57 protein-coding genes, 16 tRNA genes, 1 rRNA gene and 1 other annotated feature (1 of these 75 running past the window's edge) are annotated in these 57,005 nt (G+C 49.2%); of the genes, 22 read left to right on the top strand and 52 right to left on the bottom strand.

The window, feature by feature from the left end; genetic code table 11:
- The 3 genes from M3650_RS09870 to M3650_RS09860 form a co-directional block, all read right to left on the bottom strand.
- Positions 1-379: the 5' end (the start) of a peptidoglycan D,D-transpeptidase FtsI family protein gene (locus M3650_RS09870; RefSeq protein WP_251574297.1), read on the bottom strand. 1,736 nt of this gene lie to the left of the window's left edge; only the first 379 of its 2,115 coding nucleotides appear in the window; it begins with the start codon at positions 377-379; its stop codon lies off the left edge, out of view.
- Positions 380-453: 74 nt separating this feature from the next.
- The gene (locus M3650_RS09865; protein ID WP_251574295.1) at positions 454-1,650 is read right to left on the bottom strand and encodes a transglutaminase domain-containing protein; all 1,197 of its coding nucleotides are present in this window, start codon (positions 1,648-1,650) and stop codon (positions 454-456) included.
- Complete coding sequence (locus tag M3650_RS09860) at positions 1,647-2,087, bottom strand: hypothetical protein (RefSeq protein ID WP_026011293.1); 441 nt, start codon at positions 2,085-2,087, stop codon at positions 1,647-1,649. The genes M3650_RS09865 and M3650_RS09860 overlap by 4 nt, the downstream gene beginning before the upstream one ends.
- A gap of 171 nt (positions 2,088-2,258) precedes the next feature.
- Between M3650_RS09860 and M3650_RS09855 the strand changes: the two genes are divergently transcribed.
- Entirely contained in the window at positions 2,259-3,449 is a 1,191-nt protein-coding gene (locus M3650_RS09855; RefSeq protein ID WP_251574293.1) for an MFS transporter, read from the top strand.
- 500 nt (positions 3,450-3,949) lie between these two features.
- Positions 3,950-4,300 carry a toprim domain-containing protein gene (locus tag M3650_RS09845; protein ID WP_251574668.1) on the top strand — a complete coding sequence of 117 codons (351 nt, stop codon included), beginning with the start codon at positions 3,950-3,952 and terminating at the stop codon, positions 4,298-4,300.
- Positions 4,301-4,312: 12 nt separating this feature from the next.
- Here the strand turns inward: M3650_RS09845 and M3650_RS09840 are convergent, their stop codons facing one another.
- From M3650_RS09840 to M3650_RS09830, 3 genes are all read right to left on the bottom strand, one after another.
- A complete protein-coding gene (locus M3650_RS09840; RefSeq protein WP_251574290.1) occupies positions 4,313-4,927 on the bottom strand; it encodes an SCO family protein in 615 nt (204 codons plus the stop codon).
- A 50-nt stretch (positions 4,928-4,977) separates the two neighbouring features.
- Positions 4,978-5,910: a heme o synthase gene (gene cyoE, locus M3650_RS09835; protein ID WP_251574287.1), complete on the bottom strand. Its 933-nt coding sequence runs from the start codon at positions 5,908-5,910 to the stop codon at positions 4,978-4,980.
- 128 nt (positions 5,911-6,038) lie between these two features.
- Complete coding sequence (locus tag M3650_RS09830; RefSeq protein ID WP_251574285.1) at positions 6,039-6,344, bottom strand: hypothetical protein; 306 nt, start codon at positions 6,342-6,344, stop codon at positions 6,039-6,041.
- A gap of 77 nt (positions 6,345-6,421) precedes the next feature.
- On the opposite strand from M3650_RS09830, the gene M3650_RS09825 reads away from it, so the two are divergent.
- Positions 6,422-7,399 carry a metal-dependent hydrolase gene (locus M3650_RS09825; RefSeq protein WP_251574283.1) on the top strand — a complete coding sequence of 326 codons (978 nt, stop codon included), beginning with the start codon at positions 6,422-6,424 and terminating at the stop codon, positions 7,397-7,399.
- Positions 7,400-7,810: 411 nt separating this feature from the next.
- On the opposite strand, the gene M3650_RS09820 is transcribed toward M3650_RS09825, so the two are convergent.
- Positions 7,811-8,029 carry an alpha/beta-type small acid-soluble spore protein gene (locus M3650_RS09820; protein ID WP_019423801.1) on the bottom strand — a complete coding sequence of 73 codons (219 nt, stop codon included), beginning with the start codon at positions 8,027-8,029 and terminating at the stop codon, positions 7,811-7,813.
- A 121-nt stretch (positions 8,030-8,150) separates the two neighbouring features.
- Between M3650_RS09820 and M3650_RS09815 the strand changes: the two genes are divergently transcribed.
- Complete coding sequence (locus M3650_RS09815) at positions 8,151-8,339, top strand: DUF5325 family protein (protein ID WP_251574281.1); 189 nt, start codon at positions 8,151-8,153, stop codon at positions 8,337-8,339.
- Positions 8,340-8,443: 104 nt separating this feature from the next.
- On the opposite strand, the gene trpS is transcribed toward M3650_RS09815, so the two are convergent.
- Positions 8,444-9,430: a tryptophan--tRNA ligase gene (gene trpS, locus M3650_RS09810; RefSeq protein WP_019423803.1), complete on the bottom strand. Its 987-nt coding sequence runs from the start codon at positions 9,428-9,430 to the stop codon at positions 8,444-8,446.
- A gap of 62 nt (positions 9,431-9,492) precedes the next feature.
- Positions 9,493-9,741, bottom strand: a binding site (T-box leader).
- A 181-nt stretch (positions 9,742-9,922) separates the two neighbouring features.
- Between trpS and M3650_RS09805 the strand changes: the two genes are divergently transcribed.
- Positions 9,923-10,888, top strand: coding sequence for an aldose 1-epimerase (locus M3650_RS09805; protein ID WP_251574279.1), 966 nt, complete (start codon positions 9,923-9,925; stop codon positions 10,886-10,888).
- Positions 10,889-11,014: 126 nt separating this feature from the next.
- Positions 11,015-11,245: an alpha/beta-type small acid-soluble spore protein gene (locus M3650_RS09800; RefSeq protein ID WP_251574277.1), complete on the top strand. Its 231-nt coding sequence runs from the start codon at positions 11,015-11,017 to the stop codon at positions 11,243-11,245.
- A gap of 183 nt (positions 11,246-11,428) precedes the next feature.
- Here M3650_RS09800 and M3650_RS09795 read toward each other — a convergent pair whose 3' ends face one another.
- Entirely contained in the window at positions 11,429-11,821 is a 393-nt protein-coding gene (locus tag M3650_RS09795; RefSeq protein ID WP_019423806.1) for a hypothetical protein, read from the bottom strand.
- Positions 11,822-12,075: 254 nt separating this feature from the next.
- On the opposite strand from M3650_RS09795, the gene M3650_RS09790 reads away from it, so the two are divergent.
- Entirely contained in the window at positions 12,076-13,332 is a 1,257-nt protein-coding gene (locus M3650_RS09790) for a methyl-accepting chemotaxis protein (protein ID WP_251574274.1), read from the top strand.
- 134 nt (positions 13,333-13,466) lie between these two features.
- On the opposite strand, the gene M3650_RS09785 is transcribed toward M3650_RS09790, so the two are convergent.
- Positions 13,467-14,651 (bottom strand): MFS transporter, encoded by a 1,185-nt coding sequence (locus tag M3650_RS09785; protein ID WP_251574273.1) that lies wholly within the window; start codon positions 14,649-14,651, stop codon positions 13,467-13,469.
- Between the two features lie 74 nt (positions 14,652-14,725).
- Positions 14,726-16,516, bottom strand: a complete 1,791-nt coding sequence (locus M3650_RS09780) for a M3 family oligoendopeptidase (RefSeq protein WP_019423809.1) — start codon at positions 16,514-16,516, stop codon at positions 14,726-14,728.
- Positions 16,517-16,675: 159 nt separating this feature from the next.
- Between M3650_RS09780 and M3650_RS09775 the strand changes: the two genes are divergently transcribed.
- The 3 genes from M3650_RS09775 to M3650_RS09765 all read left to right on the top strand — a co-directional run bounded on the left by M3650_RS09775 (position 16,676) and on the right by M3650_RS09765 (position 17,590).
- The gene (locus tag M3650_RS09775; protein WP_251574265.1) at positions 16,676-16,861 is read left to right on the top strand and encodes a YycC family protein; all 186 of its coding nucleotides are present in this window, start codon (positions 16,676-16,678) and stop codon (positions 16,859-16,861) included.
- Positions 16,858-17,088 carry a hypothetical protein gene (locus tag M3650_RS09770; RefSeq protein WP_019423811.1) on the top strand — a complete coding sequence of 77 codons (231 nt, stop codon included), beginning with the start codon at positions 16,858-16,860 and terminating at the stop codon, positions 17,086-17,088. Before M3650_RS09775 ends, M3650_RS09770 begins: the two co-directional genes overlap by 4 nt.
- Before the next feature lie 133 nt (positions 17,089-17,221).
- On the top strand, positions 17,222-17,590 hold the full coding sequence (locus M3650_RS09765) for a hypothetical protein (protein WP_251574262.1): 369 nt from the start codon (positions 17,222-17,224) through the stop codon (positions 17,588-17,590).
- Positions 17,591-17,873: 283 nt separating this feature from the next.
- Here the strand turns inward: M3650_RS09765 and M3650_RS09760 are convergent, their stop codons facing one another.
- Both M3650_RS09760 and M3650_RS09755 read right to left on the bottom strand, forming a co-directional pair.
- The gene (locus M3650_RS09760) at positions 17,874-18,593 is read right to left on the bottom strand and encodes a DUF2225 domain-containing protein (protein ID WP_251574260.1); all 720 of its coding nucleotides are present in this window, start codon (positions 18,591-18,593) and stop codon (positions 17,874-17,876) included.
- Positions 18,594-18,673: 80 nt separating this feature from the next.
- Positions 18,674-19,054 carry a globin domain-containing protein gene (locus M3650_RS09755; protein WP_019423815.1) on the bottom strand — a complete coding sequence of 127 codons (381 nt, stop codon included), beginning with the start codon at positions 19,052-19,054 and terminating at the stop codon, positions 18,674-18,676.
- 519 nt (positions 19,055-19,573) lie between these two features.
- Here M3650_RS09755 and ylbJ point away from each other — a divergent pair.
- Together ylbJ and M3650_RS09745 are read left to right on the top strand one after the other, a co-directional pair.
- On the top strand, positions 19,574-20,836 hold the full coding sequence (gene ylbJ, locus M3650_RS09750; RefSeq protein WP_251574259.1) for a sporulation integral membrane protein YlbJ: 1,263 nt from the start codon (positions 19,574-19,576) through the stop codon (positions 20,834-20,836).
- Between the two features lie 129 nt (positions 20,837-20,965).
- Positions 20,966-21,799, top strand: coding sequence for an NAD kinase (locus M3650_RS09745; protein WP_251574256.1), 834 nt, complete (start codon positions 20,966-20,968; stop codon positions 21,797-21,799).
- A gap of 149 nt (positions 21,800-21,948) precedes the next feature.
- Here the strand turns inward: M3650_RS09745 and M3650_RS09740 are convergent, their stop codons facing one another.
- On the bottom strand, positions 21,949-22,536 hold the full coding sequence (locus M3650_RS09740) for a YutD family protein (protein ID WP_026011295.1): 588 nt from the start codon (positions 22,534-22,536) through the stop codon (positions 21,949-21,951).
- A 101-nt stretch (positions 22,537-22,637) separates the two neighbouring features.
- The gene (gene lipA / locus M3650_RS09735) at positions 22,638-23,525 is read right to left on the bottom strand and encodes a lipoyl synthase (RefSeq protein ID WP_019423819.1); all 888 of its coding nucleotides are present in this window, start codon (positions 23,523-23,525) and stop codon (positions 22,638-22,640) included.
- A 172-nt stretch (positions 23,526-23,697) separates the two neighbouring features.
- Here lipA and M3650_RS09730 point away from each other — a divergent pair, with 172 nt between their 5' ends.
- Entirely contained in the window at positions 23,698-24,816 is a 1,119-nt protein-coding gene (locus tag M3650_RS09730; RefSeq protein ID WP_019423820.1) for a M23 family metallopeptidase, read from the top strand.
- Positions 24,817-24,892: 76 nt separating this feature from the next.
- On the opposite strand, the gene yunB is transcribed toward M3650_RS09730, so the two are convergent.
- Positions 24,893-25,894: a sporulation protein YunB gene (gene yunB, locus M3650_RS09725; protein WP_019423821.1), complete on the bottom strand. Its 1,002-nt coding sequence runs from the start codon at positions 25,892-25,894 to the stop codon at positions 24,893-24,895.
- Positions 25,895-26,352: 458 nt separating this feature from the next.
- Between yunB and M3650_RS09720 the strand changes: the two genes are divergently transcribed.
- Entirely contained in the window at positions 26,353-27,558 is a 1,206-nt protein-coding gene (locus M3650_RS09720) for an MFS transporter (RefSeq protein ID WP_251574254.1), read from the top strand.
- Between the two features lie 369 nt (positions 27,559-27,927).
- Complete coding sequence (locus M3650_RS09715; RefSeq protein ID WP_251574253.1) at positions 27,928-29,466, top strand: ABC-F family ATP-binding cassette domain-containing protein; 1,539 nt, start codon at positions 27,928-27,930, stop codon at positions 29,464-29,466.
- Between the two features lie 326 nt (positions 29,467-29,792).
- Here M3650_RS09715 and M3650_RS09710 read toward each other — a convergent pair whose 3' ends face one another.
- Entirely contained in the window at positions 29,793-30,647 is an 855-nt protein-coding gene (locus M3650_RS09710; RefSeq protein WP_251574251.1) for a TrmH family RNA methyltransferase, read from the bottom strand.
- A complete protein-coding gene (locus M3650_RS09705; RefSeq protein ID WP_019423826.1) occupies positions 30,644-31,312 on the bottom strand; it encodes a potassium channel family protein in 669 nt (222 codons plus the stop codon). Before M3650_RS09705 ends, M3650_RS09710 begins: the two co-directional genes overlap by 4 nt.
- Before the next feature lie 291 nt (positions 31,313-31,603).
- On the opposite strand from M3650_RS09705, the gene sspI reads away from it, so the two are divergent.
- The 3 genes from sspI to M3650_RS09690 all read left to right on the top strand — a co-directional run bounded on the left by sspI (position 31,604) and on the right by M3650_RS09690 (position 33,866).
- Positions 31,604-31,831 (top strand): small acid-soluble spore protein SspI, encoded by a 228-nt coding sequence (sspI, locus tag M3650_RS09700; RefSeq protein ID WP_019423827.1) that lies wholly within the window; start codon positions 31,604-31,606, stop codon positions 31,829-31,831.
- 199 nt (positions 31,832-32,030) lie between these two features.
- Positions 32,031-33,092, top strand: coding sequence for a MerR family transcriptional regulator (locus M3650_RS09695; RefSeq protein ID WP_251574249.1), 1,062 nt, complete (start codon positions 32,031-32,033; stop codon positions 33,090-33,092).
- 3 nt (positions 33,093-33,095) lie between these two features.
- Positions 33,096-33,866, top strand: a complete 771-nt coding sequence (locus tag M3650_RS09690) for a class I SAM-dependent methyltransferase (RefSeq protein WP_251574247.1) — start codon at positions 33,096-33,098, stop codon at positions 33,864-33,866.
- Between the two features lie 61 nt (positions 33,867-33,927).
- Here the strand turns inward: M3650_RS09690 and M3650_RS09685 are convergent, their stop codons facing one another.
- A complete protein-coding gene (locus tag M3650_RS09685) occupies positions 33,928-35,514 on the bottom strand; it encodes a peptide chain release factor 3 (protein ID WP_251574245.1) in 1,587 nt (528 codons plus the stop codon).
- A gap of 232 nt (positions 35,515-35,746) precedes the next feature.
- Between M3650_RS09685 and M3650_RS09680 the strand changes: the two genes are divergently transcribed.
- A complete protein-coding gene (locus tag M3650_RS09680) occupies positions 35,747-36,868 on the top strand; it encodes a flavin-containing monooxygenase (RefSeq protein WP_251574242.1) in 1,122 nt (373 codons plus the stop codon).
- A 246-nt stretch (positions 36,869-37,114) separates the two neighbouring features.
- Here M3650_RS09680 and M3650_RS31900 read toward each other — a convergent pair whose 3' ends face one another.
- The 9 genes from M3650_RS31900 to M3650_RS09640 form a co-directional block, all read right to left on the bottom strand.
- Positions 37,115-37,243 carry a hypothetical protein gene (locus M3650_RS31900; protein ID WP_285848393.1) on the bottom strand — a complete coding sequence of 43 codons (129 nt, stop codon included), beginning with the start codon at positions 37,241-37,243 and terminating at the stop codon, positions 37,115-37,117.
- A gap of 468 nt (positions 37,244-37,711) precedes the next feature.
- On the bottom strand, positions 37,712-38,173 hold the full coding sequence (locus tag M3650_RS09675; RefSeq protein WP_251574234.1) for a hypothetical protein: 462 nt from the start codon (positions 38,171-38,173) through the stop codon (positions 37,712-37,714).
- Between the two features lie 150 nt (positions 38,174-38,323).
- Positions 38,324-39,316 (bottom strand): ABC transporter ATP-binding protein, encoded by a 993-nt coding sequence (locus tag M3650_RS09670; protein ID WP_251574231.1) that lies wholly within the window; start codon positions 39,314-39,316, stop codon positions 38,324-38,326.
- A complete protein-coding gene (locus M3650_RS09665) occupies positions 39,313-40,323 on the bottom strand; it encodes an ABC transporter ATP-binding protein (protein WP_019423837.1) in 1,011 nt (336 codons plus the stop codon). Before M3650_RS09665 ends, M3650_RS09670 begins: the two co-directional genes overlap by 4 nt.
- 105 nt (positions 40,324-40,428) lie before the next feature.
- Positions 40,429-41,274: an ABC transporter permease gene (locus M3650_RS09660; RefSeq protein ID WP_019423838.1), complete on the bottom strand. Its 846-nt coding sequence runs from the start codon at positions 41,272-41,274 to the stop codon at positions 40,429-40,431.
- Positions 41,275-41,280: 6 nt separating this feature from the next.
- Positions 41,281-42,231: an ABC transporter permease gene (locus M3650_RS09655; RefSeq protein ID WP_251574229.1), complete on the bottom strand. Its 951-nt coding sequence runs from the start codon at positions 42,229-42,231 to the stop codon at positions 41,281-41,283.
- A gap of 81 nt (positions 42,232-42,312) precedes the next feature.
- The gene (locus tag M3650_RS09650) at positions 42,313-43,920 is read right to left on the bottom strand and encodes an ABC transporter substrate-binding protein (RefSeq protein ID WP_019423840.1); all 1,608 of its coding nucleotides are present in this window, start codon (positions 43,918-43,920) and stop codon (positions 42,313-42,315) included.
- Between the two features lie 233 nt (positions 43,921-44,153).
- Entirely contained in the window at positions 44,154-45,698 is a 1,545-nt protein-coding gene (zwf, locus tag M3650_RS09645) for a glucose-6-phosphate dehydrogenase (RefSeq protein ID WP_251574227.1), read from the bottom strand.
- A gap of 138 nt (positions 45,699-45,836) precedes the next feature.
- Positions 45,837-46,613: a YwmB family TATA-box binding protein gene (locus M3650_RS09640; RefSeq protein WP_251574224.1), complete on the bottom strand. Its 777-nt coding sequence runs from the start codon at positions 46,611-46,613 to the stop codon at positions 45,837-45,839.
- Between the two features lie 286 nt (positions 46,614-46,899).
- On the opposite strand from M3650_RS09640, the gene M3650_RS09635 reads away from it, so the two are divergent.
- Positions 46,900-47,271, top strand: coding sequence for a hypothetical protein (locus tag M3650_RS09635; protein WP_251574222.1), 372 nt, complete (start codon positions 46,900-46,902; stop codon positions 47,269-47,271).
- 177 nt (positions 47,272-47,448) lie between these two features.
- On the opposite strand, the gene M3650_RS09630 is transcribed toward M3650_RS09635, so the two are convergent.
- From M3650_RS09630 to M3650_RS09600, 7 genes are all read right to left on the bottom strand, one after another.
- Positions 47,449-48,093 carry a response regulator gene (locus tag M3650_RS09630; RefSeq protein ID WP_036705333.1) on the bottom strand — a complete coding sequence of 215 codons (645 nt, stop codon included), beginning with the start codon at positions 48,091-48,093 and terminating at the stop codon, positions 47,449-47,451.
- Positions 48,077-49,180, bottom strand: coding sequence for a HAMP domain-containing sensor histidine kinase (locus M3650_RS09625; protein ID WP_019423845.1), 1,104 nt, complete (start codon positions 49,178-49,180; stop codon positions 48,077-48,079). The genes M3650_RS09630 and M3650_RS09625 overlap by 17 nt, the downstream gene beginning before the upstream one ends.
- 121 nt (positions 49,181-49,301) lie before the next feature.
- Positions 49,302-49,952 carry a cell wall-active antibiotics response protein LiaF gene (gene liaF, locus M3650_RS09620; protein ID WP_019423846.1) on the bottom strand — a complete coding sequence of 217 codons (651 nt, stop codon included), beginning with the start codon at positions 49,950-49,952 and terminating at the stop codon, positions 49,302-49,304.
- Between the two features lie 109 nt (positions 49,953-50,061).
- Positions 50,062-50,745, bottom strand: coding sequence for a PspA/IM30 family protein (locus tag M3650_RS09615; RefSeq protein WP_251574220.1), 684 nt, complete (start codon positions 50,743-50,745; stop codon positions 50,062-50,064).
- A 1-nt stretch (position 50,746) separates the two neighbouring features.
- Positions 50,747-51,223, bottom strand: a complete 477-nt coding sequence (locus M3650_RS09610) for a PspC domain-containing protein (RefSeq protein ID WP_233698007.1) — start codon at positions 51,221-51,223, stop codon at positions 50,747-50,749.
- 8 nt (positions 51,224-51,231) lie between these two features.
- Positions 51,232-51,903, bottom strand: a complete 672-nt coding sequence (locus M3650_RS09605; RefSeq protein WP_251574212.1) for a PspA/IM30 family protein — start codon at positions 51,901-51,903, stop codon at positions 51,232-51,234.
- A 48-nt stretch (positions 51,904-51,951) separates the two neighbouring features.
- Entirely contained in the window at positions 51,952-52,251 is a 300-nt protein-coding gene (locus M3650_RS09600) for a LiaF transmembrane domain-containing protein (protein WP_483311737.1), read from the bottom strand.
- 261 nt (positions 52,252-52,512) lie between these two features.
- Here M3650_RS09600 and M3650_RS09595 point away from each other — a divergent pair, with 261 nt between their 5' ends.
- Both M3650_RS09595 and M3650_RS09590 read left to right on the top strand, forming a co-directional pair.
- Entirely contained in the window at positions 52,513-53,052 is a 540-nt protein-coding gene (locus M3650_RS09595) for an NfeD family membrane protein (RefSeq protein ID WP_251574208.1), read from the top strand.
- A 45-nt stretch (positions 53,053-53,097) separates the two neighbouring features.
- A complete protein-coding gene (locus M3650_RS09590; RefSeq protein ID WP_251574205.1) occupies positions 53,098-54,648 on the top strand; it encodes a flotillin lipid rafts scaffold protein FloT in 1,551 nt (516 codons plus the stop codon).
- A 366-nt stretch (positions 54,649-55,014) separates the two neighbouring features.
- Here the strand turns inward: M3650_RS09590 and M3650_RS09585 are convergent.
- The 17 genes from M3650_RS09585 to M3650_RS09505 all read right to left on the bottom strand — a co-directional run.
- Positions 55,015-55,096, bottom strand: a tRNA-Leu gene (locus M3650_RS09585).
- A 211-nt stretch (positions 55,097-55,307) separates the two neighbouring features.
- Positions 55,308-55,384, bottom strand: a tRNA-Arg gene (locus M3650_RS09580).
- Positions 55,385-55,395: 11 nt separating this feature from the next.
- Positions 55,396-55,470, bottom strand: a tRNA-Cys gene (locus tag M3650_RS09575).
- A gap of 3 nt (positions 55,471-55,473) precedes the next feature.
- A tRNA-Gly gene (locus tag M3650_RS09570) sits at positions 55,474-55,548 on the bottom strand.
- A gap of 3 nt (positions 55,549-55,551) precedes the next feature.
- Positions 55,552-55,626 (bottom strand) — tRNA-Gln (locus M3650_RS09565).
- A gap of 11 nt (positions 55,627-55,637) precedes the next feature.
- Positions 55,638-55,713: transfer RNA gene (locus M3650_RS09560), tRNA-His, on the bottom strand.
- Between the two features lie 19 nt (positions 55,714-55,732).
- A tRNA-Trp gene (locus M3650_RS09555) sits at positions 55,733-55,806 on the bottom strand.
- A 7-nt stretch (positions 55,807-55,813) separates the two neighbouring features.
- Positions 55,814-55,899, bottom strand: a tRNA-Tyr gene (locus M3650_RS09550).
- A gap of 10 nt (positions 55,900-55,909) precedes the next feature.
- Positions 55,910-55,982 (bottom strand) — tRNA-Thr (locus M3650_RS09545).
- Between the two features lie 13 nt (positions 55,983-55,995).
- Positions 55,996-56,071 (bottom strand) — tRNA-Phe (locus M3650_RS09540).
- A gap of 4 nt (positions 56,072-56,075) precedes the next feature.
- Positions 56,076-56,152: transfer RNA gene (locus M3650_RS09535), tRNA-Asp, on the bottom strand.
- Positions 56,153-56,157: 5 nt separating this feature from the next.
- Positions 56,158-56,234 (bottom strand) — tRNA-Met (locus M3650_RS09530).
- A gap of 4 nt (positions 56,235-56,238) precedes the next feature.
- A tRNA-Val gene (locus M3650_RS09525) sits at positions 56,239-56,314 on the bottom strand.
- A gap of 80 nt (positions 56,315-56,394) precedes the next feature.
- Positions 56,395-56,469 (bottom strand) — tRNA-Glu (locus M3650_RS09520).
- A gap of 5 nt (positions 56,470-56,474) precedes the next feature.
- Positions 56,475-56,567 (bottom strand) — tRNA-Ser (locus M3650_RS09515).
- Position 56,568: 1 nt separating this feature from the next.
- Positions 56,569-56,644 (bottom strand) — tRNA-Asn (locus tag M3650_RS09510).
- Positions 56,645-56,780: 136 nt separating this feature from the next.
- Positions 56,781-57,005 (bottom strand): 23S ribosomal RNA (locus tag M3650_RS09505); the annotation flags it as partial.

Raw genomic sequence — 57,005 nt, 5'->3', positions numbered from 1 at the left:
CGAGCTGTTTTGCCAAGAGCTGCGCCTCTTCCCGGTTCTTCTGCTGAACCTCCGTCAGCTTCGCCTTCTTAGGATCCCCATAGTTCTTCTCCACGTTGAAATAGAGCGACTGGGTCGCCGTAGAATACGCCACCCTTGTCTTACCGGAAGCGTCCCATATCGTGCCCCGCAGCGGCGGAATCGCCGTCTCCCGGAACCCAAGCTGCGATTCCTTCTCCTTCAGGCTTGGACCTTCTACGAATTGCAATATCGCCAACCGCACGATAAGCACGGTAAATACGACAAAGGTTATAAAAAAGAATAAGTTCAACCGGAACGAGAAATTCCGGCGGTTATGGAGTTCACGCTTCTGCGGATCATCCGCATGTGGATGACTCAAGCCTCATCATCCTTTCTTGCTTTACTTTACAATCCTGTCTATTTTACCATATCCCCTCTTCAATATTCAAAGTATCAATGAGAGGGAATATTACTGGCGGAAAGCAGCTTGTCCGGGATATGCGTCGCATCGAATTTCGGCGGATTGAACCAATCACCGGAGCTTGCCCACGTTGCATCCAGCGGTATCCAGCGTTTCTCCTCGCGCAGCCATACTTCGTTCCACGCGTGCGGGCCATAGCCGCCATTGCCGTTATAGCCGAGCCCCGTCACTACTTTTACGTCTAGTTCGGCCACGCGCGCCATGACAGCGTACAGACGTGCGTAGTCAATACATACGCCCTGTTTGGATGCAAACGTATCTTCCGGCCCCTGCTCCTTCCAGATTCGCTTCGTCTCATACTGACGGGCTTTATCCCAATCATACTGCACTCGACTGCCGATCCAGTCGTATAACCGGCGCGCTTTATCTTCATCCGTCGTCGCGCCACGCACAATTTCAAGCGCAGCCTGCTCGATATCGGCCGGAATTTGATTGTCGATTACCTCGTACTTCCGCTGCATTAACGCGCCTAATTCCTTCTCCACTTGAGAAGTAAACACAGGAAGCTGCTCTGCAATGAAGTCTCCGGCCAATGGCTCAATGACCCGACTGGCTACGTTGCGATAAGCGGACGAAGCTTGTATCATATCACTTGCTTTTGTATCGGGCTGCAGAGTGACATAGGCGAATAGCACCAAGATGACGAAGAATGCGCGCGCTATCCCTACAGCACTGCCCAGCACGGCTCCGACAATCCAATTGACAGCCTTCTGGAGCACGTATATGATTCCTGATTTCTGTGCTTCCCCACGGCTTCCCGCTGCCGATTCAGCGCCTCCGCGTAATACGGTATGCGTTCCGATCCACGCCAATATCATCCGCACGACTAAATAGAGGAGCATGAACAGAATCGCAAAGCGCAGCAGGGCAAAATCGCGCATTCCGGTAATAAATGTATAGTACATTTGCTCCCACCAAGCCAATGAATGCGACGGAATCGTAATGTTCCACTCCGCGAATTGACGCTGAACATACGGAGAGATCCATAGCACCATATGAAAGGTGATGAACAGGGACATGAACGTAAACAAAGAATCCATAACAAAGAAGAAGAGGTGACGCATGGACCCTGTAGCGCCTCTCGTCACCCCTTGCAGGACGGAGAGAATGACAATGACGAGGAGCAAGATCGTCACGGCATTCCATTCCCACACTATCCCCGAATTCATTTATTCTGTTTCGCCGCTTGAATGAATTGGCGTATCGAATCGTTCATGTCCCATTCACCTAGCGATACGCCACGGAAGGAGACGTTCACCTTGCCGCTGTTCGGCGTCCCTTTCATTTCTAGATTCGACGTTTTAATCGTATATGTCCCGTCTTCATTGGTGGTGAAGTCAGCCTGCTTCGCTTCGTCCATCATCGCCTGCACCGCTTGGTCCTTCAGCTTATCCACCGCTTCATCCGTCACCGTAGTCACGACATTGTTCACATCGTCCCATGTGATGCCGCTATATACGGCTACCGCCGCTACAATAACGACGACAAGAGCCCATTTGACCATCGTCTTCACGAAGCTTACGATGACGAACAACACGATGAGTGCGATAAGAAAGACAAGCCAATTTTGCTTTATAAATTCAAACCACATTTCCATTTGATTCACTAGGTAACCATCCTTTCCTTTGCGTCTTTGCGTATTATACATCATTCCTAATTGTAGCAACAGTAAGACCAGCAGTATGTCCGGCCAAAACATTTGAACTGCCTTTGAAAAAGTAATAAGTTCGTCCATTTCGACGTACAAGTATACCATAGCGATCTGGAGGTGACTGATTTGCGCTCTGTGCTTTGGCTTTACTTGTTCTTATTTGTTGCATTTTTTGATCTGCATGCGCAGTATCCGATATTGACCCCGTTTGCCATTTCGTTAGGCGCGGCCCCGTCCTTTATCGGATTGATGATGGGCATGTACTCCTTTACCCATTTGCCAGGCAATGTAATGGCCGGTTACGGAGTTGACCGATTCGGCAGCCGGATTTTTATTGTACTGAGCCTTATTGGTGCCGGTATCATCATGATTCTGCAAGCCCATGTCGTCAATCCGTGGCAGCTGCTCGTACTGCGCTCAATTAGCGGGTTCGTGCTTGCCTTTCTGTCTCCGGCTTGCTTGACGTTGCTCGCCCGTATGGCGCGGGATCATGTGCAGCAAGGTAAGCTTATGGCTGGCAACGGCCTTGTACATACGCTAGCTTCCGTCGTCTCTCCGGCAGCCGGGGCCTATCTCGTCGCCAAGGTAGGCTTCTCAATGGCGTTTCAAGCGCTTGGCATCGCGCTTGTCTTCGTCGGTGCGCTGGCATGGTTTTTTATCCAAGATATTAAAGAAAGCGACATACATAAGACGCCCGCTCAGAGCGAAAACACGTCAACTCCTGTGACCGCCAACGACAAAGCGCCTGCGGTACCGTGGCGCTTCTACTTTATGCCGCTAGCCATTGCCTGCTCGCAAGGCATCTTGTTTTTCGAGCTTCCGCTTATGGCTGACGCGCTTGAGTCCATAATGAAGACAGGCATCTTATTCTCCGCTGTCAGCCTCGGCGCCTTATTCACACTCAGCCTGCTGTTCTTGAACCAATACCCTGCATTTACCCGCACATGGATGGGCGCATTCGGGTTATCGTTGCTGTTCTTCGGGCTCGCTATCCATTGGCCGATCCCGTTGATGGCAACACTGTTTTTTATCGGGATGACCAAGGGAATCATACTTCCCGCTTTATCAGCTCATTTAATACAGCTTAGCGGCGGTCTCCGCTATGGACGTATATTCTCCATCCTGTCCATCGCTTCTTCCATCGGTTCGTTTCTTGGCCCGATGCTTGCCGGACAAATACGGGACACGATTTCACCTTATTTTATCGCTTTTCTGTTTCTCATGCTGGCAGTCACGATGCTTCCAGCCAGACATCCGTTTATACCACACGGCAGGCTGCACACGCAACAGCCTCAGGCAACATCCCCGCGTACCTAACAACATAAGGGACATACCGGGCGCTAACCTAAATCAGAGCGGTCTGGGTAGAAGCACAGAACACTCCGTGACATCTGACATAGTATAGCATTGTGACAACAGACTATCGACGAAAGCGGGGTGAAACGAGATGGGAAATTGTTATGATCCATGTGGTCCTGGTCCGGCACCCGTAGCGCCAATCGCCGCCGGTTGCGGAATAGGCTTCTGGACAGCAACAAGCACAATCCTCGTTCTTTACATCTTGCTTGTAATCATTCTCCGCGCACCATTGCTTTAACATCCTCTCGCTCTCTCCTCATGCGGCTTGTCCCCTAGGCAAGCCGTTTTTTACCATCTATCTCTACACGCGGTCACTCATCTTCGAAAAGCCTCGATAGAGGTTTTCTCATATGTACGAGGGTAGCGGCTGGAACGTTGCAAGGCGGGGATGGGTTTGTGTTACACTAGGAGTCAAAACCGATACATAAATGAACTTTATATACTAGTAGGTGAGCGCCATGGAAATTGCAATCATTGTAGAGGGAAAGAACGATCGCAGCCGCTTGCGTCGCCTCTTGAATGATGAGGTCTGCATCTTGTGCACATACGGCACATTGAATACGGAACGGACTGAAGCGCTGCACAAGGAGGCGGGGGACAAGCCGGTCTATTTGTTCATGGATAATGATGCCTCTGGCAAGCGTATACGGGGCGTGCTGCGGGATACGTTTCCCGATGCCGAACATATATATACCCGGCGTGGTTATGCGGGGGTGGAGGGCACTCCCGATGAATATTTAATCCAGCAATTAGAAAAAGCGGGGCTGGACGAATACATCATGTATCCGGATCCACCCCCGTTTGCTTGATTCATTATGCTGCTACTTCACTAAACTCATAACGTCACTCGCAATGATCTCAGGTGACGAAGTTTCACGATCATTGGCGTTATAGTATTTGCGGATGTTGCCATCCTGATCCACCAGCGTAATGACATTCAAATGAGTAAAGTTGCCGTCCTCGTCCTTGATGACACTCGAACCGAGGGCTGGCATCATCTTGGCCACATCCGCCTCGTCACCGCGCAAGAAATACCAGCCGCTGTAGTCAGCATTGTATTTCTTGGACCATTCTTGAATCGCTTCCGGTGTGTCCCGCTCCGGATCGAACGATATGGACACAATGCTTGCATCCTTGCCAAATACGCCTTTATCCTTCAACAATTGCTGAACCTCGGACAGCATGTATGTCGTTGGCGGACACACATCCGGACAGTTGGTGAAGTAGAAGTAGAACAACCGCGCTTTGCCGTTCGTATCGGCCAAGCTAACCGTGTTACCGTCTACGTTCTGCATTGTAAAATCCGGTGCCGTCTTATCCGTAAGCGGCAGTTCCGGCCCGCGAGGCCAGTACAGAATGGCCGCTACGACAGCAAATACAAGGACTAACGCCATCAGAAAAATTTGAAAAGAATACTTCTTCGCCCATTGTGACATCGCTCGATCCCCCGTTACTCTCCCATGTTCTGTAATTCTTAACTCATGAATCAGGCTTTCCCCATTGTATCCAAGATAAGAATAATCAGATGCAGCATCAATGCATTAATTGAGAAGATGAAATTGCGCTTAGCCCACACCTCGTCATTGTTACTCCGAAGTCCTGCTATGCACAAATACAACCAAATAAGGTTAATCACCGTTCCTGCAATGCCGTAAATAAGACTGACGTAGCCGTAGGCATAAAATAACCAGGATACGGGCAATAGCAACGCAACATAAGGAATCATCTGCCACTTCGTGCGCTTAATCCCTTTGACGACCGGCAGCAAAGGGTAGCCTGCTGCACGATATTCTTCCACACGCCGAATACCGAGCGCCCAGAAATGAGGCGGCTGCCACAAGAACAATACAGCAAAGAACAGAACCGCTCCAATATCAACATACCCAGTAACGGCCACATAGCCGATAACCGGCGGCATCGCTCCCGAGATTCCGCCTACCGATGTACTCCATGTCGATGTCCGTTTCAGCCAGAGCGTATAGACGACGTCATATACGAACATGCCTATTATTCCGAGCCAACCTGCAAGTGGATTAATGAGCAAAAATAAACATAATAATCCCGCGATTCCCAATCCAATCGCATACCAGAGTACGACCTGAGGCTGCAATCGACCCGTAGGAAGCGCTCGGTTGCGTGTGCGTTCCATCTTCATATCGAAATCACGGTCGAAATAGTTGTTAAATACACATGAGGATGCCATAACGAGCGTCGTTCCCGCCAGCACCCACAGCAAGGTCATCCAGGGAATGTCCCATTTAGCTGCCACCCAGAAGCCCGCAAACGTAGCCAATAAATTGGAGCGTATAATTCCCGGCTTCGTTAGCAGAATAAACTCTCTCCATAATCCAACCCGCATCGGTCCCGGCGATAGCATAACGGCATCGGAAGGAGCCTGACAAGTCATTTGTTTATCCACGTGACCCTTTCCTCCTTGTTGTGTTCAGAGAAGAGCAGAAAAGTTGTGCATCTGCTGTAATTTTTATCATAGCAAATATGTCCAGCACATGACAATGTCGTTCAATAATTTGACAAGGCCTTGACCCTTTATTCACAATGTTTATTAAGTTCCTCAAATTCCCAAATATGCAATTTCCCCCTGCCCCCTGGAATACATGCCGTAATTTCATCCCATTCACTGTCTTCTTCAAGCCGCAATTTTTTCATGCGAACATAATCCTCATGGGATGTGTTCAACCATTGTTCAACAAAAACGTTAGGTTGATCCGTTCCTTCATACAACACCGCATTCGTGTGGCTCTGCAGCTGTCTCTTGACGAGAGACAGATAGGTCTCCCGGAGCTCTGGAGCAATCCGATATTCTACAAAAATGATTCGATTCAACTTGACCACCCTTTCTTTATCTTCGTATGAACCCATGAGTCATATTTTGGAACAAAGTTGTCCACAATACAAGTGGGTGATTAATGATGGATACAAGCACACATGCCATAATCGGACTCGGATTGGCCGGACTGTCCCAGTGGGACCCCCTCGTCGTATCGGAGCCAGCAACTGCGACTGCCGTCTTCTTCGGCGTGCTGCTCGGCTCCCAGGCGCCTGATGCCGATACGGCCCTAAAATGGAAAAGCAATATTCTCTATATTCGCCAGCATCGCGGGTACTCCCATTCGCTGCCAATGATTGCAGTATGGTCCTTCCTAATATCCGGTGTGCTGACATGGCTCAATAAAGGCGCATCCTTCACGCATGTATTGCTGTGGACAGGCTTGGCCGTGTGTCTGCATGTCCTGACGGACGTCTTTAATGCATATGGCACCCAAGCGGTATGGCCGTTTACGAAACGATGGATATCATGGAACATCATCGCTTTGTTCGATCCGATCATTTTTTCCACGCATCTTATTGCGATCGCGCTCTGGGGATTCGGCATCCTCTCTCCACGCGTGCTGTTTCCCGCTCTATATCTGCTGCTTATCACTTACTATGTATGGCGAACCCATGTTCACCGACAAGTGGAGCGACAATTGCCTCTGCTTGATAAGGAGTATGAAAAAGGAGAAATATACACGATAATTCCGACCGTAGCCCTGTCGAGATGGAATGTAGTAAAGCGGAGTCCGAACGGGTCTTTTATGATCGGCCATTGGAAGCGGGGCATTCTTCATTGGACGGAAAGAGCGGTATGTCACGATCATCCCGCCGTTGAAGCATCCAAGTCTCACCCTGCCGTGCGGGCACTGCTTTATTTCTCTAGCTATGCATGCGCTACCGTGGAGCATACCGGATACGGCTATGCCGTACGCTGGGTGGACGTAAGGTATCGCCACCGCAAGCAGTATCCATTGGTGGCCATCGTCATGATGAATTTGAAGTACGAAACATTGGACTACTTCATCGGTTGGTCAAGTCATACCCGCACCGTCAAACGATACGGATTGGAATAAAGAAGCCGGATCCGCCGGACAATGTACAGTCTACAGGCCTACATGCTGTTTGCCGCAGGCTGATGTCAACAAACAGAAACAGACGGGCCAAGGATGACGCCTTGAACCCATCTGTTTTGGTGCGCTAGCCAAGAAGAATCTTGTCTAATTCGATTAAAAATCTCTTTTGGGCAGGCCCCTTTTCCGTTGCTGTCCTGCAATAAAGCTGTTGAAGTCCGTTATGTGATATACTGATTATGCCGTAAAGCTAAGGGAATATGACCATCATTTGCAACAATTTGTCCAATATCACGAATCAATCGCCACAAGGAGTGCTTGGATCGCTTTAATGATTCACAGAACTTGAACTTTCCTTAATGGTAAAAAGCTACTCCGCGCGCAGGAGTAGCCTCGAAACTTCAATGCATGCTATTAGCGATTTCCGCCGGACAATTGTTGCTCAGCCATTTGCACAAGACGCTTTGTAATATATCCACCGATGGAACCCATATCACGGGATGTGTAGTTTCCATAGTAGCCGTCTTGCGCAATCGGAATGCCCAATTCTTGAGCGATTTCGTATTTCATTTGTTGCAGTGCTGCAGTGGCTTGAGGAACGACCAAATTGTTGGAACGGGATTGATTAGACATAGGGTGAATCTCCTTTCACATTGGCGCTTCTAGTTGTGCAAGCTTGCAAACTTATTTTATCCGACCTGCGAAATGTTATACTTGTTTTCGACTCAATTTCTATCCAAAAGGAGCGATCCTCATGAGTAAAGGCTTGGCGCTATGGTTCGCCTTCTCTTCTATCGGCCTTTTGACGGCCACCGCCATCTCCTTGAGCTACAGTGCATGGCTTGTCGTCTTGTTTGCAGTATTGGCCGTGTGCAATATCGGGTTTGGCTTTGTGACGAAGGCAAGACTGCGTCGCCAATCCACATCCTCCGCGAATGAATAAACAAAAGCAAGAGTCCCTCTTCCGAAGCGAATCGCTCCTTCAAGAGGCCTCTTGCTTTATTGTTGTAGCCACACGACTACCATTCAGTCAGCTGGTCGACTTACTTATTGAGGAAGCACAAATCCCATACGGCGTTTCACTTCATCAAGTGTCTTCTCTGCCACTTCCCGGGCACGCTCGGCACCGCGGCGGAGCACCTCGTGATGTTCTCCCGTACGGCGCACTTCATGATAACGGGCTTGCAACGGTTCGATAAGCGCAGCGACTTGTTCCGCCAAATCCTTCTTGAACGGTCCATACATCTGGCCTTCATATTTCGCTTCAATCTCTGCAATCGGCACTCCTGCAGCGTGGGAATAAATACTAAGCAGGTTGCTGACTTCCGGTTTATTGACCGGGTCGTATTTGACGACAGCTTCGGAGTCGGTCTTAGCCCGGCTAATCTTCTTCCGAATGACAGCAGGGTCATCCAGCAGCGCAATGTAGCTTCCCGCATTCGGATTGCTCTTGCTCATCTTCTTCGACGCATCGTCCAATGACATAATTCGTGCACCCACTTCCGGAGTGTAGGTTGCTGGCACGGTAAAGTAATCGCCGAAGCGATGATTAAACCGGTTCGCGATGTCGCGAGTCAGCTCCAAATGCTGCTTCTGATCGTCCCCGACAGGAACAAGGTCTGCATTGTAGAGCAAAATATCTGCCGCCATTAGAGACGGATAGACGAACAACCCGGCACCAACCGATTCCTTTCCTTCCGATTTGTCTTTGAACTGCGTCATACGTTCCAGTTCACCCATATACGTCAACGTCGTCAACAACCATCCGAGCTCTGCATGCTGCGGCACCTGCGATTGCAGGAAAATAGCAGCCTTATTCGGATCGATGCCTGCCGCAATATACAGTGCAGCGACCGATTCCGTCTGTTCTCTCAGTGCTTCTGGATCTTGAGGGACCGTAATGGCATGCAGGTCTACGACCATGAAGAAGCATTCATGCTCATGCTGCAGCTTCACGAAATTTTGAATCGCTCCGATGTAATTGCCCATCGTTAATTGACCACTTGGTTGGATGCCCGATAATACACGTTTCATCCTGTTCACTCTCCTTTTCCTTTCAACTTCACAGCGCCAAAAAAATACAAAAAGGCCTTTCGTCAAGGGACGAAAGACCGTGGTGCCACCCTCTTTTAATTGCATCAACCCAAAGCATAAAAATAATGAGTTGCGCAAACCTCTACCCGATAACGCCGGGATGCGGCCAAGCCTACTGTCGTGCGAATATCGCACCGGTTCGGCTCAGCGCTCAAAGGTCCATTCAGCAGCTACGTCAGCACCGGTTCACAGCTTCCACCAGCTCTCTGAAGCATAACGTATCGCTTACTTGTCCTTATCATCGCTTTCAACTAGATGACGTCGCCTTAGTCAAGGCATTGCGTACTTGATTAGCCACTAGAATAGCGAAGAACTCCCCATTTGTCAATCGTCTCGTGTACATCAAGTCATATGACTTTACGGAACGGATTTGTTATTATGAATCTTAACGCAGAAGCGCTCAAACTCATTTGTATAAAGGAGCCAATACATATGTATCAGATTACGAAGGGCCAATGGAACGGTTATGACACGTTCATTATGCACAGCGACACCTTGGAAGCGACATTGCTTCCCGGGCTTGGATGCAATGTCATCCGGCTATGGGACAAAGCGGCGCAGCGCGACATCCTGCGTGCACCAGCGGAGAGCGATCTCGATTATTATATGACGAAGCCATACCATTTCGGCATCCCGATGCTGATGCCACCGGGACGGATTCGCCGGGGGAAATTCGAATACGCAGGCGTGTCGTACCAGTTTGACCAAAATACAGCGAACGATAACCATATTCATGGTCTGCACCGCTTACAGCCATGGTCCGTCATTCGCGCGGAAGCGAACGATGGGCAGGCAGTGGTCACGGCACAATTCCATACAGCAGACGATGATAATTGGATGCGTCAATATCCGACTCCGCTGGAATTTCAATTGACGTTCATCCTGCAAGGAAGCACGCTATCCCAGCACTTGACGGTGACCAACATAGGAGGTCAAGCGGCACCGTTCGGGTTCGGAACGCATACTTGGTTCCTCATCGACGGCGAACCGAATCGCTGGACGCTGCAGGTTCCGGTAAGCGGTATTTATGAGCTTGATGAAGAGCTAATAACTACAGGCAACACCATACCGTTAGGCAAGAACGAACAGCTTCTTAATGGAATGAACCTGCAGGGCACTGACTTCGACACGGTATTCAGCATCGGGACGGATAAGCCGGAGGCTTGGCTGACACGGGATGACGGCTATCGCATCCGTTATGCAGGCAACCGTCCGTTCTTCAAGCACTGGGTGCTCTACACGCGTGGAGTTGCGGATGAAATCGTGTGCGTCGAGCCGTATACATGGCTGACCGATGCCCCTAACCTTCCATTTGATAATGACACGACCGGTCTAATCGACTTGAAGCCGAATGAGCCGATCACACTAGTGCTCGATCTTGAAATTCAGCATCCATAATTACGAACTTTAACGATGCCAAGTCGGTCCCCCGACTTGGCATTATTTACATGAACGAGTTAGCTTTTTTCATCGCATATTTCCACTCTTGCTTTCCATACTAACAAACACAAGGAGGTGAACAACATGCCAGTGAATCAACAACAAGGAAGCCGCTCTAACAACTTGGTAGTACCACAAGCTACAGTTGCTCTGCAACAAATGAAGTATGAAATTGCTCAAGAATTGGGCATTCCAATCGCACAAGACGGTTACTATGGAAACTACACATCCCGTGATATGGGTTCCATCGGTGGATATATTACAAAGCGTCTTGTTCAAATGGCTGAGCAACAATTGGCGGGCCGCACTCGCTAATAGCTGCAGTGCAGCTATGCCGCTGCATCGTCCATACTTAAGCAACCACAGCAGCTACGGCTTGCCCGGCCTCTCATTTGCGGCCACAACCGTGCCTGCGAGGTGAGCAAGCATACTTACTCACCAATGTTAAAGAAGCTCTCTTTCCTAGGATAGAGAGCTTCTTTGCTTATGTAACGCGGCTCAGGAAGCGCGCTTATACGTGTGAGTATCCTGCTTATCAAGCATATGTATTAAATTATAATTCGACTCGAACCATGTGCTGATATGCAGCGTATCCTGCTTAACAGCAAAGTCGAATACGATTTCACCGTGAGTCCATTGCTTCTTATGCTTCAGAGCATCGATCGCAGTCTGACGAAACGAGGCGACATGACGTAAGGTCAATCCCTGTCTAAGGGGCTTGATTACACCGTTGCTGCTCTCCAGCGCATCGTGCTTCACGCCGAACTTTCCCACCACATCATTGCGAATGCAGACAATGATTGTACCTCCAGTTAGTCCAATCAACTCAGATTCCAGCTGTTCAAATACTAGGCTTAATTGCCTAGCCAAAGGCATTCCGTTAGTCTTCATCTCACAAATTCCCTCCTTTATAAAAATAGCCGCACCATTCCAAGAAATGGTTCTCAAGACTCATTATAAGGGAACTTTTTCCTATTTTCAACACATATATACATATTTAGATTTTTATTGACTCCAAACGACAAAAGTATAATAAATGTTTGATTATTTGCTAACATTTACATAGACCCTGTACAGAGGCGATGCTATAATGATGCTAGCATGCTATATTATGGATCTATTGGGGCATATAAAGGAGCGGTCGTATGAATTGGTTCAATACGTTAAACTTTAAGCATAAGCTGTTAATTGGCTGCTATGGTATCGTGGGCTTGTTCGCATTGACTACGATTGTACTGCTTACAAGTGGTGCTTCGCTCATACCAGGACTAATTACCCTCGTCATCCTTATAGGGATCAGCTATCCGTTCATTAACATGTTGGAGAAATCGCTGACCGAACCTATTATGGAGATGTCCCGATCCGCATTGCAGATTGCGAAGGGAGATTTCTCCCAGACCGTTCAGGTGACGACGAGCGATGCCTTAGGAGAGCTCGGTCATTCCTTTAATTCGATGGTCATCAAGCTGCGTGAAATTTTACAGCAGACGACTGACATATCCCGTCACGTCTCTGATTCTGGACGAGATATGTATCATAAGAACCAAAACATGAAAATGGTAATGGAGCAGGTGGCTTCTTCGTCGAACGAGCTTGCCATTGGCGCTGCCGAAATATCCGAAGATATATCCGCTATGTCGGATTCTATCAAGCAAATCGAACATAAAGTCGAATCCTATACTCATTCCACCAAAGAAATGAACGAGCGATCCGCCCTGACCTTGCAATTGGTGGATAAAGGCCGGACAGCCGTAGACACGCAAAGTGCAGGAATGCAGCGGAATATTGAAGCGACTGATCACGTGGCAACCGCAATTACGCAGTTGGCCCGCCAAACCGAAGGGATATCCAAAATCACCCGCACCATCTCGGAGATCGCCGAACAGACGAATTTATTGTCTTTGAACGCCTCCATTGAAGCGGCGCGTGCTGGCGAGCACGGCAGAGGCTTTGCCGTAGTTGCTCAGGAAGTGCGGAATCTTGCTGAAGAATCGACCGCTTCCACGAAGGAAGTGTTTACGCTTGTCAAAGGAATTGAACAAGGCATCAAGCAAGCGATAACGAATATTCATGTCAATGAAGAAGTTGTACATACACAGACAGAATTGATTCGGGAAACCGAACGCATTTTTAATGAAATTGTAGAGAGCATCCAGTTCATTACGGAACAGATTGCAGCCTTTGCCCATGAAAGCGACAGCATGCTGGACGGAGCCAAAACGATTTCGAGCTCCATTGAGAATATTTCTGCGATTACGCAGCAGTCCGCCGCCGGAACCGAGCAGGTGTCCGCTTCCATGAATGAACAGATCTCCTCCGTGCAAGCGATGGTGGAGACTACCGAGGAACTGCAGCTTAAAGTAGTGCAGTTGCAGCGTACATTTCAAGTATTCAAATTGTAAAATGAATAGTTTACAATATAAAAACAGGCGGCCGCCAATGGCCGCCTGTTTTTATGTTACATTATTAATTTCGTTTCCGTTCAAAAAGAGCTGCAGATCATCAAGATCTGCAGCTTTTTTCCAGCTCACGGCGGTCATCCTATCATTTGCTCCTCAGGGCGAACGGAACGCTTGCGTTCTCTAATCAACCACAGCATGAAACCAGCTGTGCCTATAACCCCGCAGACGAAGCCGTATAAGTACATCGCCTGACCTCCATACGCTTCCTGCAACGCTCCCCCGCTCATTCCTCCAGCAATGCCGGCAAGTCCTAGGAACACCATGCCGAGCAGCGCTTGACCAGTAGCAGCCAATTGCTTCGGCAGAAGCTGTACGACGAACTCGATTGCAAGCACCCATAACGCCGCATACGTCACCGCATGCGCTCCTTGCAGCACGACAACTACCCATGGGTCTGTCACAAGGGCGTATAAGAGCCATCTTATTGCATATAGCGCGCTGACCAGCGTCAAGAGCGTCAGCATCCGGCTGCGCTGCATTAGCCTGGTCATGAGGGCAAAGCCGATAATTTCGCTAAATCCGGCCACCGCCCAGGCCCAAGATACCTGCATCGACGAGGCTCCCAAGTCATTCATATGAAGCGACAACAGGGCATCATTCATGCGGTGCGGCATCGCAATGACAAAGATAAGCGTCAGGAAGAGGAGCAGCGAAGGGACGGAGAGCGCCTTCTTCAGCACGGCTGCATTTACAGCGGTATCCGTATCCGCCGCTTCTTGCGGCGGTTCTTGCAGCAAGAACATGCTCAAGAGCAAGCCGCCCCATATCGGCAAGTACATCCAGAACAGCGCGTCGACGCCGCCCCACAAATCAAACATCTGCCCCATCACGATGGCGGTCAACGTGAATCCCACCGAGCCCCACATTCGAATCGAGCTGTAAGACTGCCCTAACGCCGTCGCCGACTTCACCGTCAGCGTATCAAGCAATGAAACAGCCGGCAGAAAGCAGATATACAGTGCAAGCAGACTGATTGCCGCCGTAATGCGGTCTGTCGACAGAAACAAGCAGGCAGCGGCAATTCCTTTTCCAATCCATAAACCGAGCAGGAGTGGTCGAATCGCTTTCATACGGTCGCTCACCAGCCCGGCGACGGGTTGGGCGAACATAGCCAGGAAAGGCCCCAGCATAAGCAACGTCCCCACTTCCAAAGATTGAAACCCCCTCTCCCGCAACAGCAGCGGCAAATAAGGGATGAGCAAAGCATTGGTGGAATAGAACAAAGCATGAAACAGCTTTAACAAGCGATTCGATGTCACAATGATGTTTTCCTTTCCAGGTAGCTCTAATTGTGCTCCTGCAGCCTATGAGGAAATGCCGCCGTGCCTCTAGCTTATTCCGTCATTTGCAAGAACAATTCAACATCTTTGAGCGTAACGTCAATTGCGGTTTGCCAGAAATCTGGCTTCGTCAAATCGACGCCAAGGTGCTTCTCAGCCAACTCTTCGACTGTCATGACACCTGTATCACGCAGCAGCGCATCGTATTTGGCAGCGAATGATTCGCCTTCCTGTAAAGCGCGCGCATACAATCCAGTACTGAACAGATAACCGAACGTGTACGGATAGTTATAGAACGGAACATCAGTGAAGTAGAAATGCATTTTCGATGCCCAAAAATGCGGGTGCAGCGAATCGAGAGCACCGCAGAACGCTTCATTTTGCGCCTCTTCCATCAAGGAGCACAGCTGTTCGGAAGACAGAAGTCCTTCTTTGCGTTTCTCGAAGAAGCGCGTTTCGAACAAGAAGCGAGCATGTATATTCATGTAAAAAGCAATGGAGCGCTGAATCTTGTCTTCAAGCAAGGCCAACTTCTCTTGCTCGTCTTTTGCCTGCTTCACAGCAGAATCCGATACGATCATTTCTGCAAAAGTCGATGCGGTCTCTGCGACGTTCATTGCATACTGCTGCGCAAACGCTGGCAATCCGTCCATCACGTATTGATGATAGCCATGACCCAGTTCATGCGCCAGCGTAGAAACATTGGAAGGCGTACCTGCATATGTCATAAAAATACGTGTCTGATTAACGACCGGAAGCGAGGTGCAGAATCCACCTGGACGCTTGCCAGGACGGTCTTCCGCTTCAATCCAACGGTTCTCGAACGCCTGCACGGCGAACTCCGACATGCGCGGGCTGAATTTACCGAACTGCTCGACGATAGTATTCGCGCCCTCGTCATACGATATGGTCGCTTGCGTTCCGCCAAGAGGCGCTTCCACATCGCACCACGTCAACTTTTCTACGCCCAGCAGCTTCGCTTTGCGCTCCAAATAGGCTACGAACTTCGGCTTATTGCGGACAATCGTATTCCACATAGCGTCCAGCGTCGCTTCTGACATGCGATTCATCGCAAGCGGCTCTTTCAAGACGCTATCCCATCCGCGATGCTCATACAGCTTCAAGCGGAAGCCGGCGATACGGTTCAACGCATCTGCGCAGAAGTCTGCCTTCTCACTCCATGCTTCTTCCCATAGCTTGAACATTTCTTCTCTGATTTCGCGGTTAGGATGCGACAGCTTGTTGTGTGCTTGACCCGCGGAAAGCTGTACCTTTTTGCCGTCTTCTTCATAATCGATGCGGAAATGCGAAATGACCGTGTTGTACATTTCCGACCAGCCGTGATAGCCGTCTGTAGCCAAATCGCCGACGAGCGCTTCTTTTTCGGGGGACATCTTCTCCCGGGCCCATTCGCGGCGCTCATTCAAGTTGAAGGCGATGCCCTCGTTGTCAGGAAGCTTCACAAAAGCAGCCCACACTTCGTCCGGCATGCTGCGCAGCAGTTCATCATACAGCGTATCGACTGTAAGCAGCTGCGCGCCCAGTGTTTGAATGCGGCCAGACAATTGAATCGCTTTCTTGTCTTTGATGTTTTGCGCTGTAAGGCAGCCAACATAAGCTCCAGCTTCATGGAGGCGCTTATTTACATCTTGCAGTTGTCCAGTAATATGTACGAGTTCCTTCGTGTCCTCCAACGTTTGCGGAGCAGACATTTCCTTAAGCTTGCCAGTCAGTGCCGCGATATCCTGTTCTGCGGCTGCAAGCGATTGCTGCAATGCTTCGGACTCAGCGCCCCCGGAGAAAATGACATCCAAGTCCCACGTTTGGCTTAACGGTTGTTTCATGCCATACACACCTTTCTGCGAATATTATTGGTAACGGAAGGCATATGAGGTTGTTCAAAAGCTCTTTTTGAACACGCACTGTTTGAGTTTTGCACCTTGACCGTGTATAACTAAACTATACCAAAATTAAACTTACTCGCACAGGGAGGATTATAGCGCATGAGACCTTTGCAAATCTCAGCGGATACCGCGTTGAAGTTATCGAAAGCGCTCGGCGTCCCCATGGAGCAGCTTATGCATATGCCGCAGCATATTTTATTGAAGAAGCTTGCCGAGCTGGCCCAACCCGAAGCTGAGTCTTCTGCTGCTGCCGATAATCATGCTTCGACGGAGAATCCGAAATGATACCATTAGAAAATACGCTGCCTTACGATCACATCATGGGAGATATTTATATTTCAAGCTGCCCGTTCTGTCATAAAGATAATGTCTTACTCCCATTGAAGCCGCAAGAACTGCCGGATATTCGCGACGGCAAGAAACGGCTGCTCGTATTTCCATGCTGCCGGAACCGTATCGTCATCGTAGATGTGGATAGCGATTACTTGTTGGCTGACCGCCAGATTCGTTAATCACGAAGCGTGAAGTTTGATGAACTACACCCCTTATCGTAGACATTGGTAAAGCACCTTGGTGTAACAAGCCAACTGGAATGTGATAAGGGGATTTTTCTATACCTTTTTTCAAAAATGAAAGGTGATTAATATGAAAAAGAAAATTTTCACCATTTTATTTATTTTTTGTACCTTTCTACTCCTGTTCGGATGCTCAGGCAATACGAAGTTTATGGGGAAGACGGAAAATTGGGAAGTTACCATCATTCAACGCGGAAATCTGGAGCAGCTTCAATATGAAGTCAAGTATGTAGGAAATGAGCAATCGATCAAAGATTTTAAATATCAATTTGAAAGTAAGACCCTGAATTCATCGGGCACCATTGGAGAACCTGCCTCAACCCCATTTAAACTCATCTCGAATACCCGAGTGATAGGTCAAAGAAAAATAGAGGAACCTATTAAATTAACAATAAACTGGAACGGCAAGCAGGAGACAGGAGAGTTAAAGGTACATTAGTTAACTATTATTTCAATCTCCATTGGATTTCGTACAGTGAAACAGTGGCATATCCCTCTGTGCGACAGGTTCCATTGGAATTCATCCAGTGTTTTGGCACTCTTTCAACAGCAACCGCTGAAACAAGCCAGATCCATTGGATAAAATACAGTCCAAGCGCCTTTTAGCCTCGCAATCGCCACATCCTGCTGTATGTTTTCCAATGGATCTTACTCTTGAGCTCGACAACAACAAGACAAGCTGGCTCCCTTATAATCTCAGGAACCAGCTTGCCAGCTGAACATTATTGTGTGAATCCCCCGCCGATGCTAACGACAGGCGGCGTATTCCCCTCCTCCGCCATCTGCTCCCGAATGGCGGCCCACTGCTCGCGTGCCGCGCGAATCATCGCCGCATCCATTATGTGCTTGTCGTGAATAATCCGGCCGAAGCACTTCGCAGCTTCATTCAGTTCACCCAGTCGGCGGTACAGCTCACCGATAATATAGATGAGGCGGGCATCGTTCTGGTCACGCCATTCATGCTCGAATACACTAATATACGAATCCAGGGCAAAACGCAGATAGCGCAGCTCGTTCTTCGTATCGTTCCGATAGCGATACAGCCATGCAATATGATGCAGCAGACCAGCAACGACGCGCTTGCTTTCTCCGATCGTCTGGGCGGTCAGCAAGGCGAGCTTATAAGTTTCCAACGCTTGTTCCCATGTACGCTCGCCTGCGTATTCCCGCGATTTCCATTGGGAAGCTACAACTTCTTCAAAATCTTTCCGATGGGTAGGAAGCCATTGCTTCAGTGAATTCTCTGTCGAGGCGCAGCCGCATTCTGGACAGACTCGCACGACGTAAAAGTCGGGATTCACTTTATCCTCACCAAAATGCGGACAAAAATCACTGTCGATATGAATCGGTTTTTTAAAACGCGACCTTACGCGTGACGATTGGAATGTGTTCTTGCAATATGGACATTCGACTTGTAACAGGTAAAGTGGTTCAACCTCCATTAAAGTGTACCTTCCTTCTTGCTGATTAATATGTAAGCGATGAGGGAACTTTACCACACTATCGGAACTTATGCTGTGAACTAATTGGTGTTAATGAAATGATAAGCAGGTCCCGACAAGCGTTCCAACACCATGTCTCGCAGCGCAGGCTCCAAGCCGATCTCTATCAACGCCTCACGCATGCACCCTAACCACGCATCTGCACGTTCACGGGTAATCGGGAACGGCATGTGACGCGCCCGCATCATCGGATGTCCGTATTCATCGGAAAATAGTGACGGTCCCCCGAAAAATTGTGTCAGGAACATGAACTGCTTCTCCATGACGGGCATAATATCTTCCGGAAACAGCGGACCGATTAGAGGATCAGCTTGCACGTTCGGATAAAAGGCCTCTACTATTCGTCGAACAGTCGCTTCCCCCCCGATCGCTTCATATATCGTCTGTTTATATCTTTCCATACGCACTCCTGTCTTTTGGCATAAGAAGGGATAACACTTCGGACTCCCCTCCTTCAGCCCTATAATAAATAGTAGTCTCTGCTCATCACTTTATTATAAAAGCACTACGTTTTCAATTCATTTACGCTAATGCTCACCGCCACAAGGGTATAATTGCACAAAAAAACGCTGAATAGTGATCAGCGCCGTGACGTAATTGAATTATCTTTCCCAATCCTCTTCCTGCGGTCCCATTAACGACTCTCGAATGACATAGACGAAAGCGCAAACAAGGATGCCAGCGATTATACTCATCCTCATCACCCCTAACGAACTTCTACGCGTTTCATCGTTCTTTATATTTATTTTATCACAATGGTACCCAAAAATATACGTCCTTCTGCAAGCGTTTACTTTACATTTTGATTACAAAATCAGACTGTAGATACTTCAGCAGCTGCTTGGTGTGGCATGTTTGCCTTTATGTCATCATATGTTTGAATGGAGTATTCGTGCAGGCCCCGTGAAAGGAGAGTGCGCATGAAACGCAGGACAAGCCGTTCTTATCTGGCACCACTGCTTATCGCAGGTGTATGTGGCCTATTTCTTATCCTAATGGCAGCGCATCCCTCCACTGTCTTGGACGCAGCCACACGTGGCCTGTCCATTTGGTGGGATGTGCTGTTTCCTTCACTATTGCCTTTTTTTATTATTTCCGAAGCGCTGCTAGGCTTTGGTATTGTGCACTTTATCGGGACGCTGCTTGATCCCGTCATGCGCCCTTTGTTCCGCATCCCCGGCATCGGGGGCTTCGTAGTCGCGATGGGCTATGCTTCCGGATACCCGGTAGGTGCCAAGCTGACGACACGGCTGCGCATACAAAATTTAATTACACGCGAAGAAGGCGAGCGACTCGTTGCATTCACTACCTCGTCCGATCCGATCTTTCTCATTGGGGCTGTGGCGGTCAGCTTCTTCGGAAATGCTGGCCTCGCCTTAACACTAGCACTCGCCCATTATGGCTCTGGGCTTCTCGTCGGAATTGTGATGCGATTCTACGCACCGCATGCACCACTTACCCCAATGGACAACACTTCTCCTGCAAAAGGGGTTGGTAATATCAAGGGAACTTTCATTTTCCGGAGAGCTTTTCATGCCATGCATGAAGCAAGGAAGCAGGATGGCAGACCGTTAGGAACCCTGCTCAAAGAAGCAGTCGATTCCTCACTTAAGCTGATGATCGTTGTCGGTGGACTTGTCGTCTTCTTTTCCGTTGTCATGGATTTGCTCGCCGTCATTGGAATTATGCCATTCTGGGAGCATCTGCTTCAGCTGCTGCTCCAAACCTTTCACTTATCTCCGGATTTGGCTCCCGCTTTCACGGGAGGTTTATTTGAAGTCACCTTAGGTGCAAAGAGCGCAGGCGCAGCCGTCTCTGCCGGAACCCAAGCACAGGTGGTGGCAGCCGCTTGGGTGCTGTCTTGGGCCGGACTATCGGTCCATGCTCAAGTCGCGAGTATAATGAACCAAAGCGATTTAAGGTATATGCCATTTCTGTTCGCCAGGCTTGTCCATAGTGTGGGGGCTGCTGTGGCCGCGTATTGGTTATATCCGCTCCTCATGCGATTGGAACCGCAGCTCTCCGCCTGGCTTCCATATCAAGGGCACTCGGCTGCATGGATGTCTCCTTGGGAGACCGCTTGGAGTTCAATGAGAGTCGGTCTTGTGCTGGCAGCGCTCTTCTTCATCTTGATGTGTCTTATCTCCTTCTTGATCGAGACGATACGCATGAATCGCAGATAACTTCCATCGCCATCGCCACTTTACCCGAAATGGCGATTGTATTCCTCATGCGGAACGTATAATATGGAGTTGATGTGTTCTATAACACGGTTATACATTACATTACCGCATAACAAAGGAGTCAGCGCCTTGAAATACGCAGTATTAAACCGAGGAGACGACATCTCTGTCTCTTTGACCGAGACGTTTCACCGTTTAGCTAACGGCCAAGGTCTCATTTGTGATGATGAGGAGCCTGAGATTGTTCTATCGATCGGCGGTGACGGAACGATGCTCCAAGCCTTTCACCGCTATGTTGGACAACTTGATCGAATCGCATTCGTCGGTATTCATACCGGTCATCTTGGCTTCTACGCTGATTGGAAGCCGAATGAAATCGAACTGCTCGTTAAGTTGATGGCCGAGAACCGTTCGAAGGACCAGATTTATCCGCGTATCGTCAAGTATCCGCTCATTGAGCTGCAATTGGATGGCGAAGATACCGGCAAGAGAACATACATTGCCTTAAATGAATTTACATTGAAGGGCGTCGAGAACACGCTCGTTGCTCAAATCGATATTAATGACGAACTGTTTGAGATGTTCCGCGGAGATGGGATATGCGTATCCACCCCGTCCGGCAGCACGGCCTATAACAAGAGCCTTGGCGGGGCTATGGTGCACCCCTCCATCCCGTCCATTCAGCTTGCCGAGATAGCATCCATCAACAACCGCGTGTTCCGCACACTCGGATCGTCGCTTATTTTGCCTAAGCATCACCATTTTGACATTCATCCACGCAAGAAGCAGAAGCTGTTGTTGACGGTCGATCATGTGAACATCCCAATTGACCACTTTCGCTCGATTCGCTGCCGGGTTGCTGATCAGACCGTAACATTCATTCGCTACCGGCCGTTTCCGTTCTGGAATCGCGTGCGCGAGGCGTTTCTCGGCTATGATGAGCACGGGCACTACAATGTATAATTTGCATACGAAAAAAGGTGCGTCCTTATCAAAGGACGCACCTTTTTGGGCAAGCTGAAGCTGTACCCGCTTCAGATGTAGAGCATTCTAATTCATTGAAAACAAGCCTTATCCAAATTTCCGCTCGGCAAGGCTTGTTGATGAATGGGTTATGAACGAACTTCCTTCGCTTCACGCGGCTCTTTCGACTCCGCTGAGCTGCGCTGTTGTGCATGCGCATTCGGCGCTGCAGAGCCCTTACCGCTATGCTTGTGGCGATTGCGATGCTGACGCGGTTTGCGCTCCGACGAGGCTGGTTTTGGAGTCTGCTCGGCTGAAGATTCGTTGGCGGCCGTCTTCGGCTGCAATGATATGCCTTGCTTCGCTTGCGGCGCCGCTTCTTCACCGGTATCTTCCAATGCAGCTGCGCCTTCCTGCTCCGCTTCATCCCCTTGGTCAGTACCCGAACGCAAGCGCGCATCTTTGTTGCTGACCTTCTCAAGAATGAAGTAAGCACAGCCGAAGTTGCAATATTCATTAATATAATCCATCATGCTGGATACGCCCGACTCTTTAGTGGACTTCGGATGATTGTCCCTAAAGAAGCCTTTTAATCGAAGCTGACTGTAACCCCAATCGCCCAGTATGTAATCATACCGTTCCAACACTTCGCTATATCGGCTTCGGAACGCCTCCGGATTCCATGCATCTTTGTGTTCTTGAATTACTTCGTACGTTCTGCCTCCAACTTGAATCACGTCCGTGATTCCCCCTTCCCCGTCGATGACAGGCTCAAGCACGAACGGATGAGCGCGCTGCCTCTTGACCCCGGGTCCACATGCCGCGGCTTGCGATATGCCTAGGCTTGGGATAAAGCCATCGTCTGATGAGCAGATTTCACTTGTTCATGCGCATGGTAGGAGCTGCGTACAAGCGGTCCTGATTCGACATGGCTGAATCCGCGCTTCAATCCTTCGTCCTTCAACTCTGCAAATTGCTCCGGACGATAATATTTTTCAACATTCAAATGTTTCTTAGTCGGCTGCAAATATTGTCCAATCGTCAAAATATTACAATCTACGGCACGCAAATCGTCCATCGTCTGCAATATTTCATCCCACTCTTCACCAACACCAAGCATAATGCTTGATTTTGTTGGAATTTGCGGCTGCATCGCCTTCGCTTGCTTCAGCAATTCTAGAGTGCGCTCGTACTTCGCCTTGGCCCGCACACGATCTGACATCCGTTCTACTGTTTCCACATTGTGGTTCAAAATATCTGGTTTGGCGTCCATCACGATACGGAGCGCATCCCAATTTCCCATGAAGTCGGGGATAAGCACTTCTACACTGCACAATGGCATCCGGCGGCGGACCGCGCGAATCGTCTCCGCAAAGATAGAAGCTCCTCCGTCTTGCAGATCATCTCTGGCGACAGAAGTAACGACGCAATGTCGTAAGCCCATGCGTTCAGCGGCTTCAGCCACACGTTCTGGCTCTTGCAAGTCCAATTCAGTCGGCATACCAGTATTCACTGCACAGAAGCGACAAGCACGCGTACAAATATCACCCAAAATCATGAACGTTGCCGTGCGATTAGCCCAGCACTCGTATATGTTCGGACAACGCGCCTCCTCACATACCGTATGCAGCGTCTTGGAGCGCATCATATCTTTAATCTCGGTGTAATTCTCTCCCGTGGTCAGTTTGATGCGTATCCAGTCTGGTTTCTGCTCTATCGTTTTCATGAAGTGTACCCTTCCTTCTCTGTTCGCTTAACCTTGACCTAATTCAGTATTATACCATGAACCCTCAAAAATCCATACCTGCGTGTCCATCTCCTTGGATAAAAAGGCTATCAACGCACATTCTAACATTAAATCATTCCTTTCGGATATGGAAGTAGGAGGGAAATGCCGCATGAGACAAGTTGCATCTGTATTGCTTGCAAGTCTTGCCTTATCGATTTGCTTTAGCTCACCGCTTGGCGCATCGCCAGCGCATTCCTTGGGCCGTAACGAAATGTCGGTTCGCACCTTTGCAGATGAGTTGCCTGCAACAGCCGATTCAGGTGGCGAGGTATGGAGGGAACGACGAGACTTATATGAAAAAATGAGCGTGGTCACCGGTATACCCTGGTATCGTCTGGCGGCTATCGATCAATACGAACGAACATTGACGAAGGCCAATCAAAAAAAACGAGAGCATCCAAAACGGTTAACCGGCGTTTTCGTCGAGCCCCCGAAATGGGTAGGCCTCATGAACCCGGATATTGAGGATCAAAATCCGAAATCGATCTCATTGTTCAAAGGGGTTGGACGCGACGGTTCAGGAGATGAACGTGCCGATGCTAACAATGATACCGACCTGCTGTACAGTGTCGCTTCATTAATTGGGTCTTACGGGCCGCACGAGGACGACTTCGGCAGGGGTTTATGGAATTATTATTCCAATCCCAGAGCAGTGCAGCGGGTGAAACAATTCGCACGCATCTATGAACATTTTGACCAACTGCAGCTGTTCGAACACGCTTTCCCGCTGCCAGTAAAGTCCACCTATTCATACCGCAGCACTTGGGGCATGGGACGGCATTACGGCGGATTCAGAATTCACGAAGGCACCGATATATTTGCTGGTTATGGAGTGCCCGTGCGCAGCACCTGCTACGGCATTGTTGAAGTGAAAGGCTGGAACCGTTACGGCGGTTGGCGAATTGGAATCCGCGATTTGAACAACCTGTATCACTACTACGCCCACCTATCCGGCTATGAGAAAAATATTAAAATCGGTGATATTGTCACACCAGGACAAACGATCGGGTGGGTCGGAAGCTCAGGGTATGGAAAGCCGGGGACATCAGGCAAGTTCCCGCCGCATTTGCATTATGGCGTCTACCGGGATCGGGGGCTGGTGGAATACGCGTTCGATCCGTACCCGCTGCTTCATCAATGGGAGCAAGCGGACAAGCGAAAGCTGAAACAGCCGAAAAAAGTGAAGCAAGATTCTACTGCTAAACCTGCAAAAGAGACAAAAAAGTAATGCCGCATGCAGCCATAATGCGCTGGCGCACAAGAATTGAAACGAAGGAAGCGGCCTCTGGGCCGCTTCCTTCACTTTACTCGTGTCCCTGTCCTTGCACAGGCACAGATGGTTCTGTGTTTGCCTCAACTGGCTGTGAAGGCTCTGTATGCGTCTCTGTCTGTGAAGGAACGCTGACGCCGTCCTGAGGCACAGATGTGCCTATCGCCCCCCCTGGCGAGGACTGCATCGGCAATGACAGCGCAGGCGCCTTCTCACGGTTAGTGCCAACCGGTTGTCCTTTGCCGTCATAATAATACATCGGCACATCGCCTACGACGAGCAGATAGGAAATCGGGATTTCCGTCTCCACCACCTCAGGCTCCAAATCGAATGGAATGACAATCGCCACTTCCTCCACTACTTTTATATAGACTTCAATGATTACCATATTGATGCCGACGTCCATAGGACGGGTATTAAGCTCGACCTTCGCTGCTCCTTGCGGCTCCATCCGCACCGGAATGCGCGGCCCGAACGATGCAATCAGCGGACTGCCCAACGCTTGACCGACCGGAATGTGATCCTTAAGCTCATTTGCTTGATTCAGCGTCGACTGGACGACATCGACCGTATCAGCCGTAATTCGCATTTGCTCATTGTAGTTTAAGGCGACACTGGTCACCTTGCCGCGTGAATCCGTCTTCCATTCGATTAATTTATTGAGCTCTCTGCCCCGCATCACCTGCTCGGTTATCGCTTTGTTAATCGCCTGCGTCGCAATTTGCTTCACCCGTATTTTCGCAAGATGCATTAACGGTCCCCGTACATTTTTATCCACATAGACGAACATTTGCACTGACAGCAGCACAAATATTACGAGCGCAATAAAGAATAGCCTCCGCTTGCGGCGCGGCTTAGCCGGCCGATTTTGCCACTGCAGCGCGGTGTTCGCGTTTCCGCTTCCCAATGGGCGGACACCTTTGCGCCAGCCTGTTGAACGCCATCCGGAAGCGCGCCTTTTGCTGAACGATATTTGGGGCAGCTGCCATCTGCGCGTACGAAATCCCGAGCGCCATCCTGGCCGCCATCTGCTCATATCATATCCCCCCCTTCTGGCTCGGCTTGAAATGAGCAGTCTGTACGTTCCCAGTGTATGCGGACAGCCACAAAAAAAGAAGAACGGTCCTGTCCATAGACCGTGAGCTTGTCGGGGAACCCAAACTATCTTGACATAACAGGTGGCAGCTACGTATACTTGCTAACGTATAACTATAGATTTCTAATGAGGTGGAAAGGAAATGATGATTTTATCGACTGTTCTAAAACGGAATTTGGCTTAGCACGGGAGAGATCTGCCCATTTTTCATCTAAGCCAACCGAAGAACAGTAGATAAAGAACCATATTCCTTTCTTACAAGATAGCTTTGTAATGGGTAAGGTGTGCGTTCACCTTACCCATTTTTTGTTTATTTTGAATGTTACAAATTGAATACGATCTTTAAGATGCTGTTCTCTCGGTTGGCTTTGCACGCAAAGCGAAAAGGAGAGAATAAGATGTCAGCAAACATGGAACAAAAATGGAGTTTGACGAACAAACAAGGGGTATCGTTATCTTTGGTGTTATCGAATATATTCATTGCATTTTTAGGAATTGGTCTTGTCGTCCCTGTCATGCCATCCTATATGAAACAATTGCAGCTAAATGGCGAAGTGATGGGTTACCTGTTTTCAGTTTTTGCCTTTGCCCAATTAATTTTTTCTCCAATTACTGGAGTCTGGGTTGATAAAGTCGGAAGAAAGAAAATGATGGTTTTGGGCTTATTGCTCTTTTCTTTTGCTGAATTTCTGTTTGGGATTGGAAATGGCGTAGGAATGCTTTTTACTTCTAGAATATTGGCTGGATTCAGCGCTGCGTGCATCATGCCTGCGGTTACCGCTTTTATAGCTGATATAACAACGATGGAGCAACGGCCTAAAGCATTTGGATTTCTATCAGCCGCAATTAGCGGCGGCTATATTATCGGTCCAGGCATCGGTGGATTTATTGCAGATTTCGGCTTGCGCGTTCCTTTCTTTTTTGCCTCTGCTATCGGATTAATGGCAGCTATTTTGTCGTTAACGATACTTAAGGAGCCATTATCTGCAGCAAAGCGAAATGAAATGATAGCAAGTAAAATAAAGACAAGTTTTATGCAAGAAATGAAAAAATCGTTTCAGCCTTTATATTTTGTGCCTTTCATTATTGTCTTCATACTCGCTTTTGGATTGTCATCGTATGAAATGATGCTAGGATTGTTTGTTTCCAACAAGTTCGGCTTTACCCCGAAAGAAATATCAGGAATCATTACAGTCAGTGGTGTTCTCGGAGTGGTTGTGCAAGTTATCTTTTTTAATAAGCTCGTTAAGACATTTGGCGAAATCAAACTCATTCAAGCAAATTTTGCTCTCGCCGCAGTTTTTATTTTTCTCTCCATATTCGTCGAAGGATTTTGGATAATTTCGGCTGTTACCTTTGTTGTATTTTTGACTTGCGGTTTACTGCGTCCTGCAGTTACATCGATGCTATCCACATTGGCGGCAGATAAAGATCAAGGCTTTGTCGCAGGAATGAATTCCACGTATACAAGCCTGGGTAACATCATCGGACCGGCTCTGGCAGGTATCTTGATCGACTTGAATATCAACTTGCCTTACAGCTTAGCTGCATTCGTTCTTCTTAGCGGTTTTGCAGTGTCTTTCATGTTAGGGGCAAAAAAATGAGAGTGCACACAGTGGAATTCTTTAATTGGGCATGCGTTCGCTTGACATGGCACCGGGCGGCTAAGTATACTTCTCCATGTAACGACAATAATTTTTAATGAGGTGGAAAGGAAATGATGATTTTATCGACTGTTCTAAAACGGAATTTGGCTTAGCACGGGAGAGATCTGCCCATTTTTCATCTAAGCCAACCGAAGAACAGTAGATAAAGAACCATATTCCTTTCTTACAAGATAGCTTTGTAATGGGTAAGGTGTGCGTTCACCTTACCCATTTTTTGTTTATTTTGAATGTTACAAATTGAATACGATCTTTAAGATGCTGTTCTCTCGGTTGGCTTTGAACGTGAAGCGAAAAGGAGAGAATAAAATGAGTATATTAACTGTTGAACAAGTTACCCATATGTACGGCGATAAAAAAATATTTCAAGATATCAGTTTTCGATTGCTTCCAGGAGAGCACGCCGGACTCGTCGGAAGCAACGGAGCTGGAAAATCGACACTGCTGCGCATTTTGACTGGAGAACTGCTTCCTGATGCAGGGACGATGGAATGGCATCCTCATGTTAACATTGGCTTTTTGCAGCAGCACATTGATTTGAAGCCGGGTACTACCATTATGCAATATTTGCGAAGCGCCTTTGCTCATCTGTATGAGATAGAACAAAGCATGCTGCAAATCGCAGAGAAAATGGCTGAAGCAGATGATGAACTCGAACGATGGCTGGCACTGTATGGTGAGCTGCAAAATAAACTGGAGCATTCTGATTTTTATCAGATTGATGCGAAAATAGAAGAAATTGCTGCTGGATTGGGCATTTTAGAGCTAGGCAAAGACCGTGATGTGGAGAAGCTTAGCGGTGGCCAGCGTACGAAGCTGTTATTAGGTAAGCTGCTATTAGAAGAGCCGCACGTGCTGTTGCTTGATGAACCGACAAATTTTTTGGACGACTCACACATTGATTGGCTTATCGGATATTTAAAAAGCTACGAACATGCTTACCTTGTTGTGTCGCATGACGAACGATTTTTAAATGAAATTACAACTGTGATCTACCATTTAGAGCATCTAACGCTCAAGCGGTATACAGGGAATTATGAAGCATTTCTCAGCAGCTACGAACAAAGCAAACAACAGATTCAAGCTGGATATGAAAGGCAGCAAAGAGAAATTGACAGGCTGGAAAGCTTTATACAAAAAAATCGAAATCGGAAAGCTAAGCAAGCGAAAAGCCGTGAAAAGGTGCTCGAGAAAATAAACCGCATCGATAGACCGACATCTGGGCCACAGCCTCGTTTTATGTTTCAAGTAAACACCGATCCCGTGAACCGGATTATAGAGGCAAAAAATATACAGATTGGCTATTCAGAGCCACTGTTCGGACCGATTGATTTACTAATCAAACGCGGTGAAAAAATTGCGATCGTTGGCTATAACGGAATTGGAAAATCCACAATGCTCAAAACATTATTAGGGCATCTGCAGCCGATAAGCGGCACTGTGCAATTAGGCGAACGAGTACAAGCAGCTTACTTTGCACAAGAGGATTTCGCTTCAACCCTCACAGCGCTCGAACAATTATGGTCATACCGGCCTGATTTGACGCAAAAAGAAATTCGGCAAACATTAGCAATGTCTGGCCTCACAGACAAGCATATACGGCAGCCGCTAAGCTCATTAAGCGGCGGAGAGCAGAGTAAGGTTCGTTTATGTGAGCTGATGCTGACAGCAAGCAATGTGCTTGTATTGGATGAGCCGACGAATCATCTGGATGTTCGTGCCAAGGATGCGCTTAAAGAGGCACTCAAAAATTATAAAGGCACAATTCTGCTTGTTTCTCACGAGCCGGACTTTTACGAAGACTGGGTAACACAGATCTGGCAAGTGCAAGGTTGGTGCAATAATTAATAAAAGGTATCAATGGAGTGATTTCACTCTGTTGATACCTTTTTCTTTTCGTTTTTTAATGGCGATAGGTTGTTCTTTCCATTCCGCATCGTAAGGAACAACCTCGATAACTCTAGTTCGTTCTGCCATTATCAACATACTCTCCCTTCCTATATTCCTTTGAAAAAAGAGGTATCGATGGAGCGAAAAAACGGGAGCAAGAGCATTCGTTCCCACTCCTGTCCCCGTCTTCGTTATCATAAAAAGCCCGTTTCATGCTGGGGGGCTAAACGTATTATACTAAGGCCAGTGTCGGTTTGCGTACAGTATTTTGCCGCATGAGGCACTTATTTAGAATAATGACGCTGACGCATCGCTTCGTACAGCAGCACGGTCGTCGCCATCGCGACGTTCAGCGATTCGGCTTGACCGCGCATCGGTATGATGATGGTGTCATCCACCAACGCCTGCACCGCGTCAGATACGCCTTGACCTTCATTCCCCACGATGATCCAGGTGGCAGCGCAATAATTGTAGCTATAGCACGAATGAGACGCCTGCAGACTTGTACTCACAAGCCGCGCCCCGCAGGCTTTCGCTTCCGGCAGCAGTGCCGTTAAATTCCCTTCCACAACTGGCAGATGAAATAACGATCCCATAGTAGAACGCACGGTCTTAGCATTGTATAGATCGACCGTTCCTTTACCTATGACTACGCCGTCCGCCCCGACCGCATCAGCCGTTCGTATAATCGTTCCCAAGTTGCCGGGATCCTGCACTCCATCGACGACTACGACAAGCGCAGACTTGGCGCCAAGCAAAGCTTGAAGCCTATCTGCCTCCCGTTTCTGCACCACGGCAAAAACAGGCTGGGGCGTATCTGTATCACAGCATTTGCGAATAATGGCGTCCGTAGCCGCAATCCATTCCACGTTTACAGGGGCAGCACTGTCGTCTTGAGCCTTGCCTAAGGCAGCATTATAAATATTGCTGGGCCCATATGTGATCAATTCTTGCGGAATGCCGGCTTCCAAATCGTAGACTATCGTCTCGACGTTGGCGTCAGAACGAAGCGCTTCAAGCACGAGATGGATTCCCTCTACGATGAACCGGCCTTCCTTATTTCGATGCTTGCGCTCTTTCAACTGAGCCCATTGCTTCACTCTTATATTTTGCAGCGATGTAATTGTCTGTTCTCTCATGATTCGGAATATGCCAACTCCAGATTGTGCAAATGATCGTTAAGGCCAACAATGACCAATATATCGCCCTCTTTGATGCGATCCTCCGCATAAGGAGAAATATTTGTCTTGCCATTATTTTTAATCGCCATCACGTTACAGCCGTATTTGGCGCGAATGTCCAATTCCTTCAAGTTCTTGCCAACCATGAGCGAAGATGCGCGCACTTCAATAATACTGTGGTCATCCGATAGCTCGATGTAATCCAAAATATTAGGAGAAATCAGATTATGCGCTACCCGTGTCCCCATGTCTCGTTCCGGGAACACTACTTTATCGGCTCCAATTTTGCTTAACACTTTACCATGCAGCTCATTTTGCGCTTTCGCCACTATTTTCGGCACGCCGAGATCCTTCAATATTAACGTCGTTAAAATGCTGGCTTGAATATCCTGTCCGATGGCCACTACGACAACGTCAAAATTACGGACACCTAACGCTTTAAGAGCTTCCTCATCTGTACAATCTGCGGATACGGCATGCGTCACCATATTTACGACTTCTTGTATTTTCTGTTCGCTCGAATCGATTGCAAGCACTTCAAAGCCCATCTTGCTTAAGCTTTGCGCGATGCTGGAACCGAATCGCCCCATACCAATAATTGCAAATTGTTTTTTTGCAGCCATAGACTCACCTTCCCCATATACCGACACTTATCAATGCAATTATTATACCATGCTCATCCCGTTTGTTGAAATTTGTCTGTCTGACAATCGATGCATGAGGACGAAAGCCTTAGGGAACGTTATACGCGAAGCCGCAAGGTAACCTTCTGTATGTAGTGTAACCGTGTCTTGCGTACATCTTGTGCGACTCACACCCCCATTTTTTGAGAAAGAGAATAAAACAGGACTTCGGCTATATGTATACGAACAGACCGGCGAACATGCGGAACGTGAAGGAAGGAGGAATACCCAATGGCCGTCACCCTTAATTTGCGTCAAGCCATCGTCCAAAAAGTAACGAATAAGCCAGATGCGGACATTATCGAAATGATCGAGGGCTCTATCGATTATGACGAACGTGCGCTTCCTGGACTTGGCGTATTGTTCGAAATGATCTGGAAAGAAAGCGACAATACAATGCGTCAACAACTTGTCGATACGTTGCAGCATAAGCTGCACGAAGGACAAGGCCCACAATAACCTATGCTTCTTTGCTTGTTAAGCGCAGACTCATGAACCTCAGACGCGGAAAAGGATCGGCTCGTGCCAGCCGGCGCCTATTCCGTGTCTTTTTCCGTTGTTTAACGAGTTATCAAGCTATTATTTTTATTTTTATCGTAGATGTCTTTACTTTGACGCAGCGTCAAGCGGTACAATGATGGCAAAAGGAGTTGAATGCATGAAAATCCAAGAAGCCGCGGCGGCGTTGGGCATGACGACAAGGGCGCTGCGTTTTTATGAACAGAAGGGGCTGCTGTCCCCTATGAAGCAAGAAGATAATGGCTATCGCGTGTTTCGAGAAGCAGACATCGACCGATTGCGTACTATCGGTGCATTGCGCGAACTCAATTTATCCTTGGAGCACATTCGTTGTTGCATCGATGAGGCAGAAGCCGGTCAAATGGAGGCGTTACGTCCTTATTTAACAGAGAAGCGCCAAGCACTTGCTCTGCAATATACGGAGCTGAAGCGCTTGCTTGGACTGCTGGATAATTTACTCGATATGGATCATAACCAAAAAGGAGAGGTTGTTGTGAAAGAATTGCATCATATTGGCGAACAATCACGCCGCTATCAGAAGCTGCGCAGCGATTGGACCGATCGCTGGAATTTCGATGCGCAGGCTACTCAATACGATAACGCTGTGTACATGAATACAGACACGCTCAGAGTACATGCCGATTACGAACAGATATTGGATCGCGTATGCCAAGAAGCCGCTCCGAAGCCGGGAGAGCGCGGGCTGGAAGTAGGTATAGGGACAGGCAACTTAGCGGGGCGCTGCCTGCTCCTTGAAGCAGAGATGACAGGGGTGGATCAATCTGCAGCGATGCTGGAGCGCTGTCAGGAGAAATGGCCATCCATCCGGCTCCTTCAAGGCAATATGATGGCCTTGCCGCTTGCAGACGAGAAGTTCGATTTTATCGTGACAAGCTATGCGCTCCATCACTTGACAGATGAACAGAAAGAAATCGCTCTTGAAGAGATGGGACGACTGCTCGATTCAGAGGGGCGTCTCGTTGTTGCTGATCTAATGTTCATTGATCAAGCGCACCGGGCAGCATTTATTGCTGATCTGGAAGCAAAGGGAGATACGTGTTCCGTTGAAGCGATTCACGACGAGTTTTTTGCGGATCGCTCCCGCTTAATCTCATGGCTGGAGCAGCGCTACGAGGTAACCGCCGCTCAGCTCAATCACTTGATGCATTTGCTTGTTGTACGAAAAAGGAAAGGAGTGTGAACGATGGCATCGCAGCGAGCATCGGACCATATTGCCGTTCCCGATCATGTCTTCATCTACGAGCATCAAGCAGCTCAATATGATCGTCTCATCGAGTGCGAAGACGATAAGCTGGAATTGAGGCAAGCGCTCAGCAAGCTTCTGCAATCGGAAGCACATGGCCGCGTTGCAGAGCTTGGAGCAGGCACAGGACGCTTGACGCGCCTCGTGCTGCAATATGCTCCTCAGTTAGCTGAATACACCGCCTGTGACGCCTCTGCTTCCATGTTGCGACAATTGGAAGCGAATGTGCGACGTGATGTGAAGGATGGACATTATAACAGCGTGCGGGCCAATATGGTGCGTACCGTGACGGCACCGCATCATCGTCTCCCTCTAGCTGCTGGTTCCGTCGACTTGGTGCTGGCTGGCTGGACCATATGCTACGCCTGCAGCGAGGAGCACGAGCATCAGAACAATATGCTGCCGTCCATCATGGAAGAAGCCCGTCGCATTCTGCGGCCGGGTGGGCGCATAGTCATCTGGGAAACGCTCGGCACCGGTGTCGACGCCCCCGCAGTTCTCCCCGCATTACGCGGCTATATCGAAGCTATGGAGGAACGATATCATTTTCGTCATGCCATCCTACAAACCGACTTTCGCTTTCCGAATCTCCATGAGGCTGAATCGCTCTCAGAATGGTTCTTCGGCAAAGAAGTGCTTCGTATGCTCCGGCAAGAGTCTGATGGAACTGTCTTGCTGCCATCCTTCACAGGCATGTGGATTCAAGAATAAGAAATAGACCCGCTGATATAACAGCGGGTCTTGCTTTACTTCCAGTACTGTCATTCTCCGCTTATGGCGCGGTCTCCGAAAATGTCACATCCGGCATTTTGTCCATTGCCGTGCGCATCGCATATTCATTCTCGAATAGCGCGACATAATTTCCATTCTTATCTGTAACCAATTGCGAGTTAATACGGAACTTCGACGGATCAAGCGATGCCCCTGCCACCCAACGCGCAAATTGATACGTCAGACGCAGAAGCTGCACTTCAACGCCGTACTCCGCTTTCATGCGGTATTCGAACACCTCGAACTGGAGCTGACCGACGACGCCCAGAATCGTCTCGTCGAATACGCCCGTCGCATGGAACACTTGAATGGTTCCTTCTTCCGTCAGTTGGTCTACACCTTTTTGATACTGTTTATGCTTCAAAGCATTTTTAACTGTAACCCGTGCAAAAATCTCCGGAGAAAACGTCGGCATTTCGTCGAACGTCACTTCCGAACCTTGGCTCAGACTGTCTCCGATACGGAAGATGCCCGGGTCGAACAAGCCGATGATATCTCCCGGGAACGCTTCCTGAACAATATCCCGGTCTTGAGCCAGAAATTGCTGCGGCTGCGCCAGCTTGATCTCTTTGCCCGCGCGCACGTGCTTCACGCTCATGCCGCGTTCGAATTTGCCCGAACAAATACGCAAAAAAGCAATGCGGTCACGGTGTGCCGGATTCATATTCGCTTGAATTTTGAAAATATAGCCTGTAAATTTCTCATCGGTCGGCTCAACCGGCCCTTCCGTCGACTGGCGGATTTCCGGCTTCGGCGCCAATTGCAGGAAGTTCTCCAGAAATGTCTGTACGCCGAAGTTATTGATCGCACTGCCGAAAAAGACCGGAGTCAATTCGCCGCGCTTCACTTTCTCGTAATCGAATTCATCGCCCGCCACATCGAGCAGCTCGAGCTCTTCGCACAATTGATCATGCAAATAATCGCCCGCCATTTCCCGAATGACCGGATCGCGGTAATCCTCGACTTTTTCTACTTTGATGACAGAGTGGTCGTCCCCTTGGAACTGCTCCACCTGCTTCTTCATCCGATCATAGACGCCACACAGCTCGCGCCCCATACCGATCGGCCAGTTCATCGGAACCGAACGAATGCCGAGCACCTGCTCGATTTCTTCCATCAGCTCGAACGGATTCCGTCCTTCCCGATCCAGCTTGTTAATAAACGTAAAGATCGGGATGCCTCGCTTCGCGCACACTTGGAACAGCTTAATCGTTTGCGCCTCGACCCCTTTGGCCACGTCAATAAGCATGACGGCGCTGTCCGCAGCTGTAAGCGTACGGTATGTGTCTTCACTGAAGTCTTGGTGACCCGGCGTATCGAGAATGTTGATCCGGTGTCCGTTGAAATCGAACTGCATTACCGAAGAAGTAACGGAAATTCCCCGCTGCTTCTCGATTTCCATCCAGTCGCTCGTCGCGTGCTTGTTCGCTTTACGAGCTTTTACCGTTCCTGCCAGGCGAATAGCGCCCCCAAACAGCAACAGCTTCTCTGTCAACGTTGTCTTACCTGCGTCAGGGTGGGAAATGATCGCAAAAGTGCGGCGTTTCTCCACTTCTTGCTTTAATTGTTCTGATAACGATTTGCTCATATTTTTAGCCCTCTCATCACAAAATCACGTATCTGTTATTGTATCACAAAACAGGTAAGCCCATAAATGGGGAAAGCGAACAACATGAGCGATAACCTATAAATATTTTATTTCTGTTTGTTTCGGCAGACCGGTATAAAGATATTTAGAGCTGATACCACAAAAATATATTCAAACATTATTTTGAATGTTATAATGATTAAAAAATAGACTAGTTAGCGGGTGAGCATATATGCATTCATTTCAGTCAAATCCAATAATTGATGTGGTCATTATCGGTGCAGGGCAAGCAGGACTTGCTTTAGGCGCGCAGGTGAGCTTGCTCCAGCCCAGACTATCCACCCTCCTGTTAGAACGCCACCGGCGAGTTGGCGACAATTGGCGCGAACGATACGATTCGCTCGTATTGTTCACACCGAGAAAATATAGCGAACTGCCCGGGCTGTCCATGGCAGGAGATCCAGATGGGTTTCCTGCGGGTGATGAAGTCGCAGACTATCTGGAGCATTATGCCAAGCATTGGCAGCTGTCTGTGCGGACCGGAAGCCAAGTCGAACGAGTCGAGCACGATCCGGCTCTTGCCGCTGCCTCTTCAGCTAGCGGCGCAACATTCCATGTATACCTGCATGGACAAGACGCACCTATTCGCTGCAGACGACTTGTGCTCGCAACCGGGCCGTTCCGTACGCCTTATGTCCCAGATTGGGCTCAATCGTTGCATGACAACGTCATGCAGCTCCATTCCAGCCAATATAAGCGTCCATCACAGCTGCCGTCAGGTCCGGTGCTCGTCGTGGGCGGCGGTAACTCCGGCGCACACATTGCGGTGGAGCTGTCCAAGTCTCACCCGACCTCCCTTGCCGTACGTGGAACTATCCGCCAGCTCCCGCTCCATATCCTTAACCGAAGCACCTTCGAATGGATGGATAAGCTGACTTTGCTCCATGCGCAAGCGGACGGGAGACGCGCTCGTTGGCTCAGACGCAAGGGAGACCCTATATTCGGGTATGCGTTGCGGGAAGCTGTTCGCTCAGACCAGCTTCAGCTCAAGCCGGAAGCCGTCGGCATTAATGAACAAGGTACTGCCGTCCTGTTCAAGGATCGGTCGAGCTGCAAGCCTGCCACCGTCATCTGGGCCACCGGCTTCCGCAATGACAACCGTTGGCTGCAGCTCCCTTCCTTGTTCGACGAACATGGCCAGCTTATGTACACTGGGCATCGCACCCCCGTGAACGGGCTGTACGTCATCGGCATGCCCTGGCAGCATGCGCGCAGCTCTGCGCTGCTGTGCGGTGCGGGCCCGGATGCCAAGCGGCTCGCCACAGAGCTCTCTGCAAGCGACAGGGTGCTCTAATTGAGCCCGATAGCAGAGCTTGCGGTTGCCCCTTGCCACATGAAGTCGGGTCGCCGGTCTGGCAGCTTCCTTGGATCGAAAGTACTGTTCGCTCGCCGCTAATGAGCCTAAACCAGAATTTCCATCAATAGCATTGCTTATGCCAGCAGTGTTTATAATACACGAAGTGTGCCGTACGTGCCGGGGGAACGATCAATCTGACGGGGATTTGCTTCATAGGCCTCTTTGCTTTGTTCTCCCAATCTATCAGGTCACGGCATACCCAGAGATGTCTCTAGTTTCATTCCCATCGTAATTGGCCACTTCTTGACTAATATCTTTACGGAACGGCACTGGAACCTTATCTTCGACGTTATCCATCCATTCTGACTTCACGGGAGAATGAGGCAAAGGGACATTGCACCTATGATTCCCGTCTACATGTTCTCCTTTGCAAGCAAAGGAAGGCCTTGTACCCCCTTTGCTTCGTTCTCCCTCTCCATCAGAATACGGCATGCCCTTAAGACGTCTTTGATTCAAACTACTGTAATTAGCTGTTATCTACATAGAACTACATGTAATACCTGACCTCTATCCATCCTGACTGAATGGGAGATTGAAGCTAAGGAGCATTACCCGCATGACCAACTATATATTTTCTTTTCTGACCGAACGGGAGATTGACGATAAGAGAATTTGAACGTATAGCCATAGCCAACTACCTATCCTCTTTTGTAAGCGAGGGTTACTGCTACTCTGTTTGAAAGGACTTCATAACGAAGACGTCTTCTATTCCAACATTCTAATAAAAAAGCGCCTGCCCTCCTCTTAAGGAGAAACAGACGCTTTGCGGTCTTCAAATATTTAAGCCTGTTGTCCAACAAAAGCGCGCACTGCGAGCGTAACCGTTCGTTCTGAACCGATAGCCGCTTCTTCCTCGATGACGGTCCAGTTCGCCGCAAGTGTCGATTTCAGCGCATCCAGGTTGGCATCAGACAGCTTCAACCCGTTGTATTGTCTCTCTCCGCGGGAGAAATCTGTGCCTTCCTCCACACCGAATCGTTCCTGCAACCAAATTTTCAATCCGTTCATCGTATTGAACGTGATACGGTAGCCTTCCAAGACGGCCTGCTCCAGCGATTCGCCATGCTCTTTGGCATAGGACAAAAAATCATCGTACGTGAACCATTCCTCATTGATCCGGATGAGTTCGCTGCTGTCTTCAGTACGGATGATATTCAGCAGCTGCTCGTCCGTAAAGCCTTTGCGACGCGCCCGTTCCAACATAATTGCTGTATTTTGCGACAACAAAATTCCGTTAGCCAACTATGACACCTTCCCATTTCCCTGTCCATAAACAGTTATTATCGAGTTGACATCCCCAGCCGTCCTTGACCACCATTAGGCGGCCAAGCAGGCCTCTCCATTCCAGCCTTGCTCTAAAAGCCGCTTCCACCTTATCCGCGCAGACGACTATTATTGTTGTCCGTCATGCAGATGGCAAGCTGCATAGTGGCCCGGAGCTATTTCCCGCCACTCCGGCTCTTGATCACGGCACCGATCGGTAGCAAACGGGCACCGCGAAGCGAACTTGCACCCGTGAATCTCATCCATTGGGCTCGGCAAATCCCCCTGCAGCATGGCGGATGAAGCTCCGCCCACCGCTTTCGGGTCAGGCACGGGAATAGCCGAGAGCAGAGCTTGCGTGTACGGATGAGCGGGGTGACGGTACAACTCATCGCTCTCCGCCACCTCCACCAGCTTGCCCAGGTACATGACGCCGATTCGATTCGAAATGTGCCGTACCATCGATAAATCATGAGCTATAAACAAATAGGTCAAGCCATACTCCGCTTGCAAGTCTTCAAGCATATTAACAACCTGCGCTTGGACAGATACATCCAATGCCGATATCGGCTCATCACACAATATAAATTCCGGTCTGACCGACAATGCTCGCGCAATGCTGATGCGTTGTCGCTGTCCGCCGCTGAACTCATGCGGATAACGTTCGGCATGCTCTGGCTTTAATCCGACTTTGTCCAACAGCTCCAACACCGTCTGCCGACGCTCCTGTGGGCTTCCGAACCCGTGAATCTCCATCGGCTCGCTAATGATTTGCGTGACGTTCATCCCGGGGTTCAGTGACGAATACGGATCTTGAAAAATCGTCTGCATCCGCTTGCGGAACGGCTTCAGCTGAGCTTCATGCATGCCAGCTACATTGCTGCCATCGAACCATATCTCACCGTCTGTCACATCATATAAGCGGACGATGGAACGTCCTGTCGTCGATTTGCCGCAGCCTGACTCTCCCACAAGACCGAACGTTTCGCCGCGGTTAATGTGGAAGCTTACATTATCCACCGCTTTTAACACTTCGCGTCTGCGGCCGAATAACCCTTTAGAAGCAGGAAAATATTTCTTTAGCCCGCGAACGTCCAACAGCACGTCTTCCTTTTTACTCATTTGGCATCCTCCCCCCGCTGCTGATTGGCGCCGTCTTGGTTCTGTTCATCCAGCAGCCAACAAAGCGAACGATGCCCCGGTTCCGTCGTCACATAAGGCGGCATCTGGCGGCACTGCTCAGTGGCATAGGCGCACCGTTCCATGAACGGACAGCCTTCGGGCGGATCCAGCAGATTAGGCGGCGTGCCTTCAATCGTAGCCAATCTTTCACGCTGACCGTCCGCCACTTTCGGGATGGAACGCAGCAGACCTTGCGTGTATGGGTGCTGTGGTCTCTCAAAGATATCTTCCACCGAGCCCTCTTCCATAATGAGTCCGCCGTACATGACAACTACACGGGTACATACCTGTGCCACGACGCCCAAGTCATGTGTAATTAGCAAGATGGCTGTGCGGGTCGTATCCCGCAGTTGCTTCATCAAACCGAGAATTTGCGCCTGAATCGTGACGTCCAGGGCGGTAGTCGGCTCGTCCGCAATCAACAATTCCGGCTGGCAGGACAACGCCATGGCGATCATAGCACGCTGCCGCATGCCGCCGCTGAACTCATGCGGATATTGGTCGATGCGCGTCTCCGGAGACGGGATGCCCACCTGACGGAGCAATTCGATAGCCCGGGCACGGGCTTCCGCCTTGCCGAGCTTCTTGTGGCGCTGCAGCACTTCGATGATTTGCGCGCCGACCTTGACTACCGGATTGAGCGAGGTCATCGGATCTTGAAATATCATAGCGATACGGTTGCCGCGGATGCGGCGCAGTTCTTTTTCGGACATGGCCAAAATATTTTCGCCGCGGAACCATACCTCCCCGCTCTTGATTTGTCCTGGTGGCGGAATAAGACCGATGAGCGATTTGGCGGTAACACTCTTGCCGCTGCCCGATTCGCCGACAATGCCGATAACTTCTCCTTCGCGCACGTCAAAGCTGACGCCCCGGACAGACTGCACTTCCCCACCCCGTGTCATGAACGAAGTTCTCAGTTGTTGAACGGATAGCAATTCAGTCATAAGTCTCACTCCGTTGTATATAATCATTGCGCCATTCCCAACGTACCGTCGGGCCGCATCCTCTACACTTGCTACTACATGGTCTAAAGCTTCCGTGCCAGAAGTTTATCGTCGATTCGCTCTTGGTTCGAATGCAACACGGAATACGTCGCCCAAGAAATTGAAAGACAGAACAGTCAACAAGATGAACATACCCGGGAACAACGCCAAATACGGAGCTTCCCCGATATAACCCTGTGCGTTATTCAGCATGCTGCCCCACGACGAATTCGGCTGCTGCACGCCAAGACCAAGAAAGCTAAGCGACGATTCCATCAAAATGGCAGATGCGATGTTAATCGTGGCCGCGACGATAATGGTCGGCATAATGTTCGGTACGATGTGCTTCAAAATAATATTAAGCCTGCTCTGGCCAGAGACTCGCGCATAGAGCACATATTCACGCTCTTTGACAGACAATGTCTCCGCGCGCACTATCCTCGCTATATTCATCCAACTGAGCATACCGATAATAATAATAATCGTGCTAATGCTCGGCTTTAAATACGCATTTAAAATCAACATTAAGAAGAAAGACGGAATCGACATCAATACGTCGACCATGCGCATCAACACATTATCAACCCATCCGCCAAAATATCCGCTAACCGTCCCAACGGCAGTTCCGACTAAGACGGCTATCGCCATGGACAAGAAGCCGACCGAGAGCGATACCCGTCCGCCGTATAACGCGCGGGCGAAATAATCCCGTCCGTAATCATCCGTTCCGAACCAATGGGATGCGTTCGGTGCCTGCAGCTTGTCCATCGGCATAATCTTGTTCGGATCGTAAGGCGACAGAAAGGCCAAGACGGACATGAGGACAAATACGGCGAGTATGATGAGTGCGGCAAGCGCCGCTTTCTGTTCTTTTAACTGTGTCAGTACGTTACGCCATTTCATTCGGTTCATTTTCCATCACCCCATCGTCTTTATTCGTGGATCAACCACGCCGTACAGTACGTCTGCCACCAAATTCCCTATGACAAGCATCACTGACGATATCATGGTGATCCCCATGATGACGGGATAATCGAGAGAGAACACCGAATTAATGCCGAGCAATCCCATACCTGGCCACGAAAATACCGACTCCGTAATGAACGCCCCTGCGATAAGTTCAGGAAAAGACATTCCCAATATCGTAATGATCGGCAGCAACACGTTCTTCAGCACGTGACGACGCAGCACGGTGCCCTGGGTCGCGCCATAAGCGTACTGGATCTGGACATAGTCTTCTTCAAGTTGACTAATCGTGTGTGATCGGATGTAACGCATATAGACCGACACATTCATAAAGGCGAGCACCGTACACGGCAAGATGCCGTGCTTCATTATATCCCATATCGAGTCAACGCCGATCGTCCGCATCCCCATACTCGGCAGCCAATTCAGCTTTACCGCAAATAAATAGATGAGCATGATGCCGAACCAGAAGCTAGGAATGGAAATTCCGATATAGGAAATCAAGCCTAATACGCGGTCTGCCGGACGATTTTGTCTCGACGCTGCATACATGCTGAGCGGGATGGAAATAATGAGCGACAATAAGAGGGCTGACCCCATTAATCCAATAGTAGCCGGTAGGCGCTCCACGATGAGCGTCAGCACCGGCCGATGATTGGATACAGAGTAGCCCAAGTTACCCATAAATACATTTTTGAGCCAAATCCAATACTGAATGTAGATCGGCTGGTTCAGTCCCAAGCTTTGGCGAACTCTCTCTACGGCTTCCGCGTCCATGTCTGGCGTGACGAACGAAAGCACCGGATCACCCGGTGCAAGCTTAATGAGCGCGAACGATACGATAGAGATGAACCACAGAAGCGGAATCGCCTGCAGGACTCGTCGCAAGATGTATTTCTGCAAAGGGGTTCCCTCCGAACAAGCGCCGGTGACATCACCGGCGCTCTTTTTCTTGTTGTATAGTTCAGTACCTTATAGGCCGTATTAATTCAAATAGAGCTTGGACAAATCTTCGAACATGAAGACCGGCTTCGGACGAGCTTCGTCCAGTCCGCCGTAGCGCTTATCCACTGCGATAATCGCCTTGTCGAACGCAATCGGATAGACAACCATATCATCGGCTATGGTTTGCTGGATTTGCTTGTACAGCTCAGCGCGTTTTGCCGTATCCATTTCAACTGCAGCTTGATCCCACAGCTTGTCGAGATCTGCATTTTTATAATGTGAGTAATTGTAGGCCGCATCGCTCAAGTACAGCGATTTATAAGCATCTGGCTCGACACCCATAATGTAACCATTGAACGACAGGTCGAACTTCGTGTTATTTGGATCCAATGACATATTGCTGTATGCCGTAGAATCCAGCGGCATCAATTCCACCTCGATGCTCACTTCTTTCAGCTTCTGCTGAATAACAAGAGCTTGAGCCTCTTGGATTTTGTTCGAGTTCGCATAGGCGAGGCGAAGCTTCAAGTTCTCGGCGCCCGCTGCCTTAAGCAGTTCTTTCGCTTTGTCCGCATTGTAATTGTACTGTTCGTGGTCTGCCGATTGATATTGCGTATCCGGTGTGAAAATCGATGTTCCCGGCTCGGCAAATTCAGATGATCCGTATGCGGTCGCAATCAATTCATTTTTGTCGAGTGCATAGCCAATCGCCTGACGGACTTCTTTCTTTTTCAGCGCATCGATATTAAAATTATATACCATGTAGTTCAGACGGCCTTCCGGATAAATAACCATATTGAATTTTCCAGTTCCATTCAGCTTGTTATGATCCGCAGGGTCAATTTTGCGCATATTCAGCTCACCATTTTGCAGCGCCAGGTTGGCCGCATTCGGATCTTTAGCAATCCGATATGTGACGGAATCCAAATGAGCTTTACCGCCAAAATAATTGTCGAATCGCTCGAGTGTCACATATTCACCTGGACGGTATTCTTTGAATTTGAACGGTCCCGAACCGATCGGATTGCTGTTCTTACCGCTCTTCTCTAAGTCCGTCTCCCCTTCAAATACATGCTCCGGAATCGGCTTTAACGTTGCCAGCATCGCTTCAAAGGATGCCGATGACTGCGGAAGCACGAATTCAACGGTGCGATCGTCCACCTTCTTCACGGTCAACGGCTTGCCGTTGAATACGAAGGAGCCTCGCTGAGAGCTGTTCTGCTTCTCATCCAAGATGCTGTTCATCGTGTACACGATGTCGTCAGCCGTCAACGACTGGCCATCATGCCATGTCAGCCCTTCGCGCAGCTTCAGCGTATACGTCAGAAAATCTTCCGATGGAGTCAGGCTTTCTGCGAGCACGAATTTCTTCTCGCCTCCATCTTCAATTGTATATAACGGTGCGAACAACGATTGGTTAATCGTTAACGTTACCCGGTCATTCGAGTATAATGGATTCAATACGCGGGGATCCTCATGCACGGCGATGATAATATTGCCGCCGTCCTTCGGCTGGCCTGTCCCCTCTGCCGTTGTCGACGATGTCGAATTAGGATCCTGTGCAGGAGTCGAGCTGTTACCGCAGGCGCTCATGAAGAGAACGAGAAGAGATAACAGACCTGTAATCCAGATGTTCTTGCGTTTCATGTCGATTCCCCCTGAAATTTGTAAACTAGAGTATGATATTAGTATAACGATCTTTTTTCAGATAGCAATCTTTTTTTCCGAGTTAATTTATAGGAATTAAACATTTTAACGAGGGAAAGCACGAAGAAACCGATATATAGCAGCAAAAAGGCTGCGCTCTTTCCGAAGAGCACAGCCTGTCCACCAACATCAATCAATACTACAAGCCCGGGCGGGCTCAGTTCCAATTGTTGTTATTTCGTCCACACCACTTGGCTTTCCTCTTGCCCGTTAACCGGCCACCAATGGAATCCGTCCTCCGCCAACATCTCGTCTGCTTGCGTCGGTCCCCAAGATCCAGCCGGATACAAGAACAAATCGTTATTGTCTTCCTTCCATGCGTTAGCGATGCGATCAACGAAAGTCCATGCCGAAGCCACTTCGTCCCAACGCGTGAAATAGGTGGAATCCCCTCGTGCCGCATCAAAGATCAAACGCTCATACGCCTCTGGCGTGTTAATGCCGATCATGCAGCTTTGACAGAAATCCATGGCGAGCGGTTGAACGCCGCCTTCAGCACCAGGCTTCTTACCGTTAATCTTAATGTAGATGCCTTCCATCGGATTAACACGAATGACGAGCAAGTTCGGCTCGAGCGTGTGCTTCTGTCCGAGATACACATTGGTCGGCATATTTTTAAATTCCACGACGACTTCGGTCGTCTTCACTGGTAGCCGCTTGCCTGTACGAATGTAGAACGGTACACCAGCCCAGCGGAAGTTATCCACATATACGCGTGCGGCAAAATACGTCTCCGTAACGGACGCCGGATTAACCTTGTCCTCTTCGCGGTATCCTGGCAGCGCCTTGCTGTTCAAGGACCCTGCGGAATATTGCCCGCGGACGACATTGCGCCGCACTTCTTCTCCCGTATGATATTGACGAAGCGAGCGAAGCACCTTCACCTTCTCATCGCGAATATCTTCTGGATGAAGTCGGCTAGGCGGCTCCATCGCAATCATCGTCAGCATTTGCAGCATATGATTCTGCGCCATGTCTCTCAGCGCGCCTGCATGATCATAATAGCCGCCGCGCTCTTCTACTCCCACCGTTTCAGACAAGGAGATTTGAATGTTCGCAATATGCTTATTGTTCCACAATGGTTCAAAGAAAGCATTCGCGAAGCGAATCATTTCAATGTTCTGAACCATCTCTTTGCCGAGATAGTGGTCAATGCGATATATTTCTTCCTCTTTGAACACTTGGCGAATTTCTTCGTTCAGCTTCTGCGCCGACGGCAGATCATAACCAAATGGCTTCTCGATGACAAGACGATGCCACCCAGTGCTGTTAAGCATCCCGCCCTCGCGCAAGTTATGGGACACGCTGCCGAAGAGTTCAGGTGCGAGAGCCAAATAGAACAAGCGGTTACCCGGAATATTATATTCCCGTTCGATATGTTCCGTTTGGACCAGCAGTTCGCGGAAGCCTTCCACATTGTTGATGTCGAGCGGTTTGTACTCAAAATGCTTGGCAAAGCCACTCCACTCTTCCTCGTTCTGAATCGGGTAACGACAAAATTCATCAATTGATGCGCGCACATCTTCACGAAATTGATCGTTCGTGCGTTCGCGGCGAGCCAGTCCAATGACAGCGAAGCGTTCACCTAGTTTGCCTTCGCGATATAAACTGTATATTGCCGGGAACAATTTGCGGCGCGCCAGGTCGCCGGTTGCACCGAATATGTAATAGACGGCGCCCTCAGCCAATTGGGATTCTTGATTCTGCATCACAGTCATCTCTCTCCATCATCCTTACACTCGTTTATAGATCTAAATATATCACATTTCGAATGTGATGCCATTTTAGCATACTTAAAGCATAGATGCTATGCCTTCCTTCTCGTCAAGTAGAAAAGTCATTGAGGAGACAAATCTCTAATATTCTCCAGCAATAAGCGGCGTACCGAACGAAATACGGGTCTCCCCTTTCTCACGGTTCTCATGTACGGCAAGCTGCAAGTTAGCGTGGCCCTGCTTCATCTTTACGCCTTGTCCCATATAGTCGGTGTCATAGGACACACTAATGGTTCGCTCATCCTCATATCGGTCAAGCGGCTCCGCTTGTCCCCATTCCCGCAGCGCTTTCTCTGCCCTGTCAAAGCTTTGCTGAAGGGAAGCGGCGGTGACCGTCCGTACCGTTGCGTTCCAATCCGGCTTGAAATTGTTGTCGGATAGCGCGTTAATAAGCCGTTCTCCCTCTTGTGCGGATGCGGACATCCCGCCTTTGGCAGGGCCTTGAATCTTAACGGTATAGTATATCCGCCCGTCCGCTTCTTGGAACAACAGCATGTCACCATAATACGAAGATGTCGCGTAGCGGCCGCGATACACTTCCCTGCCCCGCTCCTGCACCGGTGCCAAAGATTCTCTAACTCCTCCTGCTTCCCGCCAGCGAATTACTTCGTCATACGGTTCTCCCTCCGCGATAAAGCTGCCATGAATTGTGACGATTGTGTTGAATTGTCGCTCGCCACTTAACTCGGCTAGCACCCACAGCATCTGAACCCGCTTCATCATGTCAACAGACTCCTTCTCTTGTAAAGAGGCGGAGCGCCATTCCCCGCTGTTCCACACCGTCACCCAAGCGCCGCAGAGCGCAAGCACTACTAATCCGATAACTGCCGCCCCCGTGCGGCGGACCACTTTCGACATTCGATCACCTTGCCTTTACAGTAATTGTGAATCGAAATCTTTAAAAGTGCGTGAACTTCTTGAGAAAACCTCTATCGAGCCTTCCAAAGATAAGCGACCGCGTTCAGATCTAGGTTATATCACCATAAGATATGTTTTGGTTGCACTTTATCGCTTCACATAACTTAAACATTCCTTATTGGTAAAATAGGCGCTTCTCTCCTAGGTGAATAACCATACAAGATTATCCTCTATGGAATAGACTGTTGTCATAAACGTCCCGGAAGGAAGAAGGAGGCATATTAACATGGTTCCTGTTCCATTGGATGAACGAACCATCCAACATCATTGCGGTCGTACGGTTTATGTCGAGACGCAAGACGGGCAGCGTTATATCGGACGGCTGAGCTCATGCCGAAGGGGTAAGCTTGTGCTGAACGCCGATGCGACTTCTGCCGCCAAGCAACAATCGCTCGCTCCCGCTAAGAGAAAGAAAAAAGGTTCGAGACAAAATACACCAAGTGCAGCAAGATCCGAAAAAACAGCCCCGAAGGCACACACCAACGCCGTCGTTCCATATGGTACGTATTATCCTTATCCATACGCCCCGTATAATTACGGTCCCCGCGTTGATTTAGATCTAGCTGTGGTAACATTATTGCTTCTGCTTTTTATCTAAATAATCCTGCTTTGCATCCCTGTAACCAAGCAGAAGCGGTGTGGACGTCCATTGTACTACGTGGATACCTCATGTCTGCAAGGCGTACAGGGCAAGCTTTAAGGCGCATCTATCTTATCCTTTCCTGTTCATGAACAAAGAACCCGACCGCTTTCCTCAGAAAGTGTCGGGTTCTTTTCATTCAGCCAAACCATTCTTATAGGCGTAAATCGCCGCCTGTGTGCGGTCTTCTACTCCGAGCTTCGCTAATATATTCGTGACATGGAACTTCACGGTCTTGATTCCAATAAAGAGATCGTCCGCAATATCCTGATTCGACTTCCCCTGTGCGAGCAAGCGAAGAACGTCCATCTCGCGTTCTGTCAGCTGCTCATGCGCCGCCAGTGACTGTTTCGGTTGGCGGAACCGGTTCATCATCTTGGATGCTACTTGAGATTCTAGAACAGATTGTCCTCTGGCAGCGGCCCGTATCGCTTCTGCGATCTCGGAAGCGCGCGATGTCTTAAGCAAGTAGCTGAACGCGCCCGCTTCTATGACGGGATACATCTTCTCATCATCCAAATAACTGGTAAGCACGATGACTTTGCAATCCGGATATAGTTGCAGCAGTTTACGCGTCGTTTCGATGCCGTCCATCCCGTCCATTACCAGGTCCATCAGCACGACATCCGGCTTGTATTCCTGTGCAAGGCGAATGCCGTCCTCGCCGTTGCTTGCTTCCCCTACGACTTCTATGCCGTCCTCGGTGCTCAGCACGGCTGCCAGACCGATACGAACCATTTCGTGATCATCTACCAGCAATACTTTAATGGGTGTCTCCATCATGGATGCTTCCATTTCCATCGCTACCCTCTTCCTCCCTCAAGCCACTTTCCTCTTTGACAACAGGTACGCGTATCTCGATACGGGTACCTTTATCCGGAGCAGTAATGAATTGAATGGAACCTCCCACCTCATTAATACGCTCCTGCATCATTCGAAGTCCGTAGCTCGCTTGCTTTTTATCGCTCCAGTCAAAGCCTACGCCGTTGTCCCGAATGAACAGACGCACGAAATCGTCACGGTTCTGCAGCTTAATCTCCATGCGGGTTGCCTTAGAATGCCGCAGCGTATTCGATAGCGCCTCCTGCACAATCCGGAATAAATGATTTTCTACGCCTTTAACAAGCTCGATGTGCTCATCCATTTCACATAGGATTTCAATCGGAATCTTACTTTGCAGCTCTCGAATCAATTCCGCAATCCCTTGAGCCAATCCTTTGCCTTCCAAGTGAACGGGCCGCAAATGCAGCAGCAGAGCCCGCATCTCGGATTGAGCAACCGAAGCCATCTCTTCGATAAGCTCCACCTGCCGTTCGGCGCGGTCGAAATCTTTATCCAGCGTGCGTCTTACGGCCGTTGCCGTCATCGAAATGGCGAACAGCTGCTGACTTACCGCATCATGCAGCTCCCGCGCCAAGCGTTGCCGCTCTTCAATAATAGCCGAAATTCGGGCTTGCTCGGCCAGTTGAGCGTTGTTCGTCGACAACCTTTGCAGGGATGTGACCTGTTCTTCCCAACGCTTGCTGACCCGCCCCAATTGATCGGCCAATTGACCGATTTCATCTTCACCCAAGTCGGGCATCGGCCGGGATAAGTTCCCCTTCTCCAAGAGCAGCATCGATTCGCGCAGCAGCTCAATGCGGCGTTTCAATCGATATCCTTGAAAGAAGCCGTAGCTCGTCGCAATGATGGCAACTACGATTAAGGCTGACAACGTCGCCTTCACGCCGTCAAGCCACGTCTCAAACGGTTTTACGTAGCCGTAGGACTGTAATAAATATACGATGATAAAAAATAAAATACATGAAAGGAGAAGCGTTTCGCCCACTAAACGCATAACCATGTTCGCATTTTTCTTCGGTTCCATCGCCGGCTATTGCATCTCCTTTCTTTTTTCCATTCGCTATAAATACGTGTTCAAAAAGGTCACTTTTCAGCACCGAGAAGTACAAGTTTTCGTAAGTGATCAAAAGTTTTTTGAACACCATCTACACGTGCAATTTGATGTCTATATCTCCTACGATATAAGAGATGTATAGTTTCACTCGTTGATCCGCCCAATCATAATTAGGAGAACGCCAAGTCCATTTATTAAACAATCCCGTCTCTTTATCCCGGCCGACATCGATCTGTCCGCATAAGACGGTAGCTTCAATTTCTACGCCGACATCGTCAGGAATCGTAATGTCCATATCTCCCATCACGCCTTGGAACAACAGCTTCGTCTCCGGCTCTTCCAATATGGCGAGCGATAAGTCGATATCGCACTCTCCAATGACATGCCACATGCTTTGGCTGTGCAAAATATAAGGCTCCCGATCCCATTTCAAGCTCGCGGACAGATTTTGCCGTTTCTCGACCCGCTCCTGCTTCTCATCCTGCCGAGTCCGGGAATAGAAAATACCTAACGATATGAGGATAATTCCCAAAAAGAGCATCAAGTGCTCCAACAACAGCAGCGCTCCCCCAACACCAAGCAAAATATAACCGACACGCAATTCCGCAGCACGAACTTTACGGACGCCAAGGTAGAGCATAACGAGGGCGACAAACGTTCCGAAACTAAGCCACTTGCCTATTAAAATAAGCAATCCAACAACAATGAGCACATATGCAAGTAAACGGTTGTTTGTCTTCATGCCGCACCTCCTGTCGCAAAGAATCGTGGAAGCCACTAACGGCGATGCAAATGCATCGCCGCAGAGCTCCCTTGTTAGCATATCATAACCTGAGACCTACCCCAAGGGGTTATTCGTTTTGGCCTAATTTTTGTTTCAACGCAGCCAATTGCTCGTCGACTTTAACTTGCTTCTCCACATCAACTGGTTGTTGGTACGAAGCCGGTGTAGAATAGCCGCCGTAAGGAGCGCGCATCACTTCAGCTTCCGCCTCCAATTGCATAATCTTCTCTTCCATGCGGTGGAAGCCGCGGGAAGCAGTGCCCGATTCAATCGCGTGCACGCTTGTGATGGTAGCCATTTGCTTGCGAGCCTTCGCCATTTGTGCACGGGCTGCCAATTCATTGCGCTTATTGCGCAGCTTGTAGAATTCATCCTTCATGGAATGCAATTGCTGCATCAATTCGTCTGCTTGTGATTTGGCTTGTGTATGCAAATCACTGTATTCCGCCACTTTTTGATCATAGTACAATTTCTCTTCCAGGCATTTGCGTGCCAATTCCTCTTGTCCTGAAGTCAGCGCGCGCTCTGCCTGTGCTTCACGGTCGGCAGACATCCGAATCGCTTCATCGAAGCGGTGTTTAATGCGGCGCTCATTCGCCATTTGCTTCGCTACCGTCACTTCCGCCTCATGAATTTCCTGCTCCATGTCGCGCAAATATTGATTTAACATAACTACCGGGTCTTCTACTTTGTCCAATACCTCATGAACCGACGCTTTCGTCATATCTTTAATTCGTTTGAATACTCCCATTTTACTTATCCCCTTTCTCATACTTTGCGACTCTATTGCGCAATTCTTGTAGTTCTTTCATCATTGCTTTTCTTTCGATATCTTCCATCATGGAATCAATGGAGGAATTATCTTTTTGCTTCATGTTTCCGTAGCTGGAGGAATTGTAACCACCATAATTGTCGTACGACCCGCCTTGACGAGTGTTGTTGTTGTTGTAATATCCTTGGTCATTCGCCGTATAGCCGCCATTGTAGCCATTTTGGTTATTGTACGGACCCGAGCCGTATCCTTGCGGACCATACGGAGTATAAGGTTCTTTTGGCACTACGAGTGCTACGATGAAATATACGAACAGTAACGTGAAGCCGGAAAAGAAACAGCCAATCACAAACAGGATACGCAGCAGAGTTACATCGAAGCCGAGCCATTCGCCCAGGCCGCCGATGAGGCCGCACAGCTTCCGGTCACGAACCGAACGATACAATTTTCTGTTCATGACTCATGTCACTCCTTTGTCGAGTCTAATTTCTGTCTTAATCGTTCCATCTCACGCTGCAGCGCCAATTCTTGTCCTAAACCACCGCCACCCGCCTGTCCGCTCATCCGACGAACCTGTTGAACACTCTCTGTTTCCCATTCCATATCGGAGACGCGGTCTTCCAGACGCCGGAACATGCCATCGACTTGCCCGCCGCCATATTGTCCGAAGCGTTGGTTCATCTGCTGCTGCAGTCGAATATTTTGCATACGGGCGAAATAATACTGGCGTTTGTCATACACCGTTTGATATTCGCTCTTGAGCAGGTTCAATTGCTCTTCCAGGTCGAGAATCGCTTGCTTGCTCTTATCATATAAATCAGCGTACTGCACTGCTTTCTCATCGTGCATCAGCTTCTCTTGCAGAGCAATCTTTGCGGCGAATTCCTCACCTGCCTTCAATGCCAGCATCGCTTGCTGTTCTCTGCGGTCACGCATTTCCTGCGCTTGATTCAATTGATGTCTCATTTGATTGGCGTGCATCACATATTGTTGATAGAGACGGTCTGCTTCCGCAATATCATGCCGTGTGCGCATTAGAAATTGGTCGATTAAGCGCACTGGGTCTTCCACTTTATCCAAGCGCTCATTGAGCGTAGCGAGTGTGATGTCGCGAACCCTTTTAAAAATGTTGCTCATGCCGCTCTTCCCCTCCTTGATTCGTCATTTTTCCTGCATCGTTTTTGATTAATAAGGATGTCTATTACGCTTACTGGACAACATCGATACCCCGAATCCTACCATTGCTACGGCAACGATAATACCGATGAGCCAAGATAACTTGCCGATTAAGCTAATCGATCCGATAATGATGAAAATCCATCCGAAGGTTGAATTTCCTGCCTTCACACCATAGTAACCTAGTCCAATCAGAAGTATCGGAAGCAGATAGCCGAACCAGCTACCTAAGTGAAGCCCGAACTTGCTGAGAAGGATGAAGCCACCCAGTGCAATAAGTATAAAAGCGAAGGTATTTCCTTTGTTCATTTGCATTCGGTTCGTCACCACCTTTCGTTGTGTCTTGCTTATGTCTCTATTTTAGGTGGAATCGCATTTATTCAAAACAGGCTGGGGGCGGTTTTTATACCTAGACTGAAGTCGGGGGCCGGGATCGACCTCAGTTCGAATCGATGCTAGACAAAATATGTGCGGGGGTGAAACTACTGCGTGGTAACGTACGTATATATTTCCATAAGGATCCAAACGACTGATCCTCACCACACGCACCTACTGCGAAGGAGAGATACTATGGAAGCTATATATTGGGGCTTGCTCGTATTCGGCGCCTTATATGCCATCATTACCTTTATCTTCGGGGAAGTGTTAAGCCACGCTTTTGACGCCTTTGTGGGCGATGGACACCTCTCCTTCCTGCAACCTACCGCTCTAGTGAGCGGTTTAACGACCCTTGGTGCTATCGGAATACTCCTTACCCGCTATACAGCCTTCCAGTCGGCCAGCATCATGCTCATCGCCATTGCTGGCGCCATTCTCGTCTCCGTCATGATGTATTTCTTCTATATACGGCCGATGGAGCAAGGGGAGAATTCAGTTGGCTTCTCTATCCAAGACCTTACCGGGAAGGTAGGCGAAGTGAATGTGCCGATTCCAGCTGCGGGCTTCGGTGAAGTGACCGTTCGCATCGGGGCGGGCGTAACGAATCAGATTGCAGCTTCGTTCGATAAGGAGGACATCCCGTCTGGAACGACCATTGTCGTCATTGAAGTGAAGGAAGATACACTGTATGTTTCTCCTCTCACTGAGGATTTGCTCCGTCCAAGCCGCTAACATTGGTGTTTCCACAAATTTATATATTAAAGGGAGCTGTATGCCATGGATTTTAATGATGTATTATTGGTTCCGGTCATTGTCGTCGGAGTCATCGTTCTACTCGGACTCGCCTTCTGGGCCCGTTATAAGACGGTCCGACCAGATGAAGCTATGATTGTCACTGGTTCCTATCTTGGCTCGAAAAATGTAAGCGCCGATGATTCTGGGCGCAGGTTGAAGATTGTCCGCGGCGGAGGCGCATTTATATTGCCTATTTTCCAACAGTCGCGTTTTCTGTCCTTGCTTTCGCATAAGCTAGACGTCATGACACCAGAGGTGTACACCGAGCAAGGGGTTCCCGTCATGACCGACGCAGTCGCCATCATCAAGATTGGCGGTACTGTGGAAGACATCGCAACGGCTGCAGAACAATTCTTGGGTAAACCATCGGAAGCGTTAAAGAGTGAAGCGCAGGAAGTGCTGGAAGGCCATCTGCGTGCTATCCTCGGCTCGATGACGGTCGAGGAAGTATACCGCAACCGCGATCGTTTCGCTCAGGAAGTGCAGTCGGTTGCTGCCAGAGACTTGAAGAAGATGGGCTTGCAGATCGTATCGTTCACCATTAAAGACGTGCGTGACAAGCACGGATACTTGGATGCGCTGGGGAAGCCGCGTATTGCCGCTGTCAAGCGTGACGCCGATATCGCAGAGGCGCAAGCTGTCCGGGACTCCCGCATTCAGAAAGCGAAGGCGGAAGAAGACGGAATGAAGGCAGAACTGGTTCGCGACACGAACGTCGCCGAGGCGTCGAAGGAGAAGGAATTGAAGGTTGCAGCGTTCAAGAAAGACCAAGATATGGCGCGCGCTGAAGCCGACCAGGCCTACTTCATTCAGGAAGCGCGCTCCAAACAAAGCGTCGTGGAAGAGCAAATGCGCGTCGAGCTCGTACGCAAGGAACGGGAAATTGACCTCGAAGGTAAAGAAATTTTGCGGCGCGAGAAGCAGTATGATGCTGAAGTGAAGAAGAAAGCAGACGCCGATCGTTATTCGGTCGTTCAAGCGGCAGAAGCGGAGAAGTCACGCAAAGTGCTTGAAGCAGATGCGCTGCAATACCGCATCGAAGCGGAAGCGAAGGCGCAAGCAGAACAGAAGCGGCTTGCAGGGCTCGCGGAAGCGGATGCAGAACGTGCGCGCGGTACCGCGGAAGCGGAAGTCATTCGGCTGCGCGGTCTGGCGGAAGCGGAAGCGAAGCAGAAGCTCGCAGAAGCATTCGAGAAGTTCGGCGAAGCTGCGGTACTCGACATAGTCGTGAAGATGCTGCCTGAACTCGCAGGTAAGGTGGCTGAACCGATTAAATCCATCGACAAGCTGACGGTCGTTGATACGGGTAACGGCGAAGGGGCCGCACGCGTGAGCAATTATGTCACACAGTTGATGGCAACCGCACCGCAAATGCTAAAGGATGTCTCTGGACTCGATGTCGAACACATGATTAAGCGGCTGACAAAAGGAGCCGGCGAAGATAAGCCAACTCCAGCCGCAGTTGCATCTAACGTTGCAGTAACAGCAGAGAAACCGCCTGTAATTAAGGCAGCGGATACACCGGAAGCCTAACATAAGCAAGCCATTATGGATATCTAACTATTTATGAACAAAGCCTTGTGGGCAGCACCTGATTGCAGATGCGCCCGCAAGGCTTTTTCATTATGACTTTGTTATAATAGCCAATCAGCGACGCCGCAATTCTGTATTATTGCTGCGCGGCTCCTCCGTAGAATTGCTCTTCCCGATATGAAGATACTGCCCGTCGCGGCTGGGTCATAGTCATTTTTCAACAGCGCCAATATCTATACTCGTCCGGATATAGCGCTTAAATATCTTCTGCTAATGAAGCAGTTGCCCGAAGATATAAAGTGCTTCTAAAAAAGGAAAAAGGGTTATAAAATTGCTTATCCAAGCAATTTTATAACCCTTTTGGAATACCGATGGCCGGACTCGAACCGGCAAGCCTCTCGGCACCGCATTTTGAGTGCGGCGTGTCTGCCAATTCCACCACATCGGCAAATTTATATTCATCCCAACTGTTCTTTTCACTTTTCTAAAAGATACAGAACAGCAAGAGAGAACTCAAGATGAAAAGATTCATTCAATGCTTCAAAAACTATGTCACTGCAAGGCTTTTATGACTCTTACTCTCGACTGACGAAAGCGATTTTGAATATCGCGCGTCTGCCATCTCGTTACACTGGCATATGAAGTTATTGAACTTATAATGGCGTGCCCTAAGAGATTCGAACTCCTGGCCTTTTGATTCGTAGTCAAACGCTCTATCCAGCTGAGCTAAGGGCACATATTGCAAATTGGAGGCGCCACCCAGATTCGAACTGGGGAATAAAGCTTTTGCAGAGCTTTGCCTTACCACTTGGCTATGGCGCCATCTGGAGCGGACAACGGGATTCGAACCCGCGACCCTCGCCTTGGCAAGGCGATACTCTACCACTGAGCTATGTCCGCAAATGGCTGGGGATATAGGATTCGAACCTATGGATGACGGAGTCAAAGTCCGTTGCCTTACCGCTTGGCTAATCCCCATTGTGGTAATATGGGGCGATCGAGGGGAATCGAACCCCCGAATGTCGGAGCCACAATCCGATGCGTTAACCACTTCGCCACGACCGCCATATTCACAATATTCTCTTGGCAGGGGCAGCAGGAATTGAACCCACACTAACGGTTTTGGAGACCGCTGTTCTACCTTTAAACTATGCCCCTATATAAGTGGTGGAGGATGATGGATTCGAACCACCGAACCCTTCCGGGAACAGATTTACAGTCTGCTGCGTTTGGCCACTTCGCTAATCCTCCACAATATCAGTGCCGGCGAAAGGAGTCGAACCCTCGACCTACTGATTACAAGTCAGCCGCTCTACCAACTGAGCTACACCGGCTCAAAGCCTTGTATGGTGGCTCGGGACGGAATCGAACCGCCGACACGAGGATTTTCAGTCCTCTGCTCTACCGACTGAGCTACCGAGCCAAAATGGCGGAGCTGACGGGATTCGAACCCGCGTTCTCCTGCGTGACAGGCAGGCATGTTAGGCCTCTACACCACAGCTCCATATTTGGTTGCGGGGGCAGGATTTGAACCTACGACCTTCGGGTTATGAGCCCGACGAGCTACCGAACTGCTCCACCCCGCGATAATGGTGGACGCTGACGGGATCGAACCGCCGACCCTCTGCTTGTAAGGCAGATGCTCTCCCAGCTGAGCTAAGCGTCCATTTTACGATGACTATTATATAATACCAGATATTACTGAATCATTTCAACCCTCAATTTATTCCAGTTGAATGATGTAAGTGGTGACCCGTAGGGGATTCGAACCCCTGTTACCTCCGTGAAAGGGAGGTGTCTTAACCCCTTGACCAACGGGCCGCAACTGGCGGAGAGAGAGGGATTCGAACCCTCGAGACGCTTTTGGCGCCTACACGATTTCCAATCGTGCTCCTTCGACCAAACTCGGACATCTCTCCATGGCTCCCCGAACAGGACTCGAACCTGTGACAACTCGGTTAACAGCCGAGTGCTCTACCAACTGAGCTATCAGGGAAAATAAATCTGTATACTGCATTTTTGCTTAAGTGATGCATAAGCAAAATATAATCCCTTATAAAGGATATGCAGTTCAAGATATTGCACCTTGAAAACTGAACGCGAAAGTTTCAACTGCTTCGAATCATATTGCTTAGGATAAGCCCTCGACCGATTAGTATTCGTCAGCTCCACACATTGCTGTGCTTCCACCCCGAACCTATCTACCTCGTCGTCTTCAAGGGGTCTTACTAATTGGGAAATCTCATCTTGAGGGGGGCTTCACGCTTAGATGCTTTCAGCGCTTATCCCTTCCGTACGTAGCTACCCAGCCATGCCTCTGGCGAGACAACTGGTACACCAGCGGTACGTCCATCCCG

Origin of the sequence: Paenibacillus sp. MER TA 81-3, assembly GCF_023713585.1 — a bacterium.
GTDB classification, from domain to species: domain Bacteria; phylum Bacillota; class Bacilli; order Paenibacillales; family Paenibacillaceae; genus Paenibacillus_B; species Paenibacillus_B profundus.
The sequence above is the reverse complement of the archived record's forward strand: the minus strand, read 5'-3'. Positions and strand labels throughout refer to the sequence as shown.

Bases quoted from the DNA above. Each gene is read 5' to 3' on its own strand.
- M3650_RS09730 (WP_019423820.1), top strand. From the start codon at position 23,698: ATGAGACAAGTTGCATCTGTATTGCTTGCAAGTCTTGCCTTATCGATT.
- M3650_RS09665 (WP_019423837.1), bottom strand. From the start codon at position 40,323: ATGACTGAATTGCTATCCGTTCAACAACTGAGAACTTCGTTCATGACA.
- M3650_RS09720 (WP_251574254.1), top strand. From the start codon at position 26,353: ATGTCAGCAAACATGGAACAAAAATGGAGTTTGACGAACAAACAAGGG.
- M3650_RS09755 (WP_019423815.1), bottom strand. From the start codon at position 19,054: ATGGAAAGATATAAACAGACGATATATGAAGCGATCGGGGGGGAAGCG.
- M3650_RS09590 (WP_251574205.1), top strand. From the start codon at position 53,098: ATGGATTTTAATGATGTATTATTGGTTCCGGTCATTGTCGTCGGAGTC.
- M3650_RS09680 (WP_251574242.1), top strand. From the start codon at position 35,747: ATGCATTCATTTCAGTCAAATCCAATAATTGATGTGGTCATTATCGGT.
- M3650_RS09605 (WP_251574212.1), bottom strand. From the start codon at position 51,903: ATGAGCAACATTTTTAAAAGGGTTCGCGACATCACACTCGCTACGCTC.
- M3650_RS09630 (WP_036705333.1), bottom strand. From the start codon at position 48,093: ATGGAGACACCCATTAAAGTATTGCTGGTAGATGATCACGAAATGGTT.
- M3650_RS09840 (WP_251574290.1), bottom strand. From the start codon at position 4,927: ATGTCACAATGGGCGAAGAAGTATTCTTTTCAAATTTTTCTGATGGCG.
- M3650_RS09670 (WP_251574231.1), bottom strand. From the start codon at position 39,316: ATGAGTAAAAAGGAAGACGTGCTGTTGGACGTTCGCGGGCTAAAGAAA.
- M3650_RS09805 (WP_251574279.1), top strand. From the start codon at position 9,923: ATGTATCAGATTACGAAGGGCCAATGGAACGGTTATGACACGTTCATT.
- yunB (WP_019423821.1), bottom strand. From the start codon at position 25,894: ATGAGCAGATGGCGGCCAGGATGGCGCTCGGGATTTCGTACGCGCAGA.
- M3650_RS09695 (WP_251574249.1), top strand. From the start codon at position 32,031: ATGAAAATCCAAGAAGCCGCGGCGGCGTTGGGCATGACGACAAGGGCG.
- M3650_RS09625 (WP_019423845.1), bottom strand. From the start codon at position 49,180: ATGGAACCGAAGAAAAATGCGAACATGGTTATGCGTTTAGTGGGCGAA.
- M3650_RS09760 (WP_251574260.1), bottom strand. From the start codon at position 18,593: ATGGAGGTTGAACCACTTTACCTGTTACAAGTCGAATGTCCATATTGC.
- M3650_RS09595 (WP_251574208.1), top strand. From the start codon at position 52,513: ATGGAAGCTATATATTGGGGCTTGCTCGTATTCGGCGCCTTATATGCC.
- ylbJ (WP_251574259.1), top strand. From the start codon at position 19,574: ATGAAACGCAGGACAAGCCGTTCTTATCTGGCACCACTGCTTATCGCA.
- M3650_RS09685 (WP_251574245.1), bottom strand. From the start codon at position 35,514: ATGAGCAAATCGTTATCAGAACAATTAAAGCAAGAAGTGGAGAAACGC.
- M3650_RS09715 (WP_251574253.1), top strand. From the start codon at position 27,928: ATGAGTATATTAACTGTTGAACAAGTTACCCATATGTACGGCGATAAA.
- M3650_RS09710 (WP_251574251.1), bottom strand. From the start codon at position 30,647: ATGAGAGAACAGACAATTACATCGCTGCAAAATATAAGAGTGAAGCAA.
- M3650_RS09770 (WP_019423811.1), top strand. From the start codon at position 16,858: ATGATACCATTAGAAAATACGCTGCCTTACGATCACATCATGGGAGAT.
- M3650_RS09610 (WP_233698007.1), bottom strand. From the start codon at position 51,223: ATGAACAGAAAATTGTATCGTTCGGTTCGTGACCGGAAGCTGTGCGGC.
- M3650_RS09600 (WP_483311737.1), bottom strand. From the start codon at position 52,251: ATGAACAAAGGAAATACCTTCGCTTTTATACTTATTGCACTGGGTGGC.
- M3650_RS09865 (WP_251574295.1), bottom strand. From the start codon at position 1,650: ATGAATTCGGGGATAGTGTGGGAATGGAATGCCGTGACGATCTTGCTC.
- M3650_RS09640 (WP_251574224.1), bottom strand. From the start codon at position 46,613: ATGTCGAAAGTGGTCCGCCGCACGGGGGCGGCAGTTATCGGATTAGTA.
- sspI (WP_019423827.1), top strand. From the start codon at position 31,604: ATGGCCGTCACCCTTAATTTGCGTCAAGCCATCGTCCAAAAAGTAACG.
- M3650_RS09820 (WP_019423801.1), bottom strand. From the start codon at position 8,029: ATGTCTAATCAATCCCGTTCCAACAATTTGGTCGTTCCTCAAGCCACT.
- lipA (WP_019423819.1), bottom strand. From the start codon at position 23,525: ATGAAAACGATAGAGCAGAAACCAGACTGGATACGCATCAAACTGACC.
- M3650_RS09780 (WP_019423809.1), bottom strand. From the start codon at position 16,516: ATGAAACAACCGTTAAGCCAAACGTGGGACTTGGATGTCATTTTCTCC.
- M3650_RS09795 (WP_019423806.1), bottom strand. From the start codon at position 11,821: ATGAAGACTAACGGAATGCCTTTGGCTAGGCAATTAAGCCTAGTATTT.
- M3650_RS09615 (WP_251574220.1), bottom strand. From the start codon at position 50,745: ATGGGAGTATTCAAACGAATTAAAGATATGACGAAAGCGTCGGTTCAT.
- M3650_RS09790 (WP_251574274.1), top strand. From the start codon at position 12,076: ATGAATTGGTTCAATACGTTAAACTTTAAGCATAAGCTGTTAATTGGC.
- liaF (WP_019423846.1), bottom strand. From the start codon at position 49,952: ATGAAGACAAACAACCGTTTACTTGCATATGTGCTCATTGTTGTTGGA.
- zwf (WP_251574227.1), bottom strand. From the start codon at position 45,698: ATGACTGTGATGCAGAATCAAGAATCCCAATTGGCTGAGGGCGCCGTC.
- M3650_RS09650 (WP_019423840.1), bottom strand. From the start codon at position 43,920: ATGAAACGCAAGAACATCTGGATTACAGGTCTGTTATCTCTTCTCGTT.
- M3650_RS09765 (WP_251574262.1), top strand. From the start codon at position 17,222: ATGAAAAAGAAAATTTTCACCATTTTATTTATTTTTTGTACCTTTCTA.
- M3650_RS09815 (WP_251574281.1), top strand. From the start codon at position 8,151: ATGAGTAAAGGCTTGGCGCTATGGTTCGCCTTCTCTTCTATCGGCCTT.
- M3650_RS09825 (WP_251574283.1), top strand. From the start codon at position 6,422: ATGGATACAAGCACACATGCCATAATCGGACTCGGATTGGCCGGACTG.
- M3650_RS09705 (WP_019423826.1), bottom strand. From the start codon at position 31,312: ATGGCTGCAAAAAAACAATTTGCAATTATTGGTATGGGGCGATTCGGT.
- M3650_RS09690 (WP_251574247.1), top strand. From the start codon at position 33,096: ATGGCATCGCAGCGAGCATCGGACCATATTGCCGTTCCCGATCATGTC.
- M3650_RS09775 (WP_251574265.1), top strand. From the start codon at position 16,676: ATGAGACCTTTGCAAATCTCAGCGGATACCGCGTTGAAGTTATCGAAA.
- M3650_RS09660 (WP_019423838.1), bottom strand. From the start codon at position 41,274: ATGAACCGAATGAAATGGCGTAACGTACTGACACAGTTAAAAGAACAG.
- M3650_RS09800 (WP_251574277.1), top strand. From the start codon at position 11,015: ATGCCAGTGAATCAACAACAAGGAAGCCGCTCTAACAACTTGGTAGTA.
- trpS (WP_019423803.1), bottom strand. From the start codon at position 9,430: ATGAAACGTGTATTATCGGGCATCCAACCAAGTGGTCAATTAACGATG.
- M3650_RS09845 (WP_251574668.1), top strand. From the start codon at position 3,950: ATGGAAATTGCAATCATTGTAGAGGGAAAGAACGATCGCAGCCGCTTG.
- M3650_RS09635 (WP_251574222.1), top strand. From the start codon at position 46,900: ATGGTTCCTGTTCCATTGGATGAACGAACCATCCAACATCATTGCGGT.